This is a genomic window from Niveispirillum sp. SYP-B3756 (assembly GCF_009495745.1).
GTDB lineage: Bacteria > Pseudomonadota > Alphaproteobacteria > Azospirillales > Azospirillaceae > Niveispirillum.
This window is the reverse complement of the sequence record NZ_WIDQ01000008.1, coordinates 57672-112339: the sequence shown is the minus strand read 5'-3', so window position 1 is coordinate 112339 and position 54668 is coordinate 57672. Positions and strand designations below refer to the sequence as shown.

The 54668-nt window shown below is 64.3% G+C and carries 58 protein-coding genes (2 of these 58 cut by a window edge); 26 read left to right on the top strand and 32 right to left on the bottom strand.

Annotation, left to right across the window (positions count from 1 at the left end; genetic code table 11):
* The 5 genes from hemE to GE253_RS16910 all read left to right on the top strand — a co-directional run.
* A protein-coding gene (hemE, locus tag GE253_RS16930) for a uroporphyrinogen decarboxylase (RefSeq protein ID WP_153205322.1) crosses the window boundary here: on the top strand, positions 1-645 show its 3' portion. 402 nt of this gene lie to the left of the window's left edge; only the last 645 of its 1047 coding nucleotides appear in the window; the start codon falls outside the window, past its left edge; the stop codon is at positions 643-645.
* Between the two features lie 25 nt (positions 646-670).
* Positions 671-1720 (top strand): ferrochelatase, encoded by a 1050-nt coding sequence (locus tag GE253_RS16925; RefSeq protein ID WP_153205321.1) that lies wholly within the window; start codon positions 671-673, stop codon positions 1718-1720.
* An 85-nt stretch (positions 1721-1805) separates the two neighbouring features.
* Positions 1806-2360, top strand: coding sequence for a NifU family protein (locus GE253_RS16920; RefSeq protein ID WP_153205320.1), 555 nt, complete (start codon positions 1806-1808; stop codon positions 2358-2360).
* 294 nt (positions 2361-2654) lie between these two features.
* Positions 2655-3749, top strand: a complete 1095-nt coding sequence (locus GE253_RS16915; RefSeq protein WP_153205319.1) for a glucosaminidase domain-containing protein — start codon at positions 2655-2657, stop codon at positions 3747-3749.
* A gap of 105 nt (positions 3750-3854) precedes the next feature.
* The gene (locus GE253_RS16910; protein ID WP_153205318.1) at positions 3855-4445 is read left to right on the top strand and encodes a malonic semialdehyde reductase; all 591 of its coding nucleotides are present in this window, start codon (positions 3855-3857) and stop codon (positions 4443-4445) included.
* 27 nt (positions 4446-4472) lie between these two features.
* Here GE253_RS16910 and ddpX read toward each other — a convergent pair whose 3' ends face one another.
* A complete protein-coding gene (gene ddpX / locus GE253_RS16905) occupies positions 4473-5024 on the bottom strand; it encodes a D-alanyl-D-alanine dipeptidase (protein WP_153205317.1) in 552 nt (183 codons plus the stop codon).
* A gap of 128 nt (positions 5025-5152) precedes the next feature.
* On the opposite strand from ddpX, the gene tsaB reads away from it, so the two are divergent.
* Together tsaB and GE253_RS16895 are read left to right on the top strand one after the other, a co-directional pair.
* Positions 5153-5839: a tRNA (adenosine(37)-N6)-threonylcarbamoyltransferase complex dimerization subunit type 1 TsaB gene (tsaB, locus tag GE253_RS16900; RefSeq protein WP_153205316.1), complete on the top strand. Its 687-nt coding sequence runs from the start codon at positions 5153-5155 to the stop codon at positions 5837-5839.
* A 1-nt stretch (position 5840) separates the two neighbouring features.
* A complete protein-coding gene (locus GE253_RS16895) occupies positions 5841-6347 on the top strand; it encodes a GNAT family N-acetyltransferase (protein WP_173012687.1) in 507 nt (168 codons plus the stop codon).
* Here the strand turns inward: GE253_RS16895 and GE253_RS16890 are convergent.
* Complete coding sequence (locus tag GE253_RS16890; protein WP_153205314.1) at positions 6344-6592, bottom strand: sulfurtransferase TusA family protein; 249 nt, start codon at positions 6590-6592, stop codon at positions 6344-6346. The two genes, GE253_RS16895 and GE253_RS16890, sit on opposite strands and share 4 nt — an antisense overlap.
* Positions 6593-6688: 96 nt before the next feature.
* On the opposite strand from GE253_RS16890, the gene GE253_RS16885 reads away from it, so the two are divergent.
* The 4 genes from GE253_RS16885 (at position 6689) to GE253_RS16870 (ending at position 9828) form a co-directional block, all read left to right on the top strand.
* A complete protein-coding gene (locus GE253_RS16885) occupies positions 6689-7111 on the top strand; it encodes a MucR family transcriptional regulator (protein ID WP_153205313.1) in 423 nt (140 codons plus the stop codon).
* Between the two features lie 309 nt (positions 7112-7420).
* Positions 7421-7996, top strand: a complete 576-nt coding sequence (locus tag GE253_RS16880; RefSeq protein WP_153205312.1) for an XRE family transcriptional regulator — start codon at positions 7421-7423, stop codon at positions 7994-7996.
* Between the two features lie 10 nt (positions 7997-8006).
* Positions 8007-8990 (top strand): GNAT family N-acetyltransferase, encoded by a 984-nt coding sequence (locus GE253_RS26080; RefSeq protein ID WP_153205311.1) that lies wholly within the window; start codon positions 8007-8009, stop codon positions 8988-8990.
* An 82-nt stretch (positions 8991-9072) separates the two neighbouring features.
* Complete coding sequence (locus tag GE253_RS16870) at positions 9073-9828, top strand: SDR family oxidoreductase (protein ID WP_173012686.1); 756 nt, start codon at positions 9073-9075, stop codon at positions 9826-9828.
* A gap of 160 nt (positions 9829-9988) precedes the next feature.
* Here GE253_RS16870 and GE253_RS16865 read toward each other — a convergent pair whose 3' ends face one another.
* The 3 genes from GE253_RS16865 to GE253_RS16855 all read right to left on the bottom strand — a co-directional run bounded on the left by GE253_RS16865 (position 9989) and on the right by GE253_RS16855 (position 13968).
* The gene (locus tag GE253_RS16865) at positions 9989-12853 is read right to left on the bottom strand and encodes a [protein-PII] uridylyltransferase (RefSeq protein WP_153205309.1); all 2865 of its coding nucleotides are present in this window, start codon (positions 12851-12853) and stop codon (positions 9989-9991) included.
* A 163-nt stretch (positions 12854-13016) separates the two neighbouring features.
* Positions 13017-13550: a hypothetical protein gene (locus GE253_RS16860; protein WP_153205308.1), complete on the bottom strand. Its 534-nt coding sequence runs from the start codon at positions 13548-13550 to the stop codon at positions 13017-13019.
* Between the two features lie 133 nt (positions 13551-13683).
* Positions 13684-13968, bottom strand: a complete 285-nt coding sequence (locus GE253_RS16855) for a BolA family protein (protein ID WP_153205307.1) — start codon at positions 13966-13968, stop codon at positions 13684-13686.
* 79 nt (positions 13969-14047) lie between these two features.
* Here GE253_RS16855 and GE253_RS16850 point away from each other — a divergent pair, with 79 nt between their 5' ends.
* Complete coding sequence (locus GE253_RS16850; protein WP_153205306.1) at positions 14048-14977, top strand: DMT family transporter; 930 nt, start codon at positions 14048-14050, stop codon at positions 14975-14977.
* A gap of 30 nt (positions 14978-15007) precedes the next feature.
* Here the strand turns inward: GE253_RS16850 and GE253_RS16845 are convergent, their stop codons facing one another.
* Entirely contained in the window at positions 15008-16447 is a 1440-nt protein-coding gene (locus tag GE253_RS16845; RefSeq protein ID WP_153205305.1) for a DUF2125 domain-containing protein, read from the bottom strand.
* Positions 16448-16547: 100 nt separating this feature from the next.
* On the opposite strand from GE253_RS16845, the gene GE253_RS16840 reads away from it, so the two are divergent.
* The 3 genes from GE253_RS16840 to GE253_RS16830 all read left to right on the top strand — a co-directional run bounded on the left by GE253_RS16840 (position 16548) and on the right by GE253_RS16830 (position 20668).
* Entirely contained in the window at positions 16548-19112 is a 2565-nt protein-coding gene (locus GE253_RS16840) for a helicase-related protein (RefSeq protein WP_153205304.1), read from the top strand.
* The gene (gene prmC / locus GE253_RS16835) at positions 19109-20005 is read left to right on the top strand and encodes a peptide chain release factor N(5)-glutamine methyltransferase (protein ID WP_247878708.1); all 897 of its coding nucleotides are present in this window, start codon (positions 19109-19111) and stop codon (positions 20003-20005) included. Before GE253_RS16840 ends, prmC begins: the two co-directional genes overlap by 4 nt.
* A gap of 210 nt (positions 20006-20215) precedes the next feature.
* Positions 20216-20668: a DUF4167 domain-containing protein gene (locus tag GE253_RS16830; RefSeq protein WP_153205303.1), complete on the top strand. Its 453-nt coding sequence runs from the start codon at positions 20216-20218 to the stop codon at positions 20666-20668.
* A gap of 105 nt (positions 20669-20773) precedes the next feature.
* Here the strand turns inward: GE253_RS16830 and GE253_RS16825 are convergent, their stop codons facing one another.
* The 9 genes from GE253_RS16825 to GE253_RS16785 all read right to left on the bottom strand — a co-directional run bounded on the left by GE253_RS16825 (position 20774) and on the right by GE253_RS16785 (position 27903).
* On the bottom strand, positions 20774-22447 hold the full coding sequence (locus GE253_RS16825; protein ID WP_153205302.1) for a methyl-accepting chemotaxis protein: 1674 nt from the start codon (positions 22445-22447) through the stop codon (positions 20774-20776).
* 312 nt (positions 22448-22759) lie between these two features.
* A complete protein-coding gene (locus tag GE253_RS16820) occupies positions 22760-23116 on the bottom strand; it encodes a histidine triad nucleotide-binding protein (protein ID WP_153205301.1) in 357 nt (118 codons plus the stop codon).
* Between the two features lie 52 nt (positions 23117-23168).
* Entirely contained in the window at positions 23169-23528 is a 360-nt protein-coding gene (locus tag GE253_RS16815; RefSeq protein ID WP_153205300.1) for a phosphoribosyl-ATP diphosphatase, read from the bottom strand.
* A gap of 17 nt (positions 23529-23545) precedes the next feature.
* On the bottom strand, positions 23546-24319 hold the full coding sequence (gene hisF / locus GE253_RS16810; RefSeq protein ID WP_153205299.1) for an imidazole glycerol phosphate synthase subunit HisF: 774 nt from the start codon (positions 24317-24319) through the stop codon (positions 23546-23548).
* Positions 24320-24324: 5 nt separating this feature from the next.
* Positions 24325-25053, bottom strand: a complete 729-nt coding sequence (hisA, locus tag GE253_RS16805; RefSeq protein WP_153205298.1) for a 1-(5-phosphoribosyl)-5-[(5-phosphoribosylamino)methylideneamino]imidazole-4-carboxamide isomerase — start codon at positions 25051-25053, stop codon at positions 24325-24327.
* 3 nt (positions 25054-25056) lie between these two features.
* Positions 25057-25632 carry a GNAT family N-acetyltransferase gene (locus GE253_RS16800; RefSeq protein WP_153205297.1) on the bottom strand — a complete coding sequence of 192 codons (576 nt, stop codon included), beginning with the start codon at positions 25630-25632 and terminating at the stop codon, positions 25057-25059.
* A complete protein-coding gene (gene hisH / locus GE253_RS16795; RefSeq protein WP_153205296.1) occupies positions 25629-26279 on the bottom strand; it encodes an imidazole glycerol phosphate synthase subunit HisH in 651 nt (216 codons plus the stop codon). Before hisH ends, GE253_RS16800 begins: the two co-directional genes overlap by 4 nt.
* A gap of 36 nt (positions 26280-26315) precedes the next feature.
* The gene (gene hisB / locus GE253_RS16790; RefSeq protein ID WP_153205295.1) at positions 26316-26948 is read right to left on the bottom strand and encodes an imidazoleglycerol-phosphate dehydratase HisB; all 633 of its coding nucleotides are present in this window, start codon (positions 26946-26948) and stop codon (positions 26316-26318) included.
* 160 nt (positions 26949-27108) lie between these two features.
* Complete coding sequence (locus GE253_RS16785; RefSeq protein WP_153205294.1) at positions 27109-27903, bottom strand: ABC transporter ATP-binding protein; 795 nt, start codon at positions 27901-27903, stop codon at positions 27109-27111.
* Positions 27904-27995: 92 nt separating this feature from the next.
* Here GE253_RS16785 and GE253_RS16780 point away from each other — a divergent pair, with 92 nt between their 5' ends.
* Together GE253_RS16780 and GE253_RS16775 are read left to right on the top strand one after the other, a co-directional pair.
* Positions 27996-29297: an ActS/PrrB/RegB family redox-sensitive histidine kinase gene (locus GE253_RS16780; protein ID WP_153205293.1), complete on the top strand. Its 1302-nt coding sequence runs from the start codon at positions 27996-27998 to the stop codon at positions 29295-29297.
* 194 nt (positions 29298-29491) lie between these two features.
* Complete coding sequence (locus GE253_RS16775) at positions 29492-30076, top strand: ActR/PrrA/RegA family redox response regulator transcription factor (protein WP_247878707.1); 585 nt, start codon at positions 29492-29494, stop codon at positions 30074-30076.
* 47 nt (positions 30077-30123) lie between these two features.
* Here GE253_RS16775 and GE253_RS16770 read toward each other — a convergent pair whose 3' ends face one another.
* Positions 30124-30858 carry a hypothetical protein gene (locus GE253_RS16770; protein ID WP_153205292.1) on the bottom strand — a complete coding sequence of 245 codons (735 nt, stop codon included), beginning with the start codon at positions 30856-30858 and terminating at the stop codon, positions 30124-30126.
* Between the two features lie 297 nt (positions 30859-31155).
* Positions 31156-31800: a uracil phosphoribosyltransferase gene (gene upp / locus GE253_RS16765; RefSeq protein WP_153205291.1), complete on the bottom strand. Its 645-nt coding sequence runs from the start codon at positions 31798-31800 to the stop codon at positions 31156-31158.
* A 187-nt stretch (positions 31801-31987) separates the two neighbouring features.
* Between upp and GE253_RS16760 the strand changes: the two genes are divergently transcribed.
* On the top strand, positions 31988-33853 hold the full coding sequence (locus GE253_RS16760) for an ABC transporter ATP-binding protein/permease (RefSeq protein WP_153205290.1): 1866 nt from the start codon (positions 31988-31990) through the stop codon (positions 33851-33853).
* A 4-nt stretch (positions 33854-33857) separates the two neighbouring features.
* On the opposite strand, the gene GE253_RS16755 is transcribed toward GE253_RS16760, so the two are convergent.
* Positions 33858-34223 (bottom strand): PilZ domain-containing protein, encoded by a 366-nt coding sequence (locus GE253_RS16755; RefSeq protein WP_153205289.1) that lies wholly within the window; start codon positions 34221-34223, stop codon positions 33858-33860.
* A 196-nt stretch (positions 34224-34419) separates the two neighbouring features.
* Between GE253_RS16755 and meaB the strand changes: the two genes are divergently transcribed.
* On the top strand, positions 34420-35412 hold the full coding sequence (gene meaB / locus GE253_RS16750; RefSeq protein WP_173012685.1) for a methylmalonyl Co-A mutase-associated GTPase MeaB: 993 nt from the start codon (positions 34420-34422) through the stop codon (positions 35410-35412).
* A 44-nt stretch (positions 35413-35456) separates the two neighbouring features.
* Here meaB and GE253_RS16745 read toward each other — a convergent pair whose 3' ends face one another.
* The 9 genes from GE253_RS16745 to GE253_RS16705 all read right to left on the bottom strand — a co-directional run bounded on the left by GE253_RS16745 (position 35457) and on the right by GE253_RS16705 (position 44599).
* Entirely contained in the window at positions 35457-35933 is a 477-nt protein-coding gene (locus GE253_RS16745) for a universal stress protein (RefSeq protein WP_153205287.1), read from the bottom strand.
* Positions 35934-36179: 246 nt separating this feature from the next.
* Positions 36180-36944 (bottom strand): TIGR02186 family protein, encoded by a 765-nt coding sequence (locus GE253_RS16740; RefSeq protein WP_247878706.1) that lies wholly within the window; start codon positions 36942-36944, stop codon positions 36180-36182.
* Positions 36944-37861, bottom strand: coding sequence for a sulfite exporter TauE/SafE family protein (locus GE253_RS16735; protein ID WP_153205286.1), 918 nt, complete (start codon positions 37859-37861; stop codon positions 36944-36946). The genes GE253_RS16740 and GE253_RS16735 overlap by 1 nt, the downstream gene beginning before the upstream one ends.
* Positions 37862-37953: 92 nt before the next feature.
* Complete coding sequence (locus GE253_RS16730; RefSeq protein ID WP_153205285.1) at positions 37954-38571, bottom strand: hypothetical protein; 618 nt, start codon at positions 38569-38571, stop codon at positions 37954-37956.
* A gap of 248 nt (positions 38572-38819) precedes the next feature.
* The gene (trpS, locus tag GE253_RS16725; RefSeq protein WP_153205284.1) at positions 38820-39821 is read right to left on the bottom strand and encodes a tryptophan--tRNA ligase; all 1002 of its coding nucleotides are present in this window, start codon (positions 39819-39821) and stop codon (positions 38820-38822) included.
* Positions 39822-39922: 101 nt separating this feature from the next.
* Positions 39923-41494, bottom strand: a complete 1572-nt coding sequence (gene murJ, locus GE253_RS16720; RefSeq protein WP_153205283.1) for a murein biosynthesis integral membrane protein MurJ — start codon at positions 41492-41494, stop codon at positions 39923-39925.
* Positions 41495-41793: 299 nt separating this feature from the next.
* Positions 41794-42522, bottom strand: a complete 729-nt coding sequence (locus GE253_RS16715; protein ID WP_153205282.1) for a DUF599 domain-containing protein — start codon at positions 42520-42522, stop codon at positions 41794-41796.
* A 10-nt stretch (positions 42523-42532) separates the two neighbouring features.
* Positions 42533-44041, bottom strand: a complete 1509-nt coding sequence (locus GE253_RS16710) for a pentapeptide repeat-containing protein (RefSeq protein WP_153205281.1) — start codon at positions 44039-44041, stop codon at positions 42533-42535.
* Positions 44042-44179: 138 nt separating this feature from the next.
* Positions 44180-44599, bottom strand: coding sequence for a polymer-forming cytoskeletal protein (locus tag GE253_RS16705; RefSeq protein ID WP_153205280.1), 420 nt, complete (start codon positions 44597-44599; stop codon positions 44180-44182).
* Positions 44600-44929: 330 nt separating this feature from the next.
* Here GE253_RS16705 and GE253_RS16700 point away from each other — a divergent pair, with 330 nt between their 5' ends.
* The 5 genes from GE253_RS16700 (at position 44930) to GE253_RS16680 (ending at position 48793) form a co-directional block, all read left to right on the top strand.
* Entirely contained in the window at positions 44930-46099 is a 1170-nt protein-coding gene (locus GE253_RS16700) for an aspartate aminotransferase family protein (RefSeq protein WP_348770884.1), read from the top strand.
* Entirely contained in the window at positions 46099-47013 is a 915-nt protein-coding gene (argF, locus tag GE253_RS16695) for an ornithine carbamoyltransferase (protein ID WP_153205279.1), read from the top strand. The genes GE253_RS16700 and argF overlap by 1 nt, the downstream gene beginning before the upstream one ends.
* Positions 47010-47984 (top strand): Hsp33 family molecular chaperone HslO, encoded by a 975-nt coding sequence (locus tag GE253_RS16690; protein WP_153205278.1) that lies wholly within the window; start codon positions 47010-47012, stop codon positions 47982-47984. The genes argF and GE253_RS16690 overlap by 4 nt, the downstream gene beginning before the upstream one ends.
* A gap of 100 nt (positions 47985-48084) precedes the next feature.
* Entirely contained in the window at positions 48085-48525 is a 441-nt protein-coding gene (locus GE253_RS16685) for a hypothetical protein (RefSeq protein ID WP_153205277.1), read from the top strand.
* Positions 48526-48604: 79 nt separating this feature from the next.
* Positions 48605-48793, top strand: coding sequence for a hypothetical protein (locus GE253_RS16680; protein ID WP_153205276.1), 189 nt, complete (start codon positions 48605-48607; stop codon positions 48791-48793).
* A gap of 65 nt (positions 48794-48858) precedes the next feature.
* Here the strand turns inward: GE253_RS16680 and GE253_RS16675 are convergent, their stop codons facing one another.
* Together GE253_RS16675 and GE253_RS16670 are read right to left on the bottom strand one after the other, a co-directional pair.
* On the bottom strand, positions 48859-50097 hold the full coding sequence (locus GE253_RS16675; RefSeq protein WP_153205275.1) for a murein transglycosylase A: 1239 nt from the start codon (positions 50095-50097) through the stop codon (positions 48859-48861).
* 53 nt (positions 50098-50150) lie between these two features.
* Positions 50151-50840 (bottom strand): Tim44/TimA family putative adaptor protein, encoded by a 690-nt coding sequence (locus tag GE253_RS16670; protein ID WP_348770883.1) that lies wholly within the window; start codon positions 50838-50840, stop codon positions 50151-50153.
* A 220-nt stretch (positions 50841-51060) separates the two neighbouring features.
* Here GE253_RS16670 and GE253_RS16665 point away from each other — a divergent pair, with 220 nt between their 5' ends.
* Positions 51061-51582 (top strand): FxsA family protein, encoded by a 522-nt coding sequence (locus GE253_RS16665; protein ID WP_153205274.1) that lies wholly within the window; start codon positions 51061-51063, stop codon positions 51580-51582.
* A 132-nt stretch (positions 51583-51714) separates the two neighbouring features.
* Here GE253_RS16665 and GE253_RS16660 read toward each other — a convergent pair whose 3' ends face one another.
* The gene (locus GE253_RS16660) at positions 51715-51960 is read right to left on the bottom strand and encodes a hypothetical protein (protein WP_153205273.1); all 246 of its coding nucleotides are present in this window, start codon (positions 51958-51960) and stop codon (positions 51715-51717) included.
* A 253-nt stretch (positions 51961-52213) separates the two neighbouring features.
* Positions 52214-53017 (bottom strand): hypothetical protein, encoded by an 804-nt coding sequence (locus GE253_RS16655; protein ID WP_153205272.1) that lies wholly within the window; start codon positions 53015-53017, stop codon positions 52214-52216.
* Positions 53018-53068: 51 nt separating this feature from the next.
* On the opposite strand from GE253_RS16655, the gene GE253_RS16650 reads away from it, so the two are divergent.
* Entirely contained in the window at positions 53069-54052 is a 984-nt protein-coding gene (locus GE253_RS16650) for an SDR family oxidoreductase (RefSeq protein ID WP_247878705.1), read from the top strand.
* Between the two features lie 53 nt (positions 54053-54105).
* On the opposite strand, the gene GE253_RS16645 is transcribed toward GE253_RS16650, so the two are convergent.
* A protein-coding gene (locus tag GE253_RS16645; protein ID WP_173012684.1) for an ATP-binding protein crosses the window boundary here: on the bottom strand, positions 54106-54668 show its 3' end. 1429 nt of this gene lie beyond the right edge of the window; 563 of the gene's 1992 nt are visible here — the last part of the coding sequence; the start codon falls outside the window, past its right edge; it ends in the stop codon at positions 54106-54108.

The following is a 54668-nucleotide window of genomic DNA, read 5'->3' as shown; positions in this document are numbered from 1 at the left end:
ACGACCCTGATCGGGTTCGCCGGCTCCCCCTGGACAGTTGCCTGCTACATGGTGGAAGGCGGCGGATCGAAGGAATATGCCAAGGTCAAGCGTTTCGCCTATACTGATCCGGCCGGGTTTGACCGGCTGATCGATATTCTGGTGACGGCCACCGTTGATTACCTGTCTGCCCAGGTGAAGGCCGGGGCCGAAGTGCTGCAGCTTTTCGACAGCTGGGCCGGCGCGTTGAGTGCGGCCGATTTCCAGCGCTATTCGGTGGAACCGACCCGACGCATCGTTGCCGCACTGAAGGCCCTGCATCCGACTGTGCCGATCATCGGCTTTCCACGCATGGCCGGGCTCAACCTCGTGTCCTATGTCGAACAGACGGGCGTGGATGCCGTCTCGCTCGACCCCTCGGTCCCGCCGGAATGGGCAGCCGCCCACCTGCAGGGCAAGGTGGCGGTGCAGGGCAACCTGGACCCGGTGTTGCTGCTGGCTGGTGGGGCGGCCCTGGAACAAGCGGCCCAATCGCTGATGGATCAACTGGGCCACGGGCCCTTCATCTTCAATCTGGGCCATGGCATCATCAAGGAGACGCCGCCGGAGCATGTGGCCCGGCTGGCGGGCTTGATCCGCGACTGGCGACCTGCGACAAAGATGTGATCCCTTTCCGGAAACGGTCTGCCTTATGTCGCACTATCCGTCTCCCCGCTGGCGTGTTGCCGTGGTGCTGCTGCGTCACGGGATGCCAGTGCGTCGGGCAGATGTTTTCCCCTACCTGCAGCGCCTGCTGACGGCTTTCCAGCCTGGAACATCGCCCTGGCGCCGCTGGCTGCGGGCGCGGCTGGCCGCGTGGAGTTGGCGTGACGGTGACCTGTTCCCTGCCGAGCCGGATGCCGGCCCCTGGCTGACCGCGCTTGAAGAGAAACTATGGGATCAGGGGGATGTGCGCCTGTTTCAGGCCCCGCTGCATGATGATGCGGCGATGAGCCGGGTGGTGGATGAGGTGGTGGAGTGGCAGGCGGATGAAACCCTGCTGCTGCCCGCTGATCCGTTTTACACGTTGACCCGCAATGGCCATGCCATGGACGCCTGGCGCCGATTGACGGCCGCTGCAGGTTTCCGCAAGGCCAGCCGCAGCCTGTGTTGCCATCCGACCGATCCGCTGATGCTGCGGGCCTTGGTGCATCGGATCGCGCCGGTGCTGGGTATGGCGGCCCTGCAGGGCCGGCCGCAACTGTTGATCGCGCTGCCCTGGGGCCTTGGGGCGACTGACGGCGATCCAGCCTTCTGGCAGGCTGAACAGTTGGCGCGTGAATTGTGGCCGCTGCTGGGTCTGCAGCCCGGCTCGGTAACGCTGTGTCAGTTGGCACTGCGCGGTTTACCCTTGCCATCTCCGGCCATTCCCACCCTGAATGCGGCATTGGAACGTTTCGCCGGCCTGGCTGCACCGGTCATATTGCTTTCTTTCACCCCCTTGCCTGCAGGCCTGCAGGGCTGGGCGGAAAAGCTTGGCATCCGACAGCTTCAGCTGGTTGGGCCCGGCGATCCGGCCTTGGAAATGGCGTGGCAAACCCATCTGGTACGCCAGGGCCGGGCAGGACATCAGGGTATCTGTGCCGGCTTCGGCGCGCGGCAATGTTCAGGAGACCATAGCCTGTGCCCTTACCGCAGCCCTGCCGTCTTTGCTCCCTCTGCTGCAGGGCTGCAACTGGCTGCCATGCGTGAGCGGGCTTGATTAAATCGGCAAACAGTCCCACTTTTGGCAGCAAAACTGGTCCATATCCCGGCACTGCCGGGGGACGCCATGGGAATTGCCGTCAATGTTCATCCAGACCGAAGAGACCCCGAACCCCGCCACGTTGAAGTTCATCCCCGGCCGGGATGTGCTGGGCAGTGGGACGGCTGATTTCACGGAAAGCCAGGATGCGGCCACCCGCTCCCCGCTCGCCGAACGGCTGTTCGCGGTGGATGGGGTGACCCGTGTGTTTCTGGCCAGCGACTTTGTCACCGTCACCAAGTCCGACGGGCGCGACTGGTATGTGATGAAGCCCGGCATCCTGGGCGCCATCATGGAACATTTCGCCAGCGGCCGCCCGGTCCTGCTGCAGGCCCAGGCCGATGATAACCAAGTGAATGAGGATGACGACGAGATCGTCGCCCAGATCAAGGAATTGCTGGATACCAAGGTGCGCCCGGCCGTCGCCCAGGATGGTGGGGACATCACTTTCCATGGTTTTGAACGCGGTATCGTTTATCTGACCATGAAGGGGGCCTGTGCCGGTTGCCCCAGCAGCACCGCTACCCTGAAGTCTGGGATCGAAAATATGTTGAGGTACTACATCCCAGAGGTTGTCGAAGTACAGCAAATCAGATAAGGTTTGCGCGACTGCCAAAATTTGAACTAAATTGGCAGGCAAATGCAGTGCCGGAGGGCGAAGCCCTTTCGGGGTCTTCAGGCCCCGCCGGCACCTCTTGATCGGTGGCTGAGGCCCAGGAAGGGCGTCGCCGGCAGGGCGTGTGCATTTGCATTCGGCCGGCCCTTATTTCGGGCGTGATCGGCCAGTACGGAGTTTGCTCCGGCACCGGGAACTGGGAGCCACACCCCATATCCAAACGATATGGCGGGCGAACTGTTCCCTTCGGCTTGGACAGTAAGGGGTTTAAATTCAATGCAGACAGACGCGAACGAGGGCCGCACCGGCCCCCGCTATACGGCTGTTTGTGCCGTCTTCCTGCTGATTACCGTCATCATTCCTTCTACTGTTTTCACCTGGGCATCCGGGCGGACACTGGAGGCGACGGCGCGGGAATTCATCCTTCCAGTTTTACGCCCGGCTACGGCTTTTGCCGCTGTTCCGGTGTCGGTGCCGGCTGAAAAGCCGGCCGGGGGGGATGAGGCCAGGATCGTTCAACAGGCCTTTGCGCTGGACGCGCGGGGCGCGTTGGATCTGTTCCAGCAGCGCGATTACCATATTGACGGCGTTCGCAGCGGTGAGCTGCAGGTGCCGCGTCTGGTGCTCAGCGATCTGCCCCTCGGCATAAAAAAGCTGGACAGCACGGATGAACGCAAGGCCGTCTTCGTAAAGACGCTGTTGCCGTTGATCCTGCTGACCAATGAACAGGTTCTCCATGACCGTGATCGTCTGCAGAAGCTGGCGGCCCAGAAGGCGGCAGGCCATGCACCCTCCCAGCCCGACCGCCTCTGGCTGGCTGAACTGGCGGGTCGCTATGGGCTGAAGGCGGATGGCGAGGTCAATGTGAAGGCGCTGCTGCAGCGGGTCGATGTGGTGCCGGTTTCCCTGGCCCTGGCCCAGGCAGCGGAAGAAAGCGGTTGGGGTACCTCCCGCTTCGCCCAGAAGGGCAATGCGCTGTTCGGTGAATTGACCTGGAACGCCGAGCATGAAGGCATCGTGCCGCGCAATCGCCGCCAGGGGGAAACCCATCGCTACCGTTCCTTTGATGCGCCCAAGGCCAGCATCGAAAGCTATGTTCAGAATCTGAATACCCACCGCGCCTATGCCCAATTCCGGCAGGTGCGGGCCAGCCTGCGCGCCCAGGGCAAATCGCTGGACAGTCTGCAGCTTGCCAATTCGCTGGTAAGCTATTCGGAACGGGGCAATGATTATATCCGCACCATCCGGTCGCTGATCCGCGCGAATGAGTTGCGGGATTTCGATAATGCCGTGCTGCGGGATGACGGTATGGAACTGGTGGTCAATCCGGGCAAGAGCAGCGGCATTGTGGAAGCATCATTGCGGCGCTGAAGGCTTGCCGCCTGTCTGCAGGTTCCGTCATATAGGGGAGATTGGTTTTTTTGATAAACCGTTTCCCCGCCGTAATCCGGTGACACCCAACAGACGGGATGCAAGATGAGCCATACCCTTGATCAGGCCGGCGCTGAGCTGCTGTTCACCCAGGCCCGCACCCATAATGCCTGGCTGGACAGGCCGGTGGATCCAGCACTGCTGCAGCAGATCCACGATTTGTTGAAATGGGGGCCGACCAGCGCCAATTGCAGTCCCTTGCGTGTGCTGTTCCTCGCCAGTGCGGAAGCCAAGGAAAAGCTTCGGCCTGTCTTGTCGCAGGGCAACCTGGCCAAGACCATGGCGGCACCCGTGGTGGCCGTGCTGGCCTATGACAACCAGTTCTATGACCATTTGCCGCGGCTGTTTCCGCACACCGATGCGCGGTCCTGGTTTACCGGCGATCCGGCGGTTGCGGCGGCCACGGCTTTCCGCAATGGCACCCTGCAGGCCGGCTATTTCATTCTGGCCGCCCGGGCGGTGGGGCTGGATTGCGGACCGATGTCGGGCTTCGATGCCGGTCAGGTCAATGCCAGCTTCTTCCCCGATGGCCGCTATCAGGTGAATTTCCTCTGTAATCTGGGCTATGGCGATCCGGCTGGGCTGCATCCCCGTAGCCCGCGCTTCGACTTCGCGGATGTTTGCCAGATTCTGTAAGGGATGAATGGGGGCCGGCCCCTTCCGTTACATCAGCGCCGGCCCCATCGCCGCATCCTCCACCAGCGGATAGGAGGCGGCGTCGGGCAATTGGTAATGCCACCATTCAAAGACGTAATGCTGCCAGCCGGCCGCCGCCATGATGCCCAGCAGCAGGGCGCGGTTACGCTGTGCCGTGACACAGATGCTGGTATCGCCATGATAGGCGATGGGCCGCATATCATCGAAATCGGTCCCCATCTCCAGCAGGCTGCCCTCAGGTGTTGCCAGGGTCAGATCAATGGCCACTCCACGCCCATGGCTGGACCCGATGCGCGGGTCGGCGATGAAGGTGGGATCGGGCAGCGCATTCCACAAAGCCCATTGCGCCGCCGGTGGCCGATAGGCATCGAAAATATGCAGCCGCAGCCCCTGCGCTGCAGCCAGTGCAACCGCGACCTGCAGCCGTTCGGCTGCCTGCGGATGCAGCAGGCAGAGCGGCCGCGCGAAGATGGGCCTTCCCGTCAGATTATCCGCCGTGGCATAGCGAAGATCGAGATCGACATCGAAGGTCGGCGGGGCAATGGTCACGAAGGGCATGAGGCTGCAGGCTCCGGGCTGGTCTGGTCCCCTTTTGCGGCAAAAGGCGGATCATCGCCAGGGTGCTGTGCCGTCCATGTCATGGGAAAGGGTGGCCCGATGGGGCCGTTGATGGGAATGGATTGGGCATGATCACCCTGGGGCTGGATACGGCGACCAGCGCCTGCGCCTGTGCGCTTTGGTCACAAGGCGAAGAACGGGCCCTGGCCGTGCGGGCGGAGGAGATGCAGCGCGGGCAGGCCGAACGTCTGGTCCCGCTGGTGCAGGAGACCCTGCAGCAGGCCGGGCTGGGCTTTGGTGATATTGCCCGCATCGCTGTCACTGTCGGCCCCGGCACCTTCACCGGTTTGCGGATCGGTCTGGCGGCCGCGCGCGGCTTCGCCCTGGCCGCCAATTGTCCCCTGATCGGTGTCACCAGCCTGGAAGTGGCGGTGGCCGGCCTGCCCCCAGCCGCTGCAGGGCTGCAGGCCCTGGCCGCCATTGAAAGCCGCCGGGAAGAGCTGTTCCTGCAGCCCTTTGCCGCCGACGGAAAGCCGCTGGCTGAACCGGTAGATATGGCACCGCGCTTGCTGGCTGATTTTGCCGCCCGGCTGTTCCAGCCACAACCCCTGGTCATTGTCGGCGACGCTGCACAACGTGCGGCAGAGTCACTGGGGCTATGGCCAGCGGGTCTGCAGGTGGTCACCACCCATGGCGGGGCGGAGGCGCTGGCCGGTGCCCGCATCGCCGCCCGTCTGGATGCGGCGGCCATTGCCGGGCGGCCGGCTGATCCGCTGTACATCCGCCCACCCGATGTCACCCTGCCGGGGCGATAGAATGGCGGTCAACATGCAGATTGTGGAAGCAACGATGGCGCATCTGCCGGTGCTGGATGTTCTCCAGCAGCAGGCTTTCGCTGATCCGCACATCAGTGGTCCGGCATGGACGGAGGCCGCCATTGCCAGCATGTTGGGAATGCCGGGTGTCACCACCCGTCTGTTGCATAACCATGATCAGGCGATGGGCATGGCCATGTGGCGCGCGGTGGCGGATGAGGCGGAACTGCTCACTCTTGGGGTGCTGCCTGCCGGGCGGGGACAGGGCCTGGGCCGGGCCTTGATGCTGGATGGTGTGGCACGGCTGGCACCCTGGGGTGTGGAAACGATTTTCCTGGAAGTTGCCGTCAACAATCTGGTCGCCATCCAACTTTACCAGGGACAGGGATTCGCCATCGTCGGTCGCCGGCGCAATTACTATGGCACCGCTGCCGCAAGTATTGACGCTCACGTCATGTCTTTGCATATTTCCGATCGGAAACGGTTGTCCAATGAGCAGAACAGTTAGTTTCTCCTGATAAAAATACGATGTGGGCCAGTAAGATCAGCTGGATTTTCCGGTTGAACTTCGCTCACCTCATATCCATGTTCCCGCAGACTGGCGGGAACATTCTGCAGCGGTTCGCCGTAATTCAGCCTTACTTCAAGGATTTGACCCTGCGGTAACCTCTCAGCAGCAAGTTTTGTCCGCACGAATGTCATCGGACAAACAAGGCCCGTGATGTCCAGAAAATGATCCACAGTGTTTTTCATCAAACGCCGTCCTCTTAACGCGCTTTAAAACGATATTGCACATCACCTGAATAAGACTTATATCACCAGTGAGTTCCTTGTCCGGAGCAAAGATACATGAGCAGCGTTTCCTCCCAGCCCGAACTTTTGTCTCTCACCACAGAGATTGTCGCGGCACACGTCTCCAATAATACAGTGGCGATCCACGATCTACCTGCCCTGATCGAGCAGGTTTATCGCACCTTGTCCAACGTCGGCACCGAGCCGGTGGTGGTGAGCGAGAAGCCGCAGCCTGCCGTGCCGATCAAGAAGTCGGTGACGCCGGAATATATTGTCTGCCTGGAAGATGGTAAAAAGCTGAAGATGCTGAAGCGCCATCTGAAGACTGCTTATAATATGTCCCCCGAAGAATACCGGGATCGTTGGGGCTTGCCGGCCGACTATCCGATGGTCGCCCCCAATTACGCCAAGCAGCGTTCCCGCTTGGCCAAGCAGATCGGTCTGGGTACCCGTGCACGTCGCCCTGGCGAGGAAGAGTGATCCTTTATTTGATCGGCGTGGGTATTTTTGCTCCATGATCGCTTTTAACGGCCGTAAGCAGATATGCTTACGGCCGTTTCGTTTATACCCAGGCGGTGTGCGCTGGTGTGCATCGCTGGCCTCCCAGGGTCATAGGGGCTCGCCCCTTGGAATTTTTCCAATCTCCCTGGATCGGTCACGATCGAGGCAGCTTGGAGGCCGGTGACCGCCGGCTCAGCACCTCGTGGCGCGGATGCGCCCGCCCGGCACCTGTGGGAACCTGAAATCTCCCGATTGTAGATGTTTCATATCTGATATATATTCCCATTTATGAAACAAGAAACCCCATGCCCCAACCTTGATGATCGCCTCGCTGCCCGCCTGGCGCAACTGCGCCAGGAACAGGATTGGTCATTGGACGAACTTGCCACACGCAGTGGGATCAGCAAAGCAACCCTCTCCCGGCTGGAGCGGGGGGAGACCAGCCCCACGGCCAGCCTGCTTGGCCGGCTTTGCACCGCCTATGGTCGCACCATGTCGCGCCTGCTGGCAGAGGTAGAAAGCCAGCCGGTCAGCCTGTTGCACCCCGACCAGCAACCGGTCTGGATTGATCCTGGCACCGGCTTTCACCGCCGCTCCGTCTCCCCGCCGGCCAGCGGCTTTGATACGGAGCTGATTGAGGGCACCTTGCCCCCCGGCACCGTGATCGATTACGCCACCCCGCCGGTGCATGGGCTGGAACAGCATGTCTGGATGCTGTCCGGCCGACTGGAACTGGCGCTGCAGGGCGTACCCTATCGGTTGGAACCGGGGGATTGCCTGCGCTTTCGCCTGTTCGGCACTTCCCGGTTCAGCGTGCTGGGGGACGCGCCCGCGCGCTATCTGATCGCCATCACCCGCCCCTGAAGAGACCAAGATGCATTACGATCTTTGTGAGGTTGCCGGCGATGATCTGCCGGCGCTGCTGCCTGATCTTGTCCATATTCTGCGTGCCTGTGTGGATGGCGGTGCCTCGGTGGGCTTCGTGCAGCCCCTCACGGCGCAAGCTGCTGCTTGCTTCTGGCAAAATGTATTTGCCGGGGTACGGTCCGGGTACCGTCACCTGTTGGTGGCCACGATGAAGGACAAGGTTGTTGGAACAGCCCAGCTCAACATCGATATGCCGACCAATGGCCGGCATCGGGCGGAGCTTTGCAAGTTGCTGGTCCATCCTGATGCGCGTCGTCGCGGCATCGCCGGGGCGCTGATCCGCCGTGCGGTGGAGATCGCTCGCAGCCAGGGCAAGCGCCTGCTGGTGCTGGATACCCGCAGCGGCACGGTGGAACCGCTCTACGCCGCCCACGGTTTCCAACTGGCGGGACAGATTCCATTTTATGCACAAGACCCCGATAATAGCGGCATAGCGCCGACCAGCGTCATGTATCGCCTCCTGCCGGAACCGGTTGCGGGGTTGGCTGTGACGGCGGCCCAGCCGGGTGATGCGGCGGTGACGCCGTTGCTGGATGCCCTGTCGGCTGACCTGTTGGCCCGGTTTGGCAGCGACGGGCGGCGCGGGCTGGATGGTTGGGGTATTGTGGCCAACCGCAGCGCCTTTGCATTGGCCTGGCTGAATGGGAGGCCGGTGGGCTGTGGTGCTGTCCGCCCGTTGGAGAATGCGCGCGGGACAGCCGAAATTAAGCGAATGTATGCGCTGCCGGGCACGGCGGGGGTGGGTGCTGCAGTGCTGACCTGGCTGGAAGATCAGGCCCGGACCCTGGGTTATCGCCGGTTGGTGCTGGAAACCCGCTGGGCCAATGACCGGGCCTGTGCCTTTTATCGGCGCCATGGCTATCGTGTGACCGACAATTTTGGTCATTATGTCGGCCGAACAGAATCTGCTTGTTTTGCGAAGGGCTTGTAACACCTCCGCACGGGTTGACGCCAGTGGCCTGCCCCGCGCACCATGGCGTCTTGATTCTAGTTGGGCTGAGGAGCGTTCGAACATGGCAAGGCTGCAGGATCGCGTGGCGCTGATCACCGGCGCCGGCAATCCGGTGGGGCGCGCGGTGGCGCAGGCCTTCGCGGAGGAAGGCGCCCATCTGGTGCTGCAATATGATGATGTGGCGCAGCGCCCTGCCATCAATGAATTGGTCCGCCAGATCGAGCGGTTGGGCCGCCGCGCCGTTGCCTTGGTCATGGAGATCAGCAGCCCCAATGGCGCCTATATGCTGACGGAAGCAGCGGTGGCCGGGCTTGGGCGGGTGGATATCCTGGTCAATAATACCGGGATACGCCCTGCCATTCCGGTGGTGGATACCACGGCCGAACAGTTCGATCTGGTGATGGCGGCCAATGTACGCTCTGCCTTCATGATAACGCGCATGGTATTGCCGCTGATGTTCCATCAGAATTACGGTCGCATTGTCACCACTGTGTCAGACATTGCCTATCGTGGGGCGCCTGGCTATTCACTCTATGGTGCGGCTGCAGGCGCGCTGCTGGGCTTCACCCGCAGCTTGGTGCATGATATCGGCCTGCGTAATGTGACAGCCAATTGCGTGGCCCCCGGTATCATTGATCCGGTGGTTGCCAGCGAAGGCGAGCGTGCCGCGCTGGAGGCGGTTCGTCGTGCCTTGCCCAGCCAGCGCCTGGGTGAACTGGGGGATATCGTTCCCTCTTATGTCTTCCTTGCCTCAGACGAGGCGCGGCATATGGTAGGCCAGTGCCTCAGCCCCAGCGGTGGGTCCGTTATGCTTTAATGCCAATCCGCCGAGGGTTTGACCCTTGGCGGATTGGAGGCCGGCGACTGCCGGCCCGGCGCGTGAGGGAACGCGATATCTCCCTGGATCGGTCACGATCAAGGGAGATTGGTATAAGATCCGGAGCCATGGGGATGGCTATGGGTATCTGCACCCGCACTCACGCCGCCTTGCGCCGGCTGGGCTTGGCTGATTTCTCCGGCTCGCCCTCCGGATCGGCCAGGGCCGTCAGCAGGGCGCTGCGGATGTCGGCCAGTTTGCGCTCATGCGTGACTTTCAGCCCGAAGACATCCTTCACATAGAACACGTCGATGGCGACATTGCCGTAGGTGGAGATTTTCGCCGAGGCAATCTGCAGGTTGGCCTGGGTCAGCGCCCGGGTCAGATGGAACAACAGGCCGGGACGGTCGCGGCCATTGACCTCGATCACCGTGTGATTGCCGGTGATGGTGTTATCCACCAGCACGCGGGGCGCCACCTTAAAGGCGCGCGCGCGGGCTGTCTGTACCGGGCGGCGCTTGGCCAGCTCATCCACCAGCCGCAATTCACCGGCCAGCACCTTGTCCACCATCACCGACAGGCGGGCCAGCTTGTCCCCGCTGTCGAACGGGCCACCGCCGGCGGCCTGGATGGAGAAGACGTCCAGCGCCATGCCATTGGTCATGGTGAAGATGCGGGCATCGACAATATCCGCCCCGGCCAGCGCAATGGCTCCGGCCAGACGGGAGAACAGGCCCGGATGGTCGGCGGTGTAAACCGTCACTTCTGTCACCGCGCGGCCCCGATCGATGCGGGTATCCAGCGTCAGGGGTGCGCGCCCGCGTTCCGCTTCCCGGATCAGCCTTGCATGATGGGCCAGCGTTTCGGCCGTAAAGCCCAGCCAATAGGCCGGATAGGCCCGGCCCAGATGGGCATCAATCTCCGCCGGCTGCCAATCAACCAGCAGCGGGCGCAGGCCTGCCTGGGCCGCCAGCACCCGCCCATCGCGCCCTTCCGGCAGCACGGTGCCGGACATCAGCTCTTCCGACCGGCGGTAAAGCTGGCGCAACAGCGTCGCCTTCCAGTTGTTCCAGCGGCCGGGGCCGACAGCGCGGATATCCGCCACCGTCAGGCAGAGCAGCAGCTTCAGCCGCTCCGGGCTCTGCACCAGATCGACGAATTTGCGGATGGTGCCTTCATCATCCAGGTCGCGTTTCAGGGCGGTGGCGGACATGGCCAGATGCCAGCGCACCAGCCAGACGACGGTTTCCGTCTCCTCCTCCGTCATGCCCAGGCGGGGACAGAGCTTCTCCGCCACCTTGGCCCCCAGGATGGAATGATCGCCGCCGCGCCCCTTGGCGATATCATGCACCAGCATGGCCACATAAAGGGCGCGCCTGGAATTGACGGTGTGGATCACCTCTGATGCCAGCGGCACCTCATCCTTCAGGTTGCCTTGTTCGATCTGGTGCAGGATGCCCACGGCGAACAGCGTATGCTCATCCACCGTGAAATAATGATACATGTCGAACTGCATCATGCCGACGATGCGGCCGAAATCCGGCACGAAGCGGCCCAGTACACCCGCCTCATTCATGCGGCGCAGGGCCACTTCCGGGTCTTTGCGGGAGGAGAGGATTTCCAGGAACAGCCGGTTGGCATCCGCATCGTCGCGCAGCTTCGGCCCGATGGCCGACAAGGCACGGGTGATGGCGCGCAGCGCGTTGGGATGCACATCCAGATCCTGCTGCTGCGCCACCCGGAACAGCCGGATCATATCCACCGGATGATCGCGGAAATGCCGGTCCGACTTTACATTCAGGCGGCCGGCATCCAGGGTGAAGCCCTCCACCTCCGGCTTGGCAAAGCTGCGGCGCAGGAAGGCGAATCGGGGTGTGCGGCGGTTCTCATGCTCCAGATTGGCGCAGAAGATGCGGGTCAGATCGCCCACATCCTTGGCCACCATGAAATAATGCTTCATGAACCGTTCAACGGCGCTGGTGCCGGCATGTTCGGTATAGCCCAGGCGGCGGGCCATTTCCGACTGCATGTCGAAGGTCAGCCGGTCTTCCTGGCGCCCGACAATGTAATGCAGCTGGCAGCGCGCTGCCCACAGGAAGCTTTCCGCCTTGGCGAAGCGCTGTGCCTCTTCTGGAAGTAGCACGCCCTTAGAGACCAGGGCTTGTACCTCATCGGTCTGATAGGCGTATTTGGCGATCCAGAACAGGGTCTGCAGGTCGCGCAGGCCGCCCTTGCCCTCCTTGATGTTGGGCTCCAGCATATAGCGGCTGCCGCCGATCTTGCGGTGACGCTCCTTGCGCTCCGTCATCTTGGCATCGATGAAGGCGGTGACGCTGCCGGCAGCACCAATCACATCCTTGGTGAAGCGCTTGCGCAGCTCCTTGTAAAGAACCGCCTCTCCCCACAGGAAGCGGGATTCCAACAGGCTGGTGCGGATGGTCATGTCTTCCAGCGACAGGCGGATACATTCATCCACCGAGCGCACGGCATGGCCCACCTTCCAGCCCAGATCCCACAGCAGGTAGAGCATATATTCCACCACCTGCTCCACCCTGGGCGTGCGCTTATAGGGCAGCAGGAACAGCAGATCGACATCGGAGAAGGGCGCCATCTCCCCGCGGCCATAGCCGCCGATGGCGATGATGGCCAGCCGTTCGCCCTTGGTCAGTTCTGCGGTGGGATAGACATGGTCCAGGGTGAAATCAGCCAGAGCCTGCACGATGGCATCGGTCAGCCGCGCCGTCTGATGCACGCAATCATCGCCGCGATGGGTGGCCTCGAACCGGGTACGCACGGCGGTGCGACCCTCTTCCAGCACATCCTTCAGCAGGGCGAGTGCAGGCCCGCGCAAGCCATCAATGGAGCCATTATGGCCTTCCGCCAGGGCGGCGAACCGCCGCCCGATGGCAGCGCGGTTGGGGATGAGGGGGCGCGACCCTTCCGGCCGGCGGCTGCTGCCGCCGGATGTATCGGAGGGGGTGGCGCTGGTGGTGTGGGTGGAAAGAGAGGCGGTATCGGCAGGCATCTTAATGGTTCCGGGATGATCCCTGGTGCCCATTATGCCACGAAAGAAGTTAAACGGCTGCGACGTTCGCACGGCCATATGCCCCTGCCTCCCCGGACTATCCTTATTAACCGGCTTGACCCCGGCATTTTTGTGGCGCTGCGGCAGCGCCAAAGATCGGGTCTCAGGCCCGGCTGGCGTGCAGGGCCGGCAATTGCCGCAACAGCCGACGGGCATTCTCATTGGTGGCCTTGTGATAGGGTTTCAGCCCCAGGCCACCCAGCCGCGTCGCCTCCAGCGCCAGATGGGCGCAGGCGATTTCAGCGATATTCAGGCTGGTTTCGACATAGCGGCTGCTGGCATGGGCCCAGCGCAGCGGATCGGGCGGGCCCCAGCAGGCCAGCGCCCATTGTTCCATGGCCATGCCCTGCTGGCTGGCCCATTCCATGGCGGCATCGGCAATGGCGCCCATGCCGCCAGCCACGGCCAGATTGGCTTCCAGGGCCGCGCGCAGCTTTTCCGACACCATGCGGATGAATTCCGGATCGCGCAGCAGATCGGGATCAATGGCCGTTTCCGCCAGCCGCATCAGGCGCAGCGCGATGGTCTGCTGCGCCGCCCACAGGGTTTCCCCCAGCACGACAGCGGTGCCGGCAATCTCCGCCGCCACCTCCACGCTGCGGGCGCTGGTACTGCTGGCCTTGGCTGATCTGGTCATGGGCTGTTCCCTTCTCGTTGGAACCGGCGGGCTCGCCAGCCACAGCTTTCAGCCTAGACCCTGTCATGTTGCACTGCAAAAAACCCTGCGACGCAACGACGCGCAGCAGGGTTGCAATGGGCGCGGGCGTGATTCAGCCCTTCACCGCCTCTTCCGGGGTCAGCGCCTTGATGGAAAGCGCATGGACCCGCTCGGCCAACTCATCCTTCACCACCTCATAGACCAGCCGCTGACGGGCCACCCGGCCCAACCCCTGGAACCGGGCGGAAACGATGGTGACGTCGAAATGCGTCTCCCCGCCGGGATGGTCGGCCCCGGCATGGCCGGCATGGCTGTGCGAGACATCCTTGATGACCAGGGCCTGGGGCTCTAAAGCCTGGGTCAACTTGTTTTCCATCCGGGTCGCGTAGACGGCCATGGCGGCATTCCTGTTCCTGCTGCGGCAAGGGGGCCGGCGCGCCGTTCCCCGATGATCGCCCAAGAGGTAGTCCAACATCATGGCCGATGAAAGCGCCAAGGCCCCCGCCCACCCGTCTTCCCGCCCGGTAACCCCGCTGGTGGCCGCCGCCCTGTTGGGGTTGGTGATCCTGCTCTGGGGTGTCAACTGGCCGGTGATGAAGCGGGTGGTGGGGCAGATGCCGCCCATGCTGTTCGTCGCCGCCCGTCTGGCACTGGGGACGGCCACGCTGATCCCGGTGGCCTGGGTGGCGGGGCAGTTGCGGCTGCCGGCCCGACGCGACCTGCCGGTGCTGCTGTCGGTGGGGGTTTTGCAGATGACCGGCTTCATGATGCTGGTGACGCTGGCCCTGCAGCATGTGCCGGCGGGCCGCGCCGGCATCCTGGCCTATACAACCCCGCTCTGGGTGGTGCCGCTGGCCCTGATCTTCCTGAAGGAGAAACTGTCGCCATTGAAAGTGGGGGGGCTGCTGCTGGGATTGGCGGGGGTGGCGGTGCTGTTCAACCCGGCCGCCTTTGACTGGTCAGACCCGGCCGTGCTGACCGGCAATGGCATGTTGATGGCGGGGGCGGCCCTGTGGGCGGTGAATATCATCCAGGTGCGCGGGCACCGCTGGGTGGGCACGCCCCTGTCGCTGGCCCCCTGGCAGATGGGCATGGCCACCCTGCTGACCGGGGGTTTCGCGCTGGCGACAGAGGATGTAGCGCATATTCAATGGTCGGGCGAGCTGGTCACCCTGCTGGTCTATAACGGCCCGCTGGCCACCGCCTTCTGCTTCTGGGCCATGGTGACGGTCAACCGCGCCTTGCCGGCCATCACCCTGTCGCTCTCCACCCTGGCCGTGCCGGTGGTGGGGCTGGTGGCATCGGCCCTGTGGCTGGGGGAGGCGATGACCTTCACCAACATTGCCGGGCTGGGCTTCATCGCTGCCGGGCTGGTTGCGGTGGCCGCCGCCGATGTCCGGCGTTAAGCGTTGAAAACGCCTGCGCAGGCTGGCCCCTTACCGGGTCAGCAGGCCAGCCACATTCTGCATGTCATTGCCGTTCAGCATGATCCGCCCGTCGGGCAGGATGTGCAGTTGATAGCGATGGCTGAGGCCATCGGCCCCCTGTTCCGGCTGGCCCAGCCCCTGCACCGCGTAAAGCGCGATGGCTGTGCCGGCCGCCTTGGCCCCGCCACTGGCCTGGATGGCGGCGATCAGCCGGTCAATGCCGCTCATCGACAGATCGGCCTGGCCGGTCAGGCCGCGCGGGTTCTGGCTGGCAAACTTGAAAGCGCCATTACCGCTGACCGCTGTTTGCGGGCTTTTCAGGGAAAGCCGGTCAATATTGAGGTTGGAACCGGCGGTCTGCATGGCGGTGAACAGTTGCTCACGCGCGGCCTTGCGCGGCCCGTCGCTGGTGTCGCTGGCATAGGTGGCCAGCAGGGCCAATAGCGGGGCCGGTGGCAGCCGGCTGCCATTCAGGGAAATATCGGCGCTGGCGGGCACCAGGGCGGGGTCGATATCCGCCCCGCGCCGGTCCAGCCCGGCATGGCGCCAATCCAGCTGCATCCCGGCCCGCTCGCCGGACAAGCCATCCAGCGCCAGGGTGCCGCCACCGCTGTCCAGCTTGGTGCGGCGGCCATCATTATGCACCTGCTGATACCCCGCCAGATCAAGCTCCAGCTTCAGGGCCGTTGCCAGCCGTTCCATCTGGTCGGCCGTGGGCAGGCTACCGCCCCGCCAGACGCGGCTGACCTGGGCGAATTTGGTCAGATCCAGTCCCGCCGCATCGCCGCGCAGGCGCAGCTTCTGCAGGGCAATCTTCTCCATTCCTGTCGGGGCCTGGAAGTTCAGCCCACCCAAGGCCAGATTGAAAATCCCCGTCCAGGCATCGCCGGTCACACGCGCCGGTTCCAGTTTCAGCGCCAGACTGGCCAGGTTGAACAGGCCGCCGCCGCTGGTGGGGTGGAAGGCGACATTGGCCAGGGACAGATCGGCCGCATTCAGCAGATAGCCATCGCCTGACCAGCGGGCGTGCAGTTTCTGCTGGCCGATGGTCAAATCGCCGGCGCGGAAGCCGCGTTCGCTGAACACCGACAGCGGTTGCGGGATGCTGGCTTCCACATTCCAGCCGCCATCGGGCAGGGGCTTCACCTCCGCTTCCACCACCGGGGCTTCCAGCAGCCAGCCGCCATCGGTCAGCACCCGCAGCTTGGGCAGGCTGACGGCGTAGACGTCGCCCTGGGCCGTCACCTGCACCTCCGGCACCCGTTCCAGGCGGAATTGGTCCGGTTCGTTGCTGGCGGCGGCCTTCAACCGGTCCTGGATCAACCGTTCCAGATTGGCGGCACCGGCAGGGGTGGCCTGGGCCAGGGCCTGAGGGGCCGGCAATGACAACCCGGCCAGCAGCAGCAGGGCGGGGGCGGCGCGGGTGATATGGCGGAATATCTGTCGCATGGAACCTGAAATGGTGGGCTGGCGTGGCGATTCTATGGCGGGTCTGGGGCCATCGCGGGGCCTCTTGCATTATCGCGCCGGCCCGCCCATCCATAGGGGCATGAACGCGCATCCGCCATCCGTCCATCCGGCCTTCCCGCTTGCCACCCAACAGGGCCGGGTGATTGCCGTGCTGGGCCCCACCAACACCGGCAAGACCTATCTGGCGATGGAGCGGATGGCCGCCCATCGCACGGGCATGATCGGCTTTCCCCTGCGCCTGCTGGCGCGGGAGAACTATGAAAAGCTGGTGAAGCTGAAAGGGGAGGCGCATGTCGCCCTGGTGACGGGGGAGGAGAAGATCATCCCCTCTTCCCCGCGTTACTGGGTCTGCACCGTGGAAAGTATGCCGCTGGACCGCAGCGTGCAGTTCCTGTGTGTGGATGAAATCCAGCTTTGTGCCGATGATGAGCGCGGGCACATCTTCACCGACCGGCTGCTGCACGCGCGCGGCGGGGAGGAGACGATGTTTCTGGGGTCGGACATGATCCGCCCGCTGATCCAGAAGCTGATCCCCAAGGTGGAGATCATCTCCCGCCCCCGCTTCTCGCAACTGACCTATGGCGGGCATAAGAAGCTGACCAAGCTGCCGCCGCGCAGCGCCATCACCGCCTTTTCGGTGACGGAAGTGTATCAGTTGGCCGAAATGGTCCGCCGCTCGCGTGGCGGCACGGCGGTGGTGATGGGGGCGCTCAGCCCCCGTACCCGCAATGCCCAGGTGGCCATGTATCAGGCCGGTGACGTGGATTATCTGGTGGCGACAGACGCCATCGGCATGGGCCTGAACATGGATGTGGACCATGTCTGGTTTGCCCGCCTGTCCAAGTTTGACGGCCATCGCCCCCGCCGGCTGACCGCCGCAGAGGTGGCGCAGATCGGCGGCCGGGCCGGCCGCCACCAGAGTGACGGCACCTTCGGCACCACCTGGGACTGTTCGCCGCTGGATGAACAGACCATCCAAGCTGTGGAAAACCATGAATTCCAGCCGCTGACCAACCTGACCTGGCGCAATGCCGACCTGGATTTACGCTCCGTTGAGGGGCTGTTGCGCACGCTGGAGGCGCGGCCACCCTCGCCCCTGCTGCTGCGCGCCCGTCCGGCCGATGACCAGTTGGCCTTGCAGGCGCTGGCTCAGGATGGGGAACTGATGGGCCTGACCCGCCGGCCCGGCGGGGTGAAGCAGCTTTGGGAGGTCTGCCAGATCCCCGATTTCCGCAAGACCATGACGGATGCCCATACCAAGCTGCTGGCCCAAATATATCACCATTTGATGGCGCCGGGCGGGCGGCTGCCCACCGATTTCATCGCCGCCCAGGTGCAGCGGCTGGACAAGGTGGAAGGCGATATTGATGCGCTGGTGGCCCGCATCGCCCATGTGCGCACCTGGACCTATGTGGCGCACCGGCCCGACTGGTTGAAGGATGCCCGCCACTGGCAGGGACTGACCCGCGCGGTGGAGGACAAGCTGTCCGACGCGCTGCATGAACGGTTGACGCAGCGCTTTGTCGACAAGCGATCGGCCGGGCTGGTGAAGGTGCTGCGCGACGGGCGCGACCTGCTGGGCCATGTCGATGCGGCTGGCGTGGTCATGGTGGAGGGGCACCGCGTCGGCGCGCTGACCGGCCTCGCCTTCACCATGGAAGCCGATGTGGGGGAGGATGACCGCCCCACCTTGATGACTGCCGCCCGCCGTGTGCTGCGCGAAGAGGTGGCGCGCCGGGTGGCAGCCTTGGAAGCGGCAGGGCCGGACACGCTGGCGCTGGGCAACGACGGGGTGCTGCGCTGGCAGGATGTGCCGCTGGCCCGGCTGGCGGCGGGGCGCGACCTGCTGCACCCGGATGTGCGTTTGCTGCGGGACGATCTGCTGGATGGCAGCCAACGTGACCGGGCACGACAAAAGCTGCTGGATTTCGTGCAGGAACGCATCCGGCGTGACCTGTCCGCCCTGTTGCGGCTGCGCGATGCCGATCTGTCCGGCCCGGCGCGCGGCATCGCCTATCAATTGGCCGATGCGGCGGGGCAGTTGCCCCGCCCGGTGCTGGACCCGCTGATCGACAGCCTGGACAAGCCCGCCCGCAAGCAGCTTTACGATCACGGGGTGCGGCTGGGATTCAGCCGGGTTTTCCTGCCCGCGCTCGCCAAGCCGCGCCCGGCTTCGCTGCTGGCCCTGCTCTGGTCCGTGCGGGAAGGGGCGGCCCTGCCGGCCCCGGTACCGCCGCCGGGGCGGATTTCCGTGCCGCGCGGGCCGGATCTGGCCGATGGGTTGCTGCTGGCCGCAGGATATCTGCCGGTCGGGCCGCGCGCCATCCGCATGGATATGGTGGATCGGCTGGAGGCTGAACTGGCGCGGCGCAGCGGTGCCGATGGACGCTTGAGCGATCTGGCCGGGCTGGCCCCGCTGGCGGCCTGCGCCAATGATGAATTGCCGGGTATCCTGGCCGCACTGGGCTGGCGCGAGCGTCGCCAGCCCCCACCGGCGGAAGGCGAAGTGGCGCAGCCGCCCGCCTGGGTGCGCCGTCGCCCCACCCACGCCAAGGCCGAACGCCAGCGCAATGCCCCGCCGGTGGATGAAAACCATCCTTTCGCCGCCCTGGCCCGGCTGCGGGAAGCGGGATCAAGGAAATGAGCATGTCGAACGATGTGGAGCTTTCCCCCCTGCTGGCGGCGGCAGCGGCAAGGCTGGCAGCGCTGGGGGTGGAGGAGGCGCGGCTGGACCTGCTCTATCTGGCCGAAGCAGCCTTTGGTATCCCCACCAGCCGCCTGCGCCGGCCGCAGGGCCTGCGCGTGCCCGCCGACCGGCTGGCGCATTTTGACGGGCTGGTGGAACGGAGGGCAGCGCGGGAACCGGTGCAGCGCATCCTGGGCAATTGGGAATTCTGGGGCCTGGAACTGTTGCTGGGGCCGGAAACCCTGATCCCCCGCCCGGATACGGAAACCCTGGTTGAAACCGTGCTGAAGCGCCGGCCGCAGCGGGGCCAGCCCTGGCGTATCCTTGATCTTGGCACCGGAACGGGGGCCATTCTGCTGGCGCTGCTGTCCGAATATGCTGCCGCATCCGGGGTGGGGGGGGATCTGTCGCCCGCCGCCGCCGCCGTGGCGCGGGGTAATGCCCAAAGGTTGGGCTTGGGGAACCGCGCGCAATTCCTGGCGGGGGATTGGGCGACGGCGCTGGGGGGAGGGGGCTTTGACATCATCGTCTCCAACCCGCCCTATATCCCCGATGCCGATATTGCCGGTCTGCAGGTGGAGGTGGTGCGGTTCGAGCCCTGGCGGGCGCTGGCCGGCGGGCCGGATGGGCTGGGCCCTTACCGGCTGCTGTTGCCCGATCTGGCCCGGCTGGCGGCACCCGGTGCGCTGGTGGCGATGGAACATGGTGCGGACCAGGGACCGGCGGTGGCGGCCCTGTTCCGCGATGCCGGATTGGATGCTGTGGCCACCATTTGCGATCTGGGCGGGCGTGACCGCGTGGCGGTTGGTGAATGGCCAGCCCAGACCAGCGAAAAAAACCTGTTGGAATAGGCCGCAACACCCGCTAGGGTCCGGCTCATGCGGTAGCCGCGCGTGGGGCGCCTGCCGACATGACAGCCCTCGTGACCAGGGTTTGGGGCGTGCCCAAGGGGGCATGGGGCAAATGTGCCCCCTTAAAATGGTCAATCGCCAAGAACAGGCATGGACCAAAACGCCGACAGTCCGAGGGCAGGAAACTCCAGGGGCCAGAGCACAAAGCGAATGAGACAAGGACCGAATACACGGCGTTCACGCGGCCGCGGCGGTAATAATGGCGGCGGCGGCAACGGTGGTAATGGTGGCGGCGGCGGCGGTGGCAATAATAATGGCGGCAATCGCCGTCAGAACGGGCCGCAGCGTCAGCAGAATTACGACAGCAATGGCCCGGATGTGCGCATCCGTGGCAATGCTTTCCAGGTTTACGACAAGTATCAGGCGCTGGCGCGTGATGCCCAGGCGTCCGGCGACCGCATCGCGGCGGAGAATTACCTCCAGCACGCGGAGCATTATTTCCGCATCATGTGCCAGATCAACGAGCACGAGGCCCGTCAGCGCCAGAACAACCCGCGCTATGACAATGGCCCGGCCGGCAGCGGCCCCTTCGAAGGTGAGGAGGGCGATGACGGTGACGAGGTGGATGGCAACGAGGCCGAACAGGAACAGCCGGTCGCCTGACCGGCTTTCCCTTCAGTCCTGGTGATTGCACCGGGATGGCGATGCCATCCCGGATATTTTTCTTTTGCTCTGGTCTGCCGATAACCACCGCCGCAAAGGCGGTGGTCAGGCGGCCTTGCTGGCGCCTTCCACCACCTGGATCAGGGTGTCCCGCAGGGCACCGATATCCTGGGAAATGACGGTAATCGTGCGGGTGACCTCGCCCGCCTGCTGATCCACCTCGCCGGCCCCCTGGCTGACATTGCCGATCCGCTCGCTCACTTCCAGGCTGGCCCGGCTGGTCTCGCTGACATTGCGGGCAATTTCCCGCGTTGCGGCCCCCTGTTCCTCCATCGCGGCGGCGATGATGGTGACAACGCCATTCACCTCTTCAATGTGGGTGCTGACATTGGCCATCGCCTCCACCGCGGCGCGGGTGGCGGACTGAATGTCGCTGATCTGCCGGGTGATATCGTCCGTGGACCGTGCGGTCTGGGTCGCCAGCGATTTCACTTCCCCTGCCACCACGGCAAAGCCTTTGCCCGCATCGCCGGCGCGGGCAGCCTCAATCGTGGCGTTCAATGCCAGCAGATTGGTCTGCTGTGCGATTTCACCAATCAGAACCGTTACTTCCGAAATCCGCTCCACCGCCTGCGACAGGCTGGCAATGGTTTCCTGCGCCCGGCTGCCCCCGGCCACCGCTGTGCCGATGACACTGGCAGCGCGCTGCACCGAGCCGCTGATCTCCTGGATAGAAGCTGAAAGCTCCTCCGCGGCACTGGATACCGCCTGGGCATTGGCCAGCCCCTGGGCGCTGGCAGTGGCGACGGCGGCGCTGTCATCGGCCACGCTGGCAGCCAGACTGGACAGGTGCTGCATTGACTGGCCCATCAGCCGGGTGGATTGGCTGACCGTGTCCACGGTGCGGGTCGTCTCACTGGCGACCGTATCCGCCATGGCCTGCAGGGCCTGGCGTCGCTGCTGGGCGGCAGTTGCACGGGCCAGGGCCGCCTGTTCTTCCAGATCGCGGTTGGCGCGGGCCTGATCGCGGAAAATCAGCAGGGCACGCGCCAGCGCCCCCAGCTCATCCCGCCGTTCCTGGGCCGGGATATTGGCGTCCAGCTGACCGGCGGCAATGGCACTGGTGGCCGTCGTCAGATGCGCCAGCGGCTGGCTGACGCCCCGCTGATTGATGAACAAGGCCAGACCGACGCCAATGATGATCCCCACCAGGGCGGTGATCATCTGTGCCCGCTCTACCAGGGCGGCAAGGGCCTTGCTCTCCTGGGTCGCGGTCTCGATCCGCTTGTCCATCGCCTCGATAAAGCTGTCGGCCACCTTGGAGGCGGCGCGTTCCGCTGGCCGTGTCTCTTCGTTGAACAGGCTGTGGGCGGCGGGAATATTGCCCGCCAGGGCCGCGTCAATCACCCTCGTCAGGCTGGACATGACCTGCCGCTGGGTGGGGGCGAAGCCTTCCATCTGCAGGGCAGCGGTCTCCGCCCCCATGATGTTGGCCAGCCGGTCGACCCGTGCATTCAGTTCCTTGATGCGCTTGGCTGCCCGATCCGCATAGGCTTTGCGGTCCTCGGCACTCTCGACAAGGGTGTTCAGCGTATCACGTTGCACGGCACGGCTGAGCGAGCGTATCTCACCGACGTGGTAACGCATCAGATCCATCCGGACCATATCGAGATTGGCTTGTTTTTCCTGCCGCAAGCCTATGGCCGACACCGAGAAAACAGCCAAGGTGACCAGGGACAGGATAACAACCGGAATCAGAAGCCGGTGGGAAATGCGCATTTCCGTTCCCTATTCATGTATGCAAAGGGCGACTTAATGATGAATGAATAATATATAAAATCAACAGATAGCGAAATTTTGTAACAAAATTTATAAATTTTTATGGATGATGTATTAAGTTCTTAAATGGAAACGACATAAATAATATTATCTATTTAAAATATATTGATATGTGACGCAAAATTAGACTCTTCATGCCACCTGCTTTACGGAAATTTTCCGAAAAGAAAATAATCATATATGATTGTATTTGTAATTCTTAGACAAGCGGCGGCACCCGGGCATGTATCCGGAGCCGCCGGAATGTCTGCCTCAGGCCAGCATCTTCCCCAGCGGGCGACCGCCGACGATATGCACATGAAAATGCGGCACTTCCTGGTGGCTGTCCGGCCCGTGATTGGCCAGCAAGCGATAGCCGCTGTCATCCAGCCCGGCTTGACGCGCCACCAGCCCGACGGCGCGGATGAAGCCGGTGATTTCCTGCTCCGTCGCCTGGGCGCTGAAATCCGCGAAGGAGCAGAAGGGCCCCTTGGGGATCACCAGAATATGGGTGGGCGCCTGTGGGTTGATATCGTGGAAAGCCAGCGCATAGGGGTCTTCATAGACCTTCTTGCAGGGAATTTCCCCGCGCAGAATGCGGGCGAAGATGTTGCTGCGATCATAGATCAAGGGAACGATCCTTCCGCTGAAACGCTGTTATTTCCGCCCATGATGGTACAGGTCAGGCGGGCTTGCGGCTTTTCTTTTCCGCAATCCCGCTGATGCCTTTGCGTCCTTCCAGGATGCCATAGACCTGCGCCGGTTCCAGCCCGGCATCGGCCCACAGCACCAGCAGATGGTACAACAGATCGGCGGATTCGGCGGCCAGCTTGTCCTTGTCGCCGCGCATCGCCTCAATAACCGCTTCCACCGCCTCTTCGCCCACCTTCTGGGCGATCTTGGCGCGACCACGCGCGAACAGGCGCGCGGTGTGCGAGCTTTCCGGGTCGCCGCCTTTGCGCGCCAGGATGGTCTGATAAACCTCATCCAGCACAGCGGCAGTGCCGCTGCCATTCGCCGGCTTGTCCTTAGCCCCTGCCATGGTGTTTTCCGTTCTGCCTAAAGCCGTACCGGGATGCCTGCCGCCGCCATATGTTCCTTGGCCTGGCGGATGGAATAGGTGCCGAAATGGAAGATGCTGGCAGCCAGCACAGCCGAGGCATGGCCCTGGGTCACCCCTTCCACCAGATGGTCAAGGTTGCCCACCCCGCCCGACGCGATGACCGGGATGCTGACCGCATCGGCCACCGCCCGCGTCAAGGGCAGATTGAAGCCCTGCTTGGTGCCGTCACGGTCCATGGAGGTGAGCAGGATTTCACCCGCCCCATATTCCGCCATGCGTTTGGCCCATTCCACCGCATCCAGCCCGGTGCGGTTGCGCCCGCCATGGGTGAAAATCTCCCAGCGCGGTTCTCCGTTCGGACCCGGCTCCACCGATTTGGCATCAATGGCCACCACGATGCATTGGGCCCCGAATTTCTGTGCTGCTTCACGCACGAATTCCGGGCGGTGGACGGCGGCGGTGTTGATCGACACCTTATCGGCACCCGCCAGCAGCAGCTTGCGGATATCTTCCACCACCCGCACACCACCACCCACAGTCAGCGGCATGAACACCTGCTCGGCGGTGCGGCGCACCACGTCATAGATGGTGTCGCGGTTGTCGGAACTGGCGGTGATGTCCAGGAAGGTCAGTTCATCCGCACCGGCGGCATCATAGGCCTTGGCCTGTTCCACCGGGTCGCCGGCATCGATCAGATCGACGAAATTCACGCCCTTGACGACGCGCCCGTCCTTCACGTCCAGGCAGGGGATGATGCGGGCCTTCAGCATCGGCCTTACTCCCCGCGCAGCAGGGCGAGTGCCGCCGCCGGATCAATGCGGCCATCATAAAGCGCGCGGCCGGAGATCACGCCGATAATACCGGTCTCCTCCACCTCCTTCAGCGCCGCCAGATCGGCGATGGAGGAGACACCGCCGGACGCAATGACCGGGGTGGTCAGGTGGCTGGCCAGATCGGCGGTGGCCTCCACATTCACGCCGCCCATGGCACCATCGCGGTCGATGTCGGTGTAGATGATGGCGGCCACACCGCAATCCTCAAACTTCAGCGCCAGATCCAGCGCCTTCAGCTCGCTGGTCTCCGCCCAGCCTTCCACGGCGACATAGCCGTTGCGGGCATCAATGCCGACGGCCACCTTGCCGGGGAAGGCCTTGCAGGCTTCCTTCACCAGGGCCGGGTTCTTCACCGCCACGGTGCCCAGGATAACCCGCGCAATGCCGCGCGACAGCCAATAGTCAATGGTGTCCATGTCGCGGATGCCGCCGCCCAACTGTGCGGGCAGGGAGACGCGGGACAGGATGGCCTCCACCGCAGCACCATTGACCGGCTTGCCGGCGAATGCACCGTTCAGATCCACCAGATGCAGCCATTCATAGCCCTGGGTGGCGAAGCTTTCCGCCTGGGCAGCCGGATCGGCATTGAAGATGGTGGCCTGTTCCATCTCACCGCGCAGCAGGCGCACGGCATTGCCGTCCTTCAGGTCGATGGCGGGAAAAAGGATCATGGCTTAAGGCTCCCCGGACGGGTCTTCCCCGTCCCCCTGCTGTTCCAAGGTTTTGTAATAAAAATGGCCGCTGATATCGCGGCCCATGGCGCGGGCATAATGCGGGTGCGTGCCCCAGCGGATGAAGCCCATCTTCTCGTAAAGCCGTATGGCGCTGTGCTGGGTGTCGCGCACATCCAGGTTCAGCAGCCGGAAGCCTTCCTTGGTCGCCTGATCGATCACCGCCTGGGTCAGCTTGCGCGCCAGCCCATGCCCACGCGCCCAAGGGGCGACAAAGGCGGTGGTCAGGCTGCAGGCAAAGCTCTGCGCCTCATTATTGCGGGTCGGACGCACCAGTTGGGCCGATCCGGCGACAATGCCATCCAGCCGACAAATGAACAGGCTGCGCTCCGGCACGGCCAATACGCCCTTCCAATAGCGTTCCTGCACATCGCGTTCCGGCGGCATGACCCAACCGAAGCCGCCGCCATCCAGGATGGCGGCTTCGGTGGCGTCATACAGGTCCATCAGGTCAACCCGGCGGAATTCCGTGACCAGTTCGACGCTGGTTTCCGTGTTGGGGACGGCGTTGTCACTCATGGTCGCCACCGCAGGAAATTGGCGATCAGGGTCAGGCCCGCCTGCTGGCTTTTTTCCGGGTGGAACTGGGTGCCGACAATATTGTCCCGCCCGACAATGGCGGTGAACGGCCCGCCATAATCACAGGTGGCCAGCACCTGCGCCGGGTCCGCCACCCGCATGGCATAGGAATGCACGAAATAGGCGTGCGCCCCCTCAGCCAGCTCAGCCAGCACCGGATGGGCAGGGGCCTGCAGGTGCAGTTCATTCCAGCCCATATGCGGGATTTTCAGCGTCGGGTCAGTTGGCGTCAGCGGCCCCACCTCCGCATCCAGCCAGCCCAGACCGGCATGGTCGCCATGTTCGCGCCCCAGCTTGGCCAGCAACTGCATCCCCACACAGATGCCCAAGAAGGGGCGACCATGCATGATCACCGCCTCATACAGGGCGGAGACCATGCCCGGCACCGCATCCAGCCCGGCGCGGCAATCGCCGAAGGCACCGACGCCGGGCAACACCACCCGGTCGGCCTTGGCCACATTGGCCGGATCGGCGGTAACCAGGATGCGGCTATCCAGCCCGGCATCGGCCGCCGCACGCTCCAGCGCCTTGGCAGCGGAGCGCAGGTTGCCGGAACCATAGTCGATCAGGGCGACGGTTTCGGTCATCGGATACGCCTTCATCGAACCGGCATGGGAACGGGGTTACAGCGACCCGCCCAGCACGCCCTTGGTGGAGGGAACGGCATCGGCCTTGCGCGGATCGATTTCGACCGCAACGCGGAAGGCACGCGCCAGCGCCTTGTAGCAGCTCTCCACGATATGGTGATTATTCTCACCATACAGGTTTTCAACATGCAGCGTGGCACCCGCCGCCTGGGCGAAGGCCTGGAACCATTCCTTGAACAGTTCGGTATCCATGTCGCCCAGCTTGTCGCGGGTGAAATTGACCTTCCAGATCAGATAGGGCCGGTTCGACATGTCGATGGCAACGCGGGTCAGCGTTTCATCCATCGGGATCAGCGCGTCGCCATAGCGCTGGATGCCTTTGCGGTCGCCCAGTGCCTTCATCACCGCCTCACCGATGGCGATGCCGCTATCCTCGGTCGTGTGGTGGAAATCGATATGCAGGTCGCCCTCGGCCTCCACCTCCAGGTCCATCAGTGAATGGCGGGAGAGCTGTTCCAGCATATGGTCGAGAAAACCAATGCCGGTGGAAACCTTGTACTGCCCGGTGCCGTCCAGGTTGACGGCGACGCGGATGCGGGTCTCCTTCGTCGTGCGTTCAACAACGGCACGGCGCGGAGCGCTGGCGGGGGTGACGGTCGCGTTCGACATGAATGGTTTCGTATCAAGCGCAACCGCCGCTGTCACCCCACCTGATTGCAGGGCAGAACCGGCCCCCGCGCGTGAAATGGGGGCTTGCCGAATGGAAAGATCGTTGCTTGGGTGATGGAAGGCCGTTAACGGAAAATACAAGGGAATTGCCACAGAGCCTTCACCCTTGCGCTGCCTGATCGCCGCTGCGGCGGTCGCGGGCAATGTCCAGGAAGACATCTTCCATCGTGGCGCGGCCATAGCGGGCCAGCAGGTCGTCCGGCGATCCACGATCCACGATCTGGCCGCCCTTCATCATCAGCACGCCATCACACAACCGTTCCACCTCTGCCATATTATGGCTGGCCAGCAGGATGGTGGCCCCGGTGCGGGCGCGATAGCGTTCCAGATAGGTTCTGATCCAGTCGGCCGTATCTGGGTCCAGGCTGGCCGTCGGCTCATCCAGCAGCAGCAATTCCGGTTCGTTCATCAGCGCCTTGGCCAGCGCCACCCGCGTCTTCTGCCCGGCTGACAGGTTGCCGGCCGGCCGGTCCAGCAGGCGGGTCAGTTCCAGCTCTTCCGCCAGCTGGGCGATGCGCGCCTTCAGCCCTGTCAGCCCATAAAGATGGCCATAGACGGTCAGGTTTTCGGTCACCGTCAGCCGGTGGGGCAGATCGACATAGGGGCTGGAGAAATTCATCCGCGGCAGCACGCGGTAACGCTGGCTGGCCATGTCATGGCCCAGCACCTCCACCTTACCCGATGTAGGCAGCAACAGGCCCAGCAGGATGGAAATGGTGGTGGTCTTGCCGGCACCATTGCCACCCAGCAGGGCCATGGTATGGCCGGCAGGCACGGTGAAGCTGATCTGGTCCAGGGCAGTGACCGGGCCGAATTTCTTTGTCAATGCATCCACCCGGATGGCGGGCAGGGCAGGGGGCGGATGACCTTTGTCTCTGTCTGTGTCGCTGGGCATGAAGATTGATGGTCCTGAAGCGGGAACACCCCTAATCTGGTCAGGGAAATGGCCATAATGATGGCCGCGATTGATAATGGTGGGACAAAGGGATGAGTGAAGCAACCCCGAATAGCCATCCGCAGCTGCCGGGCAATGAGGGGCGGGTCAGTGCCCGCACCCTGCTGACCATCCGCTGGATCGCGGTGCTGGGCCAGTCTGTCACCTTGGCCACGGTGACGCTGGGCCTGCACCTGCCCTTGCCCCTGCCCTTTGCGGTGGCGGCGGTGGCGGTCTCGGTGATCATCAACCTGTTTGCCATCCGCCGGCTGGCCCACCAGCCCTTTCTGGGTGACCGCGATGCGGCCTTCTATATGGCCTATGACATGGTGCAACTGGCCGTGCTGCTGTACCTGACCGGCGGGCTGGACAACCCGTTCGCCGTGATGATGCTGGCCCCGCTGACCGTGGCGGCCAGCACCCTGGGGCGGGAGGCGGTGACCATGCTGGTGGCGCTGGCCGTGCTCTGCTTCACCACCCTGGCCTTGACCGCCCTGCCGCTGCCCTGGCCCGGCCAGACGGAGGCGGGGTTGCCGCCGGTCTATCGTTTCGGGGTGTGGACGGCGCTGACCATGTCGGCCGGCTTCATCGCCGGCTATCTCTATAAGGTGGCGGATGGCGCCCGGCGCCTGTCCATGGCGCTGAATGCCAGCCAGGAGGCGCTGGCCCGGGCGCAGAGCGCCTCAGCCGTCGGCGCCCTGGCGGCGGCGGCCGCGCATGAGCTGGGCAGCCCGCTGGGCACCATCGCCGTGGTGGCCAAGGAACTGGCGCGCGACACCCCGCCCGACAGCCCGATTGCCGAAGATGTAGCCCTGCTGCAAAGCCAGGTGGCGCGCTGCCGCGATATCCTGGCCGAATTGTCCCGCCGGCCGGGCAACAGGGGCGGGGCGGAACCGTTCGTGCCCATCGCGGCCTTGCTGGAAACGACGGCCAGCCCCTATTTCCGCCCGGGCGTCAGCCTGGAGGTCGTCAATGTGAACGAGCCGGAGGATGGCACCCCCAATGTGCAGCCGGTGCCGGAAATGGTGCATGGCATGGCCAATATCCTGCAGAACGCTATGCAGTTCGCCGCCTCGCGCGTGCTGGTGACGGTGGATTGGGCGGCACCGGGGGTGATGCTGACGGTGGAAGATGACGGGCCGGGCTATCCGCCGGCCCTGCTGCCCCGCCTGGGCGAACCCTATGTCAGCGGCCGTACTCTTGCAGCGCGGGAGGCAGCGGGCAATATGGGGCTGGGCCTGTTCATCGCACAGACGCTGCTGGAACGTTCCGGCGCTGTGGTGACCTATGCGAATGGCAGGTCGGGCGGGGCCATGGTTGCCATCCGCTGGAAACATCCCACCTTCACGGTGTAGTACTAATCTTCCTTGATCCTGGTCGATCAGGGAAGATTTCTGTTCCCTCAAACGCCGGGCGCCGCCATCCGGCGGCTTGGCTCGCGCGCACATGGGTGCGCGGGCTGGCGGTCGCCAGCCACCCATCTGCCGAAGGTCAAACCTTCAGCAGATGGGTGTAGAACCCCCTCTCAGGATCGAAGCAGAAAGTCCGAATGATGAGCGATGAAGCCCTGCTCTCCGGGGACCAGCCGAAATTGACCTTCACGGGCGATGCCTCGCGCAGCCTGCTGATCGTGGATGATGACGCGCCCTTCCGCATCCGTCTGGCCCGCGCCATGGAGCGGCGGGGCTTTGATGTGGTGGCGGTGGATAGCGTCAATATGGGCATCGAGGTGGCGCATGAAAGCGCGCCGCGCTATGCCGTGGTTGATCTGCGGCTGGGCGACGGGTCGGGCCTGGATGTGGTGAAGGCGCTGCGCGACGCGCGGCCCGATGCCCGCATCGTCATGCTGACCGGCTATGGCAATATCGCCACCGCCGTGGCGGCGGTGAAGTTCGGCGCGGTGGATTATCTGCCCAAACCGTCCGATGCCGATGCGGTGGAAGCGGCCCTGCTGGCCGATGGCCCCCTGCCGCCCCCGCCGGAAAGCCCGATGTCGGCCGACCGGGTGCGCTGGGAACATATCCAGCGGGTGTTTGAACAATGCGACCGCAATGTCTCTGAAACCGCGCGCCGGCTGAAAATGCACCGCCGCACCCTGCAGCGTATCCTGAACAAGCACGCGCCCAAGGCGTGACGGGATCACCCCCAGCGGCCGGGTCACCGGCCGCCAGGGGGAACCGATCACGGGGCCGGCGGCTTGGCGAAGCTGGACAGCGTAATATCGGCCGTCACCACCATCTTGTCCTGCACGCCGGCCATCACATCGGCTTCCATGGGGGCGGCAGCCATTTGTATTTTGGCGCTACGGTTGCTCATCATCATCATTTCCGTGCGCTCGGCAAAATTGATCTGGCCGACACGGTATTCCCGGTTGGGGAAGGCCGCCTTCAGCCGCTTCACCTCATCATTCACCTTGGCATAGATCTGCTCCCGCAGCTTGGCGCGGGCCGCCTCTGTCTCTGCCAGTGTCGGTTCAAAGGCGACATTGCCCACGCGCACCTGCAGGCCGGGGCGACTGGCCTTCTTGGTGCGGTCGGCCAGGGTGCCCAGCTGGCTTTCCGGCAGGCGGGCTTCCAGCGTCGCCTGCCAGCGTTCCAGCCCGGCGCTGTCCGATTGCTGGTTCATGGCGGTGATGCGCCATTCCGCCTTGTCGGCGATGCCAGCGACGGCCTTCAGGATATCGGCGCGCAGGGTGCCAGAATTTTCTGACCCGTTGCTGGCCGCATCCACCACCAGGGTGACGCGCGCCGTCTCCGTCTTCACCCATTCTTCCACCGCCAGGTTAAGCGTCACATTGTCGGATACGGGTGCGGGGGCCACCACCAGGGGGGCCGACTGCGCCCAGACGGGCGATGCCGCCAGCGGCAGGGCCAGCATGGCGGCGGTCAGGGCGAACAGGGCGACGGGGCGGCGCATGGAACTCTCTCCTTTATCGTCGGCGGGTTCCACACCCGCCGTTGAGAGGGGAGAGTAGCGCATCCCCGGTGGCGGAAATACGACCGGAAGGGGATAATTCAGGGGTAATAGGCCGGGGGGCTTTCCTCTGGAATCCGTCGGGCAGCCTTTCTGTTTTCCTATTTTAACCGTCATTCCCGCGAAGGCGGGAATCCAAACAACAGAACGGGTTATGGATTCCCGCCTTCGCGGGAATGACGGCAATGAAACGGCAAGGGAGTGAGAAATTACTTTGTGACCCAGCGTTCACCACCCGCCCTATTTCGTGCCGAACAGCCGGTCGCCGGCATCGCCCAGGCCGGGCACGATATAGGAGTTGGCATCCAGATGGCTGTCCAGGGCGGCGGTGAAGACCGGCACATCCGGGTGATGCTGGTGGAACACCGCCACCCCTTCAGGGGCGGAAACCAGGGCCATGAAGCGGATCTGGCTGTCGGCCACGCCATGGCGGTTCAGCACATCCACGGCATGAACGGCGGAATAGCCGGTGGCCAGCATGGGATCGACCAGGATGAAGATGCGGCCCGCCGGGTCCGGCAGCTTCACCAGATATTCCACCGGGCGTTTGGTTTCATGGTCGCGGTAAAGCCCGATATGGCCTTCGCGCGCCGCCGGCACCAGTTCCAGCAGCCCTTCCGCCATCACCAATCCTGCGCGCAGGATGGGCACCACGGCCAGCTTGCGCCCTTCGATCACCGGGGCATCCATGGTGGCCAGCGGGGTTTCGATGCGCTCCGTCGTCATCGGCAGGTCGCGCGTGATCTCATACCCCATCAGCAGGGCGATTTCCCGCAGCAATTGGCGGAAGCCCATGGTGGAACGGCCCTTGTCGCGCATATGCGACAGCTTGTGCTGGATCAGCGGGTGGGTCAGCACATGCAGATTGGGGAAGTCGCGGGTCATGGCCGGTTCCTGGCAAGATCGGGTTGATTTTAACCAGCATAACCACCCTGGCCGCTTTCGTCAGCGGTGACGATGCCCCATGCTTTGCCTGGGCGGCTGACGCGCGTGGGGCAAGGGCTGTGCCGGGCGGCATTCTCCCCCATATTCACCGCCCTGACCCCCAAGCCTTTCCAGACCCCTGGTTTCCATGCGCCGTCACGACCGCCCCAATGGCAGTTCCGCTGCCGATCGCGCCAACCGCACCCGCCTGACCGACGGGCAGGTGCTGAAACGCCTGCTGCCCTATCTCTGGCCGGCCGGACAGCCGGCCATGAAGCTGCGGGTGGTGCTGGCGCTGCTGTTCCTGGCGGTCGCCAAGGGGGCCAATGTCACCGTGCCCATCTGGTATAAGGGGGCGGTGGATGCCTTGTCCGGCAACGGGCTGGCCCAGGCCGTGGCGGCCAACCCGGCGGTCGCCATCCCCATCGGTTTCATCCTGGCCTATGGCTTGGCGCGGGTGCTGAGCCTGGCGTTCGGCGAACTGCGCGACGCGATTTTCGAACGGGTCAGCCAGCGCGCCATGCGGGTGGCGGCGCTGAATGTCTTTCGCCATCTGCACGCCTTGTCGCTGCGCTTCCATCTGGAACGGCAGACGGGCGGGCTATCGCGCGTGGTGGAACGCGGCACCAAGGCGATTGACAGTTTGCTCAGCACCTCCCTGTTCAACGTGTTGCCGACCTTGCTGGAAATCCTGCTGGTGACGGGTATCCTGTGGAAATTGTTTGATTTCCGCTTTGCTGCCGTCACCTTCGGCACGGTGGCGCTTTATATCGGCTATACCATCACCGTCACCAACTGGCGCACCCGCATCCGTCGTTCGATGCTGGATGCCGATACCAGCGCCAATGCCAAGGCCATCGACACGCTGCTGAACTATGAAACCGTCAAGTATTTCGGCAATGAGGTGTTTGAGGCCAACCGCTACGACAAGGCCCTGCGTGTCTATGAAGATGCGGCGGTCCGCACCCAGACATCCTTGTCGCTGCTGAATATCGGCCAGGGCATCATCATTGCCGGGGGCGTGGTGGCGGTGATGTGGATGGCGGCGACCGGCATCATCAAAGGCCAATTGACCATCGGCGATTTCGTGCTGGTGAACACCTATCTGCTGCAGCTTTACCAGCCACTGAATATTTTCGGCTTCGTCTATCGCGGCATCCGGGAATCGCTGAACGATATGGAGCGAATGTTCGAACTGCTGACCGTGGACCGGGAGGTGGAGGATAAGCCGGGCGCCCCCGCCTTGGTGACGGCCGGGGCCGCCATCCGTTTCCGCGATGTGCATTTCGCTTATGATAAGCGGCGTCCCATCCTGAAGGGCATCGATTTCACCGTGCCGGCCGGGCGCACCGTGGCCGTGGTTGGCCCCACCGGGGCCGGCAAATCCACCCTGTCCCGCCTGCTGTACCGCTTTTACGACGTAACCGGTGGTGCGGTGGAGATTGATCATCAGGATGTGCGGCAGGTCACCCAGGCGTCGCTGCGCGCCGCCATCGGCATCGTGCCGCAGGATACGGTGCTGTTCAACGACACCATCCGCTATAACATCGCCTATGGCCGCGTCGATGCCAGCGAGGCGGAGCTGGAGCGGGTGGCTGCCGCCGCGCAAATCCTGGATTTCATCAAGGCGCTGCCCGATGGCTGGAACACCATGGTGGGGGAACGCGGCCTGAAACTGTCTGGCGGGGAAAAGCAGCGCGTGGCCATTGCCCGCACCCTGCTGAAAGACCCGCCGATCCTGATTCTGGACGAGGCGACCAGTGCGCTGGATACCCATACGGAACGGGAAATCCAGGCAGCATTGACCGATGCGGCGCGCGGGCGCAGCACCCTGGTCATCGCCCATCGCCTGTCCACCGTGGTGGATGCCGATGAAATCATCGTGCTGGATGCCGGCCAGATCGTGGAACGCGGCAGCCACGCCGCTTTGCTGGCCCTGAACGGGGCCTACGCCGCGCTGTGGGCGCGGCAGCAGGAAGGGGTGAACCGGGCAGAGACGAAGCTGGAAGCGTAACCGGTTACGGGTTCTTCCCGGAGAAGCGCGACAGAATCTGCTGCGCTTCAATCCCCAGCGCATAGAAGGCGACACCCATCCGGTCGCCCCGCCGCCAGGCGACAATAGCTTCGCCGCTGATCTCCGTCCCGTCCACGGTCAGACGGAAGCCGAACCGGTCCTGTTGGTCCATCAGCCCGCGATATCCGGCCACGCACATGCCGCCCAGGCTGAGATCAACCAGATCCAGCCGCTGCTGTGCCACCGTGACATGCCCATCGCCAAAACTATGTTTGGGCGCGGATCGGTCACGCCGCAGCAGCCGGCCCAGCCAGGACGGCGGGCGGGGCGGGGCCGGGGCGGTGAAGGGGGAATTGGCCGCAATCTCCATGACTTGGCCTCATTTATTCAATATATCGAACCGACCCTAGAATCGCACGAGAGTGCCGGTTGGAAAACCGGACCTTTGGACACATGTACGATGGGCATATCACCTGCCCATCCCCCCTACCGATTTGACGATCCGACAGGCCTGCCGCACAATCCGGCCCAGGCCCTGTTCGTCACCGCTGCCGATGGAATGCCCCATGCCGGATGCCTTGCCCCCCACCGATCTTGCCGACCGGCTGCGCCGTGGCGAACGGCGTGCGCTGGCGCAGGCCATCACCCTGGTGGAAAGCACGCGGGCCGATCACCGGGCGCTGGCCGATGATCTGCTGGCCAGCCTGTTGCCCGATACGGGCAATGCGGTGCGGTTGGGCATTACCGGCGTGCCCGGCGTGGGAAAATCCACCTTTATCGAGGCGTTCGGCCTGCATCTGATTGCCCAGGGGTTGAAGGTGGCCGTGCTGGCCATTGACCCCACCAGCCAGCGCACCGGTGGTTCCATCCTGGGCGACAAGACGCGGATGGAATTGCTGTCGCGCGACCCGCGCGCCTTTATCCGCCCATCGCCCGCTGGGGGCACGCTGGGCGGGGTGGCGCGGCGCACGCGCGAAGCCATGCTGCTGGTGGAAGCCGCCGGCTTTGACGTGGTGATTGTGGAAACGGTGGGGGTGGGCCAGTCGGAAACGGCGGTGGCCGATATGGTGGACCTGTTCCTGCTGCTGCTGCCGCCCGCCGGCGGGGATGAGCTGCAGGGCATCAAGAAGGGCATTGTTGAGTTGGCCGACATGATCGTGGTCAACAAGGCGGATGGTGAGTTGGCCACCGCCGCCCGCCATGCGGAGGCGGAATATCGCCATGCCCTGTCCCTGCTGCGCCCCATCAACCCGCTGTGGCGGGTGCCGGTGCTGTCCTGCTCCGCCCTGACGGGCCGGGGTATAGATGCGGTCTGGGATCAGATCAGCGATTATCGCCACCTGCTGGGGGCCGACGGTTCCGGCGACATTGTCCGCCGCCGGGCCGAACAGGCCCGCGCCTGGATGTGGAGCGAGATCGAGGAAAGCCTGATTGACGCCTTCAAGGCGGAACCGGCGGTGCGGGGTGAGCTGCCCGGCCTGGAACGCGCCACCGCCACCGCCGCCATCACCCCCGGTGCGGCGGCCAAGCGCTTGCTGGCCCTGTTCCGGCGGGGGTAGGGGGCGGCAGGGGACCGGGTATCAGGTGGGAAACCGACCCGATCTCACGTAATCGCATCCAATTGCCGGTCGGACAGGGCACCCGGCACCACGGTGACGGGGATGCGCAGGCTGCCGGACATCTGGCCCACCACATAATTGATCAGCGGCCCCGGCCCGCCGCGCCCGGTGCCGGCCGCCAGCACCAGGATGGAGATGCTGGGCTCCTCCTGGATCAGCTTCATCAGCTGTTCAGAGGCCTGGCCTTCGCGGATATAGAGCGTGGGCATGGTGCCGGAAATATCCACCACCTCCTTGGCCAGTCGCTGCAACAGCTGCTCGGCCTCCTCCCGCTGTTCCTGCTTCATCAGCTCTTCGATGGCGCCCCATTGCTGCAGCTCCCCTGGCGGGATGACATGCAGCAGGGCGACGCGCCCGCCGCTGTTGCGGGCGCGGCGGGCGGCATAATGCAGCGCCACGCTCATTTCCTCCGTCTCATCGACGACGACCAGGAAGATACGGGCTTGCTTCTCTTGGCTCATGGGCCTCTCCCGGTAACGCAGGGCCGGTTTAGAGCCGAGTGCGTTTAATCAGAAACGCACCCGGCTCTAAGTCCTTGTTCAGCGAGCAGATTCACGCTCCAAAGCGATTCCGCTTTTCCGCGATCCGCTCTATACCAAATCCCGATGCGGTTGATGCAGCGGGATCTGGGTCGCGGCGGCAGCGCTTGGCGGTTAACGAAAATGCCAAGGCAGTTTTTCGGTCAAGCGAAAACCGTCTGATGGAATTCAGGATTTGCGGAAAATAATGCCAGCCAGCCAGCCGGCCGTCACGGCCAGCATGATGGACAGCACGGCATAGAAGACCGACTGGCGCTGGGCGAATTCCGTCACATTGGCGGAAAAGCCGATCTTGGAGACCAGCAGCGGCGTTGTCTGGGCGCTGACCACATCGCCATCGCGGATCAGGAAGACCGACGCCGTATAGGTGCCGGTGGGCACATTGGCCGGGAAATGGATGCGGGTGCGGAACAGGCGCTGGCCGAGGAAGGAGACCTCCCCCGCCTCTGTGGTGTAAAGCCCCATGCGCTGTTTGTTGCGGATCAGGGCGGCGCGATATTCGGCCAGTTTCTCGGCCTTGTCGATCTTCTGCGTCGGGGCCAGCCGGATATAATCCAGGCCGATTTCATGCCGTTGCAGCACCGCCGGCGGCACCACCCCATCCAGCGGGGCCGACAGGGCCACGGTGTAGAAGGCCGGCACGCGGGCAAAGGCGATCTCATCCGTGTTGATCCAGATGCCGGCCACCCGGTCCTTGTGGCGGACCGTCACCTCCCCCTCCGGACCCTGCACCACCACGGCGACATCGCCCTCGCCATCCACAGCGCCGAACAGCACCACGTCGGTGCCGGTAAAGCCGGTGGTGATGGCGATCAGGTGGCTGGACAGGTCGGCCACCAGCGACTGGCCCCAGGCATCGGCCCGCAAGGCCAGCAGCAGCATGAAGCCGGCCAGCAGACCGGCGGGCAGGGCCAGCAGATGGCGTCCCCGCATCACGCCCCCCCCGGCAGGGTGATGGAGAACAGATCCTCCGGTCGGATGATCAGATCCACCGCCAGCTTCACCGCCACGGCCAGCACCACCAGGGCCAGCAGGGCACGGGCCTGTTCACCGCGCAGTTTGGCCCCGACGCGGGTGCCAAACTGCGCCCCCACCACGCCGCCCAGCAGCAACAGCAGGGCCAGCATGATATCCACCGTCTGGTTGCTTACCGCCTGCAGGAAGGCGGCGATGCCGGTGGTGAAGATGATCTGGAACAGGGAGGTGCCGGCCACCAGCGCGGTGGGCATCCCCAATATATAGATCATGGCCGGCACCAGCAGGAAGCCGCCACCAATACCCATGATCGCTACCAGCAAGCCGCAGAAAAACCCGATCAACGCCGGCAGCAGGGCGGAGATATATAGCCGCGACCGGGGAAAGCGCATCTTGAAGGGCAGGCCATGCAGCCAGGTATGGTGATGCAGCTTGGACCGGCTGGCGACACTGCGCCCGCGCAGCATGGCTCCCAGGCTTTCCCACAGCATCAGACTGCTGACCGTTCCCAGGAACAGCACATAGGAGAGAGAGATCACCAGATCGATATGGCCCAGGGCCTGCAACAGGCCGAAAATCCACACGCCAAGCGCCGTGCCCAGCGACCCGCCGCTCAGCATCACCAGCCCCAGCTTCACATCCACATTATTGCGCCGCCAATGGGCCAGCACCCCGGAAACCGAAGCGCCGACAAGCTGGTTTGCCTGCGTGCCCACGGCCACGGCGGGCGGCACGCCGATGAAGATCAGCAGCGGCGTCATCAGAAAGCCGCCGCCCACACCGAACAGGCCGGACAGGAAACCCACGCCGCCACCCAGCATCAGGATCAACAGGGCATTGACCGAAAGTTCCGCGATGGGAAGGTAAATCTGCATGATGCCGTTTTTGTTGCGGCGCGGGGGATTATGGAAACCTTACCCTCAGCCTGCGTCGAGCCCAAGTGTAAAACGGCCCCGGAACGGCTTTGTCATGCGATTGAAATGGAACCGGCCAGCCGTTGCAGCAGGATGCGCGCCGCTTGTTCCAGCCGATCCGGCACCATGCCGGTGCGGCGGTCCCGATCTTCCGGCTTCAGCCCCTCGGGGAAGGGCGGCACATGGATGAAGCCGGCGGGTAGATCGGGCCGCCAATGCCGCATCCCGAAGAACAGATGGTTGCAGATATAGCCGCCAGCATCGCGGCTGAACTTCACCGGAAAGCCGGCTTCGGTCAGGTCATCCGCCATGGCATCCAGCGGCAGCGACGACCAGTATCCCATGGGCCCCGCCGCATCGATGGGGGTGTTGCGGCGGATGGTGCCGTCATTATCGGGGGCGGTCGCATCATCCAGGTTCAGCGCCAGCCGTTCCGGCCGGATGCTGTCCGTCTCATAGGCCAACCCGAACATCACCACCGCGTCGGGCCGGGTGGCTGTGACGGCCGTCTGCAGGGCGGGGACCGCACCGGTGAAGGTGACGGGCAGTTCCACGCCACGGATATGGGCGCTACCGATCACCGCGCCATCCAGCCGCCCGGCCAGCCAGGAGGTTGGGTTGACGGCATGACCCAGGAAGGGGGCGAAACCGGTGATCAGGATGGTGGGCATGGGGGGGCCTTGTGGGTTGGGGGTGAGTGGTTGTCCGGAAAGTTATGATGTCTCTCGATGCCTTCCCGTTTCACCACCGTCATTCTCCTCGAAGGCGGGAGTGACTTTCCTTCTACCGTCACCCATGCTGCGGCCGGGGTCCAGATCACAAGCGCTTTGCTCTACGAAACTGGACCCCGGCCTGCGCCGGGGTGACGGTAGTGGGGTGGTATGGTGGTGAAAAACGGGGGCTCTCACCCCGGCCCCCGTCAGAACCGCACCAGCCCCACAATATCCTTCACCTCATTCACCGTCTTCTCGGCAATGGCACCGGCCCGTTCGGCACCCTTTTGCAGGATGCGGTCCAGTTCGGCGCGGTCGCCCAGCAGGCGGTTCATCTCGCCGGCGATGGGGGACAGCTTGGCGACGGCCAGATCGGCCAGCGCCCCCTTGAAGGCGCTGAACTGCTGGCCGCCATATTCGGCCAGCACCTGGGCCCTGGTCTGGTCAGACAGGGCCCCATAGATGGTCACCAGATTGGCGGCGTCGGCCCGACCCTCCAGCCCTTCCACCACCGACGGCAGCGGTTCCGGGTCGGTCTTGGCCTTGCGGATTTTCAGCGCGATGGTGTCGGCATCGTCGGTCAGGTTGATGCGGCTATATTCGCTCTCGTCGGACTTGGACATTTTCTTCGTACCGTCCCGCAGGCTCATCACGCGGGTGGCTTCACCCAGGATCTGCGGTTCCGGCAGGGGGAAATAATCCTCGCGCTTGTAATAGCGGTTGAAGGCACCGGCAATGTCGCGCGCCAGTTCCAGATGCTGCTTCTGGTCCTCGCCCACCGGCACATGGGTGGCCTTGTACAGCAGGATGTCCGCCGCCATCAGCACCGGATAGGCGTACAGGCCCAGAACGGCATTATCCTTCTGCTTGCCGGCCTTTTCCTTGAACTGGGTCATGCGGTTCAACCAGCCCAGCGGCGTATGGCAGGCCAGAATCCAGTTCAGTTCGGCATGGCCGGAAACGGCCGACTGGTTGAACAGGATGTTCTTATCTGGATCGATGCCGGCCGCGATATAGGCCGCCGCCACTTCGCGGATGTTGGAACGCAGCACTTCAGGATCATGATCAATCGTGATGGCGTGCATATCCACAACGCAGAAAATGGCCTCATAATCGTGCTGCAGGCGCACCCAGTTGCGCAAAGCCCCCAGATAATTGCCGAGGTGCAGTTGGCGGGTGGGCTGCATACCCGAAAAAATGCGGTTCATGGGTCTGGTTCCCGAAGGATGTTTCGCTGGTGGAGGGCGAGGGCGCCGGCCCCCCGATGGGACCGGTCGCCCGCAGATATGGCGTTGTCAGGCAATGCCGGTCAAGCGGCTGGCGGTGCGCCCCCGCCCCGCCGGCGCAGCAAACCTTTCAGTTCCCCCAGCCGGGCGGCCCCCAGCGCCAGGCAGAACAAGCCATAGCCAACCATGGCGGCCCCGATCAGCCCGGCCAGCGCCAGCACCTTCACCCCGTGGGTGGTGCTGTAAAGCCAGGGCTGCAGCGCCCAGCCCAGGCCCCAGGCCAGCCCCCCCATCAGGGCGGCGGCGGCCGTGATGCGGGCCAGCCGTCCGGCCAGCCGCGGGTCCAACTGCAACAGGCCGCGCCGGTGCAGGCCGATGGCCAGCAGTGCCACGTTCAACCACGCCGTCAACCCCGGTGCCAGCGCCAGCCCGACATGGCCCAAGGGCCCGATCAGGGCCAGGGACACACCGACATTGCCCAGCAGCACCACCACCGCCACCCGCACCGGCCCCTTGGTATCCTGCCGGGCGAAATAAGCGGTGGCGAGAATCTTGGCGGCGATGAAGGCGGGGATGCCGATGGCATAGGCCTGCAGGGCCGCCGCCGTGGCGCGGGCGGCATCGGCCCCAAAGGCCCCGCCTTCGAACAACACATGGATCAGCGCATCAGGAATGGCGATCAGTGCCACCGCCGCCGGCAGGCCCAGTAAGGCGGCAAATTCCAGCCCGCGCGACAGGCTGGTGCGCGCCCCTTCATGATCTTCTGCCGTGATCTGGCGGGACAGCAGGGGCAGCAGGGCGGTGCCCACCGCCACGCCCACCACCGCCATGGGCAGTTGGTTCAACCGGTCAGCATATTGCAGATAGGAGACGGCACCCGTCGGTAGCCAGGTGGCCAGATTGGTGCCGATCAGCAGGTTGAACTGATAGACCCCGGCCCCCAAAATGCCCGGTGCCAGCAGGGCGAAGAGTTTCTTCACCCGGGGTGTCAGTTTGGGCCGGCGCAGCCGCACCACCATGCCGGCCCGCCGGCAGGCCAGCACCATCCAGACCAGTTGCGCCACACCGGCCACCGGCACACCCCAGGCCAGCACCCAATGCACCGGCAGCCCCAGCGGCTGGCTGGCCAGCAGGCCGGTGATCTGCACGATGTTCAACAGCACCGGCGCCGCCGCAAACGGGCCATAGCGGCCGAGCGCGTTGAGGATGGAGCCCAGCAATGCTGTCAGCGAGATCAGCGCCAGATAGGGGAACATCACCTGCGACATGGAAACGGCCAGGGCGAACTGGCCGGGATCGTCGGTGAAACCCGTCGCCATGACGGAGACGACCAGCGGCATGGCAAGCGCCATCACCGCGCTGAACAGCAGCAGCAGGGCGACCATGAAGGCCAATGCCTCCTCCGCCAGCCCCCTGGCGCTGTCATGCCCTTCCTTCTGTAGGGTGCCGCTGAACATGGGCAGGAAGGCCGCCGTGAACGCCCCCTCTGCAAATAGCGACCGGAACAGATTGGGCAGGCGGAAGGCGACAAAGAAGGCGTCGGCCGCCGGCCCCGCCCCCAGATAGCGCGCCATCAGCATGTCACGCACAAAGCCCAGGACGCGGGACACCATGGTAATGCCACCGACCGTGGCGATGGCGCGGGCGAAACTCATGATGGGTGACCGGCTTTCATGGGGTGTGGGGTGGTGGTTTCAGGGCCGTCATTCCCCTCCTTGCTCCGTCATTCCCGCGAAGGCGGGAATCCATAGGACGGCGTCACCTTCACAACATCTTCCTGCGGAGCTGTTTCCTGGATTCCCGCCTTCGCGGGAATGACGGTGGAAATGCGTTACGGGGAGATCAGAAAGGGAGGGTGGGAAAAAAGGCCTGACCGAAAGACGCAAAACAGCAATCCACCCCCCGCTTACCGCAAAACCAAGGCGGGGAAAAGGCGGGCTGGGGGGATCGCCTTTTAGCGGTCGCGCGCCTGGGGCGGGCTGTCACCGATCCCGTGGGAGGAATAGCGCGCGATGGCGTCAAAGGCAGCGGAGCGGAATTGGCGGCGCCACAGCACGAAGGTCACCAGCGTGACCAGACCGATGAAGACGCCAGGATGCACCAGCCAGCCCAGGCTGGCGAAGGCATAATAATAGCCGCGCAGGCCCCGGTTGAAGCTGATGATGGCCAGCGTCATCATCTTGGCGGCCGCCTTGGCGGTGATATTGGCCTCGTCCCCCGGCTCCAGCGGGGCGGCACCCACCAGGGCGATGGTGTAATTGAACTGCCGGACCGCCCAGGTGAAGCAGAAGAAGCTGTAAACAAAAATGCCCAGCAGCAGCACCAGCTTCAGCTCGAACAGGTAACGGTCGGTATGCAGGGTAAAGCCCAGCTCCATCACCTTCTGATGCGAGGCTTCTGCGGAGGCCAGCACCCCCAGCAGACCTGCCAGCACCAGCACCGTGGTGCTGGCGAAGAAGGAGACGGAATGGATCAGATGGCCGATCAACATGCTGTCCATCACCCGGTTGTCCCGGTACAGCATGTTGGTCATCCAGCGGATGCGGATACGCAGCATATGCTGGTTCAGGCTGACCGGCGTACGATTGCGGCGGTCGGTCAGCCAGCCATAGCCCCACCAGAGCAGGCTGAACCAGACCAGGGCCGCAATATCCAGGGGGGGCAAGGCAATGGACGGCATCATGATGCCAGCGTCATCCCATTCGGTAGCGGGGCGCAACCAGCCCGTTGAGGTAGGTTTTCAGTTCTGCCGTCAGCGGCGCGAATTTCAAGGAGATGGTGCGCTCCGCCCCCTCGATCGCCACCACCTCGGCCGTGACCGGCACCGGGTCGCCGGCACCAGGGGCGGCGATCAGCAGGGTCATGTTCTCCCCCTCCCGGAACAGGGCGGGATCGGCATCCAGCGCCACGCCGCCAAAGGACCAGTTGCGCGTCTTGGCAGCACCCTTGCGGCTGCCCACCACCAGCACCGGTTGGCTGAACCGGCGCAACCGGCGGCGCTGGGCATTATCGTCCCCGGCGGCCGTGCGGGTGGCCCCGGTCAGGTCGGCGCCGCGCAGGTTCAGCCCCGTGGTGATGGCCCCACCCAGATCGGCCTTGCGCAGGATGGCCCCGGCCAGCACGGCGTTTGTCAGGTCCGCCCCGCGCAGATTGGCCCCTTCCAGATTGGTGGGCCAGGTCCGGCCCCCCGCCATGGGCTGGGTGGTCAATTGGGCCCCGGCCAGATGGGCACCGGCCAGGTTCACCCGGCGCAGCGTCGCCCCGGCCAGCACGGCACCATCCAGCATGGCATCGCGCAGGTCACTATAGGAAAGATCGGCCATTTCCAGATGGCTGTCGGCGCAATCGGCCCCGGTCAGCCGGCAGCGGCGCAGCCGGGCCCCGGCCAGATTGCGCCCATGCAACAGGGCGACATCCAGTTCCACCATATCCAGATCCAGCCGGGTGCCGCGTTCCCCGCCGCTGTCGATCCAGGCTTCATGCGCATTGACCAGGGCCGTCAGCTCGGCCGCCGGCACAAGGCGGCGCGGCGGCTCCGCCAAGGCAGCCATGGCGCCGTCGGGCAGGTGCCGCCCGCGTGACAGCATGTCGGCTTCCACCATGGTGCCGGCCAGCTGCGCGCCGGACAGGTTGGCACCCGACAGGTCCACCCCCAGCATCACGCATTTTGACAGGTCGGCGCCGGACAGGTCGGCATCCATCAGATCCGCCCCGGTCAGGTCGCAGCCGGTCAGCTTGGCGGCACAGAGGATGGCGCGTTCCAGCCGCGCCTCCGTCAGCACGGCCGCCCCGTCGCGGCGCTTGGCTCCGTTGCTGTCGGTCAGCGTGCCGGAACGGAAATCCGCCCCGCGCAGAATGACATCGGCCATGATGGCGCGGTGCAGGTTGGCCCCGCGCAGATCGGCCCCGGTCAGGTTGGCGGATGACAGGTCCGCCCCTTCCAGATCGGCCCCGAACAGGTCGGCCCGGCTGAGATCGACCCCTTCAAGAATACAATGGGACAGGTTTGCCCCGGCCAGCCGCGCCTCTGCCAGCCGGGCGCCCTTCAGGTTCAGCCCGGACAGATCCTGGAATTGCAGCTCTGCCCGCCGGCCGCCCTTGCCTTCCTGCCATTGCCGGTGCAGGCCCAGCTCCCGGCGCAGAAATTCCAGATCGCGGGCCGGTGGTGTGGCTGGTGTGGCGGTGGTGTGTGTGCTGCTCATCGAAGGCTCAAGCGGCAGAAGGCGTGGCAAGGGCCGCACACTATACCGGTGTTCCGCAACAATATATCTAAAATACAATCAATTTGAGCCCCTATCCGTCCGCAGAGGAGACTGCGGACGGGAGGGACAAAGAGAGCTTCAGGCGCCGGCCTTGCCGGTCTGCAGCGTGCCGGTGACGGCACCGCCATCGGCGATGGAAATACGGCCATAGCGGATGGTGCCTTCCACCTGGCCGGTTTCGCCCACGGACAACATGCCCGTCACCTCAATGGTGCCGGTGGCGCGGCCATTGACGCGCATCTGCTCCACCTTGGCGGTGCCTTCGAAATGGCCGCCCTCGGCCACTTCCAGAATCTTGATCTCGCTCAGCGTGACATCGACCAGCCGCCCCGCCACATGCAGCGTATGGCAGTGGGAAATCTTCGCCCCCTCGATCCGCGCTTCGGTGGCGATGCTGGTGATGCCGCCCGTGGTGGGGGTGCCGTCGGCCACCGGTTCGGTGATGCCGTTGAAGCCGGGGCGCTGGAAGCTGCGCGGGTCCAGAATATCGTTCGGCATAGCCTTGAGCACTCTCCGCCTGTGGGCTGGGAAACCCGGATGTCGCACCTGATCCGGCCGACGGGTTCACAGCAATTCCGGCCGGATGCGGCGCCATGGCCTGCCCCCGTCACCGAAATGTCAAATACCCCCGCCTGACCTGACGTTTCGGCTCCATTCATAAGCTGAAAGGGTTAAATCCGCAACGCCTCTTGCCCGTATCACAAGAGGGATGCGTGCGGTTGCGTTGACAGGCCCCGCGCGTGCGAACGATAGTCGCCGCTCTGGCGGAAATTTACTGTTTGCGTAATCCGCCCGCCACGACACTTTCTGCTGTCAGGAGTATGTCCCGTGATCCCAGTCGTGATGCCCACCTATTCCCGGATCGATACCGTGTTCGAACGGGGTGAAGGCGCCTATCTGTGGGATACCAACGGTCGACGATTCCTTGATTTCACCGCCGGCATTGCGGTGAACGCCCTTGGCCACGCGCACCCCTATCTGGTGGAAAAGCTGGCGGAGCAGGCGGGCAAGCTGTGGCACACCTCCAACCTGTTCCGGGTGGCGGGCCAGGAAAAGCTGGGCGCACGGCTGAAGGAACTGACCTTTGCCGACACCATGTTCTTCACCAATTCCGGCGTGGAAGCCTGGGAATGCGCGGTGAAGACGGTGCGCAAGTACCATAATGATACTGGCCACCCGGAAAAGACCCGCTTCATCGTGGTGGGCGGGGCCTTCCATGGCCGTTCGACCACCGCCATCGCCGCCGCCAAGTCGGAAAAGATGGTGGGCGGTTTCGGCCCGCTGCTGGATGCGTTCGATCAGGTGTCTTTCGGCAATCTGAACGAGCTGCGCGCCGCCATCACGCCGGAGACGGCCGCCATCATGGTGGAACCGATTCTGGGCGAAGGCGGCATCCGCCCGGCCAGCGTTGAATATCTGAAGGCCCTGCGCGCCGCGGCCGATGAATTCGGCCTGCTGCTGGTGTTCGATGAGATCCAGACCGGCGTCGGCCGTACCGGCAAGCTGTTCGCCTATGAATGGGCCGGCATCGAACCGGATGTGATGTGCATTGCCAAGGGCATTGGCGGCGGTTTCCCCGTCGGTGCCTGCCTGGCCACGGAAAAGGCCGCCACCGGCATGGTGCCCGGCACCCATGGCAGCACCTTTGGCGGCAACCCACTGGCCATGGCCGTGGCCAATGCCGTGCTGGATGTCATCACCGCGCCCGGCTTTCTGGAGCATGTCACCCAGGTTGGCGACCTGCTGAAGGGCAAGCTGGATGAACTGGTGGCCCGCTATCCCACCGTTCTGGTGGAGGCACGCGGCAAGGGCCTGATGCTGGGCCTGAAATGCGTGGTGAATTATGCCGATATGGTGACCCGCCTGCGTGAAAATGGCCTGCTGGTCGCGGGGGCGGCGGATAATGTGGTGCGCATCCTGCCGCCGCTGACCATCGGCGAAAAGGAAGTGACCGAAGCGATGGACATCTTGGAAAAGACCTGCCGGGAGTTCGCATAATGGGTTCCACGAGCCAGGTTCGCCATTTTCTGGATATCCACCAGCATGATCTGGCCAGCCTGCGCCGGATGCTGGACAGTGCCGCCACGATGAAGCGCGGGGCGGGTGCGGAAAAGCCGCTGCTGGGCAAGACCCTGGCGCTGATTTTCGAAAAGCCCAGCACCCGCACCCGCGTCTCGTTCGAGGTGGGGATGCGCCAGTTGGGCGGTGAGGTGATCTGCCTGACCGGCAAGGAAATCCAGTTGGGCCATGGGGAGACGATTGCCGATACGGCGCGCGTGCTCTCCCGCTATGTCGATATCATCATGCTGCGCACCGATCATGAGGCGAAGCTGCAGGAGATGGCGGCGGCTGCCAGCGTGCCGGTGATCAACGGGCTGACCGACAGCTCGCATCCGGTGCAGATCATGGCCGACATCCTGACCTTTGAGGAACGCAAGGGTTCCATCAAGGATGCGGTGGTCTGCTGGACCGGCGATGCCAATAATGTCTGTGAAAGCTGGATTCATGCGGCGGTGCTGTTCGATTTCGAACTGCGCATCGCCTGTCCGGAGGAATTGTCCCCCCCGGCCGCAACCATGGACTGGGTGCGCCAGCATAATGGCCGCGTCAGCATCACCCGTAATGTGGAAGTGGCGGCAGCGGATGCCGATGCCATTGTCACCGACACCTGGGTGTCGATGCATAATAAGGACGGTCAGCGCCGTCACAATCTGCTGAAGCCATATCAGGTCAACGCCCATGTCATGGGTTTGGCGAAAAAAGACGCCATATTCATGCATTGTCTCCCGGCCCACCGGGAGGAGGAGGTGACCTCCGCCGTGATCGACGGGCCGCAATCGGCGGTCTGGGATGAGGCGGAGAACCGTATGCACGCCCAGAAGGGCATTCTGACCTGGTGCCTTGACCGATGACTTCGCGTGAACCCGTGGCGGGCGGCCCCCGCCACGATACCGATCTTGTTTCGTCCGAGTTCGATATCGTCCAGCCCTTCCAGCTCGACAGCGCCTCCTTCCGGGGGCGTTTTGTCCGGCTGGGTCCGGCGCTGGACGAGATTCTGACCCGTCATGCCTATCCCGAACAGGTGCAGCCGCTGCTGGCGGAAACCATCCTGCTGGCAACAACGCTGGCCTCTGCCCTGAAATATGAGGGGATTTTCACCCTGCAGACCAAGGGCGACGGGCCGGTTGCCTATACCGTCTCCGACGTCACCTCGGTCGGCGATATGCGCGGCTATGCCCGCTTCGATGCCGACCGGCTGGCGGCGCAGATGGTGCATAAGGGCTTCCAGGCCGATCTGGGGTCGCTGCTGGGTTCCGGCTATGTTGCCTTCACGGTGGACCAGGGCGAACATACCGAACGCTATCAGGGTATTGTGGAACTGCGCGGTGCCGCCATGGCCGACGCCGTGCGCCATTATTTCCGCCAGTCCGAACAGATGGCCACCGCCATCAAGTCTTTTGTGGGCAAGGATAAGGACGGCAAATGGGTCGGCGGCGCCATCATGCTGCAGGCCCTGCCGCCGGAAACGGCGGGTGTGATGGCCGAACATCTGCAGGGCAGCCGCGATGAAGACTGGAATCGCGCCGCCATCCTGCTGGATACGGTAACGGCGGCGGAATTGCTGGATGGCGGGCTGGCAGCCAATGACCTGATCTACCGCTTGTTCCACGAGGAGGCGCCGCGCATTTACGACCGAACTGCGCTGCGGGCCGGTTGCCGCTGCTCGCGGGAGCGGGTGGAGAATGTGCTGCGCAGCCTGGACCGGTCGGAACTGGACGATCTGCGTGTCGAGGGGGAGGTGCGGGTCAGTTGCGAATTCTGCAACGCCACCTACGCCTTCGATGAAGCGGCGCTGGACAAGGTGTATAGCGGGGGCTTCTGACCGCCCGGCGCCTGAGGGAAATTTCTTAATATTGCCCTTTGCCTATTGCCGCCCCATCTGCCTGGATGGGGCGGCTTTCTTTTGCGGGAGTTGGCGGAAGATGATCTCTGCGATCAGGTTTGGCGGGGTGGTACTGGCCTTGGCGCTGCTGGGTGGTTGTGCCGGTAGAACGGATGTACGGGCCACCGCCCCTTCGCAGCTGGCCGGGCTTGCGGAAACGGCGCTGTTTTCCTGTGCCGGGGTGCCCGACCGCCAGGGCACGGCCGCCGATGGCGCGCGCGTCTATGTCTATCAACGCACTGCCGGGCAGAAGGAAGGTTCCTCTGTGCAGATTGGCCTGGGCGGCGGTGGGCGGCATGTCGGTGGCGGGCTGGGCATCAGCCTGCCGGTGGGCAGCCGCCCGCGCGATGGCTGCGAGGCCACCTTCACCGTGCGGGATGGCAAGGTCGCCAGCCTGTTTTTCACCCCGGATCAGGATGACCGCGACGCCTGTTATACCATTGTCGAGAATTGCCTGCCGGCCGTTCCTGCCCGACAATAGGAACAGCATAGGTCCTGCCGGATGGGGGTGGTGGGATAATTGCCGGCAGAATGTTGGAATTCCAGGGGTTTAGCGGAAAATGCGTGGGCAAGAGGGTGATGATGGGCACGATATGGCCGGCGGGGGCCGTCGCGTGCAGGTGGATAATCCGGCACCGGCACTGACGCCGGAGCAGTTGTTGCAGGCAAAACAGGCCGAACGTATCCGCGACTTGGAGCGGTTGATGCGTGCCGCCATCGGCTTTGCCCGCGACGGATCGTCGCAGTGATATCAAGGGGCATGTCTCATGCCCTTTGATATTTTTCTGCGCCCTTAGGCGCCGGGCCAGCCGTCTCAGCTTACCGGCACTGCCACGCTGCGTGGCAGCAGCAGCCAGTAACGCCCGTTGCTCTTCATCAGGCCGGCGCGGGTTTCGGCATCCTTGCCATGGCCCCAGAACACGTCGCCGCGCACGGGGCCACGGATGGCGCCGCCCGTATCCTGGGCCACCATCAGGCGGCGGATGCTGGTGCTGCTGTTCAGCGGGTCTTCCGCCTCCAGCCATAGCGGCACACCATAGGCAACGAAGCTGCGATCCACCGCCAGCGACCGGCCGGGGGTGAGCGCCACGCCCTGCGCGCCGATCGGACCTTCACCTTCCAGTTGGCGGAAGAAAACATAGGACGGGTTGCTCTGCATCAGGGCCACGGCCTGGGTGGGATTGGCATCCAGCCAGGCGCGGATCGACTGCATGGAGACCTGTTCCTTGGTCAGCGCCCCGCGCGCCACCAGCTCCCGCCCGATGGCGACATAGGGACGGCCGTTCTGCCCGTCATAGCCGACGCGGATTTCCCGCCCGTCGGGCAGGGTCACCCGGCCTGATCCCTGGATGGCCAGGAAGAAGGCATCGATGGCATTATCGACATAAAGCAGTTCCAACCCCTTGCCAGCCAGCGATCCGGCATCAATGGCCTTGCGGTCATCATAGGGTTTCAACTGGCCATTCTGCACCCGTCCGGCGATGCGTTCGCCCTTCAGGTTGGGGCGGAATTCGCCCAGATCGACCATCACCAGATCGGCCGGACGCTTGTAAAGCGGGGTCTGGTACGGCCCCTGGCGCTTCAGGCTGCCGCGCAGGGCGCTTTCATAATAGCCGGTGAACAGGCCCTGGCTGTCGCCATTATTGCCCGCGACAAAGGGCTGGAACCAGCGTTCCACCCAGGTGCGGGCGGCGGCATGGTCACCCGGTTTCAGCTTGGAAAGCGCGGCGCAGGGGGCCTGCCAGTCGGCGATGCGGCCCAGCATCCCATCCGGCCCCAGCGCACGCTCAGCCGGCTGGCGCAGCAGCCGGTCGCAGCTTTTCACCATGGCGGGGATGGCATCGGCCTGCCGGTCCTGCGCCCAGCCGGGCAGATCGGTAAAGCGCGCCGGCTTCAGCGTCAGCTTGGCCGGCGGTGCCTCCGGCACGGCCGGGCCGGTGGGGGTGGCGCCGGGCTTAGGCGGCTGTTGCGGTGCCTGGGCGCAACCGGACAGCAGGGCGACGGACAAGGCAACGGCGATGCCTGCCAGCGACAGACGGGACGGACGACGCATCAGCAAACCCCGGCGGGATCAGGTATGGGAACAGGCGGGCGGCGGGGGCTGGGTCAGCCGGGGGTGCGGGTTTCCACCAAGAGCCAGTTGGGGTTGCTGGCGCGGGTATTGCGCTGGAAGGTCCAGATATCCACCACCTCTTCCTGGGTGGCGGGATTGCCCTCCACGATGGTGCCGGCGGAATCGCGGGTCACATGGGTCTGGAAGCTGGTGATGGTGACGGTGCAGATGGCGGTGCGGCCATCCATATGGGCTTCCGTCAAATCCACGCTGTCAATCTTGTGGATGCGGCTTTCCAGCACCTCACCCGCCTGCTGGCGCTGGTGGATGGCGGTGGCGAACTGGTCATAGATGTCATCGGCCAGCAGCGGGCGCAGGGTAGGGGTGTCGCCGGCGGCAAAGGCGCCGACAATCATCTCAAACGCGGCGCGTGCGCCGGTCAGGAAGCCCTTTTCGTTGAAATTGGCATCGGCAGACTGGATCTGGCGCACCCCATCGGCCACCGAAATCGGCCCGTCATCGGGGAAGTTGACCGGTTCCAGCGGGCGGCGATCCGGCAAGGGGATGACATTGTCAGCCTCTGCCGCCGGCACGCTGTCACCCGGGCGCTGCACATAGGGGTTGGGGCGTTCCCGCTCTTCCCCATGGCGGCGGCCCAGCACGCTGCGCAGCCGATAGATGAAGAAAGCCGCGACCGCCGCGAAAATCACAATTTCCAGCAAGACGCTTCCTCCGTTCATCATGAACCATCCACTTTAAGTGCCAATGCCATAACGCCTGTCATCCAGATCGGGTCCATTTCACGACAGGCCTTCAATCGGACGGGTCGGCCCCTTACTTAAACCTTGTCGGACGCGGACAACCCATCAAGGATGTCTTCGCCCATAACCCGGTCAAACGGGGTGCCTGTCACAGATGTTAGCATTGTAGATAGGCCTTGACCCCGGAAAGAGCAAGGAGCCCATGCGTTTCCTGTTACCCCTGTTGCTGCTGCCCCTGATGGAAATCGCTGGATTCGCCTGGGTGGGCGGCCAGATCGGCGCCCTGAACACGGTGCTGCTGGTGTTGCTGTCCGGTGTGCTGGGCATTCTGCTGTTGCAGCGCCAGGGGCTGGGGGCCCTGCGCAAGGCCCAGGGTCGGCTGCAGGCGGGCCAGCCGCCCCTGCAGGAGGCGTTTGACGGGCTCTGCCTGGCGCTGGCCGGCATCCTGCTGCTGATCCCAGGATTTCTGACCGACATCCTGGCCCTGTTGCTGTTCCTGCCGCCCGTGCGAGGGGCCATGTTCCGGCGCATGGGCAAATTGATGCAGGAAGGCAAGATGCACATGTCGGCCAGTGCCACCGATGCCCAGGGCACCCGCCGCACCACCACCGTGATCGATGCCGATTATATAGAGGTGCAGCGCCCCGGCACGGGCGCCGGCGATGACACGCCCGACCTGCCGCCCCCGGACAGCCGCTGGCGCCCGCCGGGCAATCAGGGCTGAACGGCGTCGGGGCAGGGCGGTTGTCAAAAATAAAGCAGGGGCCATCCCGTTACGGATGGCCCCTGCTGGCGGCGATACCGGCGGCCTTTTGGGGCGCAAGGGACAGGCCGGTCGATATCACCGGTTCCGTGATCAGGCCCGGTCGGCCGTGCCCAGTGCCTTGGCCGTCATCTCTGCCTTGATGGTGCCATCGTCCAGCCCAGCTGTGCCATTGCTGGCCAACAGCGTGTGGGTGCTGAAGCCATGGTTCCCCAGGTTGGGCCGGGCATTGCCGGCGGCAAGGGCGCAGGCCAGCATCAGCGCCAGCGTGGCCAGCAACAGCATGAGGGCGGAAAATTTCTGACGCGCGGGGTCGTTGCGACGGAGAAGGGCTTGCATCGGTCGATCCTCCTGTTGGCTGGCGGCGGGGGCCGGGGCGCTGACAGGGATCAGGAAACAGTCTGGACTTGGTCGCAGTTGGTCGGGATCAGGGCATTTTCGCGGCAGATGAATAAAAGGTTAATGCCAATCCGCCGAGGGTTTGACCCTTGGCGGATTGGAGGCTGGCTACCGCCGGCTCAGCACCCCCATGGGCGCGTGAGCCAAGCTGCCAGATGGCAGCGCCCGGCGCGTGAGGGGGATTGGTATAACTCTATTGCCTCTGCTTCTTTTCCTGCGTCCGCGCTTTTTCCTTGGCCTCTGTTTCCAGCCGAGCCAGCATGGCCAAGTTTTCAGCAGCATTGGCGGCGGCGGCGGTGCCGGGGGCGACACGGCGGGCCTTCTCCCAATCTTCCTTGGCCTTTATGCCGATGCCGGCATCGGCATAAAGATTGCCGCGCAGCAACAAGGCCTCCCCACTCTGTGGGGACAGTTTCAGGGCCATTTCCACATCGGTCTTGGCCTTGCTGTCCAGCGCCAGCACATGGTGTGCCTGCGCGCGCAGCAACCAAGCCTCAGACATTTTTGGCGCCTTTTCGATCACCTTGTCCAAATCCGTGATGGCATCCCAATAACGCTCCTGCCCGGCGCGGAAAATGGCCCGATCCATCAGGATCTGCACATTGTCCGGCAGAAGCGCCAATGCCTGGGCATAGGCGGAATCGGCCTGATCGGGCTTCTTGGCATTGGTCCAGGACAGGGCGGCGCGGGCCCAGAGGTCGGCGCGCGCCGCGTTCGGTTCCTTTGTCAGTTCGCGCGCAGAGGCCTCCAGCGCCGGGGCGGCAAGCGCCCAGTCGGCCCGCAGCATCAGCGCCAGCGCCTGACAAAGCCGTGCATCGGCGGCCCCGCCCTGGCGCTCCCACAGCTTCGCCTCCTCATAGGCGAAATCGGGCAGCGCATCGGCGCGGGCCAGACAGGCGGTGCGGTTGGCGAAGACGGGTTGCTGCGCCAGGGCCGGCAGGGTGGCCGTGAGGCAAAGCCCGGCAAGGGCGGCGGCGAGGGTGGGCTTTCTCATCATGACGCGGTACAAATCCTCATCCCGTGCTGTCTGTCCAGTAGCAAAGATCCAATGTCGGCACCTTTCAACGATCCGGCCCCCGGCCGCCTGTTCATTTTCGGCTTTGGCTACAGCGCCGGCTGGCTGGCCGACATGTTGTTGCGTCAAGGCTGGCAGGTGGCCGGCACCACCCGCACACCGGAAAAGGCGATGCGGATGCGCGATGCCGGGGTGGAACCGTTTCTATTCGGCCCCGGCCAGCCGCTGGCCGATGCGACGGCGACCCTGAAGGGGGTGACGCATATCCTTTCCTCGGTTCCGCCAGACGCGGGCGGTGGCGATCCCGTGCTTGCGGCCCATGGCGCTGACATTGCCCGCGTGGCCGGGTTGCGCTGGGCGGGGTATCTGTCCACCACCGGGGTTTATGGTGATACGGGCGGGGATTGGGTGGATGAAACCTCCCCCCTGAATGCCACGGGTGAGCGCGGCCGGCGCCGGGTGGCGGCGGAAGGAGAATGGCTGTCGCTCTGGCGTGAACAGGGCGTGCGGGTGCAGATATACCGTCTGCCCGGCATCTATGGGCCTGGGCGCAGTGCCATTGATGCGCTACGTACCGGCACGGCGCGCCGGGTGGACAAGCCGGGCCACCTGTTCGGGCGCATTCATGTGGCCGATATTGCCGGTGCCCTGGCCCTGTCCATGGCCCGGCCGGAACCGGGCACGGCGCTGAATGTGGTGGATGACGAACCGGCCAGCGGGGCCGATGTGGTGGAATATGCCGCCCGGCTGCTGGGGGTGGAGCCGCCGCTGCTGGTCCCCTTCACATCCGATGCGCTGTCGCCGATGGCGGCCAGCTTCTATGCCGACAATCGCAAGGTGCGCAACGACCGGCTGGTGCGGCACCTGGGTTATCGGTTGCTGTATCCGACCTATCGTGAAGGGCTGGCCGCCCAACTGGCAGCGGAAGAGCAGGGGGGCAACGTTTGCGCATCGGCCAAGCATGTACGACCGCCGGCTCAGCACCTCGTGGCGCGTAAGCCCCCGCCCGGCACCTGAGGGAACGCAAAATCTCCCTGGATCGGTCACGATCAAGGGAGATTGGTAATATACTAATCCACCGTCGCGGCCAGCCGCCGGGTTTCAGCCGGATCGGCTGACAGGGGCAGGGTGAAGCTGGCGATGGTGCCACGGCCCGGTTCACTTTCCAGACGCAGTTCACCGCCATGCCGCAAAGCCAGATCGCGCACCAGGGTCAGACCCAGGCCGGTGCCGGTTTCGCCCTGGGTGCCGGGGCGGCTGGCACCGGGGCCGGCGCGCAGCAACAGTTCCAGTTGCGACGGTTCGATGCCGATTCCCTTGTCGGTCACGGCGATTTCCAGCCGGTCCCCCTGGGCACGGGAGGTGACATGCACCACCCCGCCCGGATGGCTGAATTTTACGGCGTTCATCAACAGGTTGCGCAGGATGGCCAGCGCCATGGTGCGGTCGGCCAGCACCCAGCGTTCGCCGACCGCGTCCAGAATCTGGATATCCTTGCCCAAAGCGGCCGAGGCCACATCGCGGACCGCGTCGCTCACCACATCGCGCACCGGGAAGACCTTGGGGGCAAAGGGCGTCCCCGACATCTGCACCCGTGACCATTGCAGCAGGTTTTCCAGCAGATCGAATACTT

Excerpts from the sequence above, each read along its gene's own strand:
- GE253_RS16925 (WP_153205321.1), top strand. The coding sequence starts at position 671 with ATGTCGCACTATCCGTCTCCCCGCTGGCGTGTTGCCGTGGTGCTGCTG.
- GE253_RS16920 (WP_153205320.1), top strand. The coding sequence starts at position 1,806 with ATGTTCATCCAGACCGAAGAGACCCCGAACCCCGCCACGTTGAAGTTC.
- GE253_RS16915 (WP_153205319.1), top strand. The coding sequence starts at position 2,655 with ATGCAGACAGACGCGAACGAGGGCCGCACCGGCCCCCGCTATACGGCT.
- GE253_RS16910 (WP_153205318.1), top strand. The coding sequence starts at position 3,855 with ATGAGCCATACCCTTGATCAGGCCGGCGCTGAGCTGCTGTTCACCCAG.
- ddpX (WP_153205317.1), bottom strand. The coding sequence starts at position 5,024 with ATGCCCTTCGTGACCATTGCCCCGCCGACCTTCGATGTCGATCTCGAT.
- tsaB (WP_153205316.1), top strand. The coding sequence starts at position 5,153 with ATGATCACCCTGGGGCTGGATACGGCGACCAGCGCCTGCGCCTGTGCG.
- GE253_RS16895 (WP_173012687.1), top strand. The coding sequence starts at position 5,841 with ATGGCGGTCAACATGCAGATTGTGGAAGCAACGATGGCGCATCTGCCG.
- GE253_RS16890 (WP_153205314.1), bottom strand. The coding sequence starts at position 6,592 with ATGAAAAACACTGTGGATCATTTTCTGGACATCACGGGCCTTGTTTGT.
- GE253_RS16885 (WP_153205313.1), top strand. The coding sequence starts at position 6,689 with ATGAGCAGCGTTTCCTCCCAGCCCGAACTTTTGTCTCTCACCACAGAG.
- GE253_RS16880 (WP_153205312.1), top strand. The coding sequence starts at position 7,421 with ATGAAACAAGAAACCCCATGCCCCAACCTTGATGATCGCCTCGCTGCC.
- GE253_RS26080 (WP_153205311.1), top strand. The coding sequence starts at position 8,007 with ATGCATTACGATCTTTGTGAGGTTGCCGGCGATGATCTGCCGGCGCTG.
- GE253_RS16870 (WP_173012686.1), top strand. The coding sequence starts at position 9,073 with ATGGCAAGGCTGCAGGATCGCGTGGCGCTGATCACCGGCGCCGGCAAT.
- GE253_RS16865 (WP_153205309.1), bottom strand. The coding sequence starts at position 12,853 with ATGCCTGCCGATACCGCCTCTCTTTCCACCCACACCACCAGCGCCACC.
- GE253_RS16860 (WP_153205308.1), bottom strand. The coding sequence starts at position 13,550 with ATGACCAGATCAGCCAAGGCCAGCAGTACCAGCGCCCGCAGCGTGGAG.
- GE253_RS16855 (WP_153205307.1), bottom strand. The coding sequence starts at position 13,968 with ATGGCCGTCTACGCGACCCGGATGGAAAACAAGTTGACCCAGGCTTTA.
- GE253_RS16850 (WP_153205306.1), top strand. The coding sequence starts at position 14,048 with ATGGCCGATGAAAGCGCCAAGGCCCCCGCCCACCCGTCTTCCCGCCCG.
- GE253_RS16845 (WP_153205305.1), bottom strand. The coding sequence starts at position 16,447 with ATGCGACAGATATTCCGCCATATCACCCGCGCCGCCCCCGCCCTGCTG.
- GE253_RS16840 (WP_153205304.1), top strand. The coding sequence starts at position 16,548 with ATGAACGCGCATCCGCCATCCGTCCATCCGGCCTTCCCGCTTGCCACC.
- prmC (WP_247878708.1), top strand. The coding sequence starts at position 19,109 with ATGAGCATGTCGAACGATGTGGAGCTTTCCCCCCTGCTGGCGGCGGCA.
- GE253_RS16830 (WP_153205303.1), top strand. The coding sequence starts at position 20,216 with ATGAGACAAGGACCGAATACACGGCGTTCACGCGGCCGCGGCGGTAAT.
- GE253_RS16825 (WP_153205302.1), bottom strand. The coding sequence starts at position 22,447 with ATGCGCATTTCCCACCGGCTTCTGATTCCGGTTGTTATCCTGTCCCTG.
- GE253_RS16815 (WP_153205300.1), bottom strand. The coding sequence starts at position 23,528 with ATGGCAGGGGCTAAGGACAAGCCGGCGAATGGCAGCGGCACTGCCGCT.
- hisF (WP_153205299.1), bottom strand. The coding sequence starts at position 24,319 with ATGCTGAAGGCCCGCATCATCCCCTGCCTGGACGTGAAGGACGGGCGC.
- hisA (WP_153205298.1), bottom strand. The coding sequence starts at position 25,053 with ATGATCCTTTTTCCCGCCATCGACCTGAAGGACGGCAATGCCGTGCGC.
- GE253_RS16800 (WP_153205297.1), bottom strand. The coding sequence starts at position 25,632 with ATGAGTGACAACGCCGTCCCCAACACGGAAACCAGCGTCGAACTGGTC.
- hisH (WP_153205296.1), bottom strand. The coding sequence starts at position 26,279 with ATGACCGAAACCGTCGCCCTGATCGACTATGGTTCCGGCAACCTGCGC.
- hisB (WP_153205295.1), bottom strand. The coding sequence starts at position 26,948 with ATGTCGAACGCGACCGTCACCCCCGCCAGCGCTCCGCGCCGTGCCGTT.
- GE253_RS16785 (WP_153205294.1), bottom strand. The coding sequence starts at position 27,903 with ATGCCCAGCGACACAGACAGAGACAAAGGTCATCCGCCCCCTGCCCTG.
- GE253_RS16780 (WP_153205293.1), top strand. The coding sequence starts at position 27,996 with ATGAGTGAAGCAACCCCGAATAGCCATCCGCAGCTGCCGGGCAATGAG.
- GE253_RS16775 (WP_247878707.1), top strand. The coding sequence starts at position 29,492 with ATGATGAGCGATGAAGCCCTGCTCTCCGGGGACCAGCCGAAATTGACC.
- GE253_RS16770 (WP_153205292.1), bottom strand. The coding sequence starts at position 30,858 with ATGCGCCGCCCCGTCGCCCTGTTCGCCCTGACCGCCGCCATGCTGGCC.
- upp (WP_153205291.1), bottom strand. The coding sequence starts at position 31,800 with ATGACCCGCGACTTCCCCAATCTGCATGTGCTGACCCACCCGCTGATC.
- GE253_RS16760 (WP_153205290.1), top strand. The coding sequence starts at position 31,988 with ATGCGCCGTCACGACCGCCCCAATGGCAGTTCCGCTGCCGATCGCGCC.
- GE253_RS16755 (WP_153205289.1), bottom strand. The coding sequence starts at position 34,223 with ATGGAGATTGCGGCCAATTCCCCCTTCACCGCCCCGGCCCCGCCCCGC.
- meaB (WP_173012685.1), top strand. The coding sequence starts at position 34,420 with ATGCCGGATGCCTTGCCCCCCACCGATCTTGCCGACCGGCTGCGCCGT.
- GE253_RS16745 (WP_153205287.1), bottom strand. The coding sequence starts at position 35,933 with ATGAGCCAAGAGAAGCAAGCCCGTATCTTCCTGGTCGTCGTCGATGAG.
- GE253_RS16740 (WP_247878706.1), bottom strand. The coding sequence starts at position 36,944 with ATGCGGGGACGCCATCTGCTGGCCCTGCCCGCCGGTCTGCTGGCCGGC.
- GE253_RS16735 (WP_153205286.1), bottom strand. The coding sequence starts at position 37,861 with ATGCAGATTTACCTTCCCATCGCGGAACTTTCGGTCAATGCCCTGTTG.
- GE253_RS16730 (WP_153205285.1), bottom strand. The coding sequence starts at position 38,571 with ATGCCCACCATCCTGATCACCGGTTTCGCCCCCTTCCTGGGTCATGCC.
- trpS (WP_153205284.1), bottom strand. The coding sequence starts at position 39,821 with ATGAACCGCATTTTTTCGGGTATGCAGCCCACCCGCCAACTGCACCTC.
- murJ (WP_153205283.1), bottom strand. The coding sequence starts at position 41,494 with ATGAGTTTCGCCCGCGCCATCGCCACGGTCGGTGGCATTACCATGGTG.
- GE253_RS16715 (WP_153205282.1), bottom strand. The coding sequence starts at position 42,522 with ATGATGCCGTCCATTGCCTTGCCCCCCCTGGATATTGCGGCCCTGGTC.
- GE253_RS16710 (WP_153205281.1), bottom strand. The coding sequence starts at position 44,041 with ATGAGCAGCACACACACCACCGCCACACCAGCCACACCACCGGCCCGC.
- GE253_RS16705 (WP_153205280.1), bottom strand. The coding sequence starts at position 44,599 with ATGCCGAACGATATTCTGGACCCGCGCAGCTTCCAGCGCCCCGGCTTC.
- argF (WP_153205279.1), top strand. The coding sequence starts at position 46,099 with ATGGGTTCCACGAGCCAGGTTCGCCATTTTCTGGATATCCACCAGCAT.
- GE253_RS16690 (WP_153205278.1), top strand. The coding sequence starts at position 47,010 with ATGACTTCGCGTGAACCCGTGGCGGGCGGCCCCCGCCACGATACCGAT.
- GE253_RS16685 (WP_153205277.1), top strand. The coding sequence starts at position 48,085 with ATGATCTCTGCGATCAGGTTTGGCGGGGTGGTACTGGCCTTGGCGCTG.
- GE253_RS16680 (WP_153205276.1), top strand. The coding sequence starts at position 48,605 with ATGCGTGGGCAAGAGGGTGATGATGGGCACGATATGGCCGGCGGGGGC.
- GE253_RS16675 (WP_153205275.1), bottom strand. The coding sequence starts at position 50,097 with ATGCGTCGTCCGTCCCGTCTGTCGCTGGCAGGCATCGCCGTTGCCTTG.
- GE253_RS16670 (WP_348770883.1), bottom strand. The coding sequence starts at position 50,840 with ATGATGAACGGAGGAAGCGTCTTGCTGGAAATTGTGATTTTCGCGGCG.
- GE253_RS16665 (WP_153205274.1), top strand. The coding sequence starts at position 51,061 with ATGCGTTTCCTGTTACCCCTGTTGCTGCTGCCCCTGATGGAAATCGCT.
- GE253_RS16660 (WP_153205273.1), bottom strand. The coding sequence starts at position 51,960 with ATGCAAGCCCTTCTCCGTCGCAACGACCCCGCGCGTCAGAAATTTTCC.
- GE253_RS16655 (WP_153205272.1), bottom strand. The coding sequence starts at position 53,017 with ATGATGAGAAAGCCCACCCTCGCCGCCGCCCTTGCCGGGCTTTGCCTC.
- GE253_RS16650 (WP_247878705.1), top strand. The coding sequence starts at position 53,069 with ATGTCGGCACCTTTCAACGATCCGGCCCCCGGCCGCCTGTTCATTTTC.